This window comes from Amycolatopsis sp. NPDC051128, from assembly GCF_040682715.1.
In the GTDB taxonomy this organism is placed as follows: domain Bacteria; phylum Actinomycetota; class Actinomycetes; order Mycobacteriales; family Pseudonocardiaceae; genus Amycolatopsis.
Genome location: NZ_JBFBBN010000019.1, coordinates 1 through 55,337, shown reverse-complemented (window position 1 = coordinate 55,337; position 55,337 = coordinate 1). Strand labels below are relative to the sequence as shown.

General features: G+C 70.6%; 54 protein-coding genes and 2 pseudogenes (1 of these 56 running past the window's edge). 26 read left to right on the top strand and 30 right to left on the bottom strand.

Going from position 1 to position 55,337, the window contains the following annotated elements:
• A protein-coding gene (locus tag AB0M82_RS20760) for an NAD(P)H-quinone dehydrogenase (RefSeq protein WP_364724036.1) crosses the window boundary here: on the bottom strand, window positions 1-1,283 show its 5' portion. The gene continues 118 nt to the left of window position 1, outside the view; the window shows 1,283 of its 1,401 coding nt (coding positions 1-1,283); its start codon is at window positions 1,281-1,283; its stop codon lies beyond the left edge, outside the window.
• Between the two features lie 126 nt (window positions 1,284-1,409).
• Between AB0M82_RS20760 and AB0M82_RS20755 the strand changes: the two genes are divergently transcribed.
• Window positions 1,410-1,862, top strand: a complete 453-nt coding sequence (locus tag AB0M82_RS20755) for a gamma-glutamylcyclotransferase (protein WP_364724033.1) — start codon at window positions 1,410-1,412, stop codon at window positions 1,860-1,862.
• Between the two features lie 32 nt (window positions 1,863-1,894).
• Here the strand turns inward: AB0M82_RS20755 and AB0M82_RS20750 are convergent, their stop codons facing one another.
• The 6 genes from AB0M82_RS20750 to AB0M82_RS20725 all read right to left on the bottom strand — a co-directional run bounded on the left by AB0M82_RS20750 (window position 1,895) and on the right by AB0M82_RS20725 (window position 9,819).
• Complete coding sequence (locus AB0M82_RS20750) at window positions 1,895-2,737, bottom strand: DUF559 domain-containing protein (RefSeq protein WP_364724248.1); 843 nt, start codon at window positions 2,735-2,737, stop codon at window positions 1,895-1,897.
• Window positions 2,738-2,939: 202 nt separating this feature from the next.
• Window positions 2,940-4,241: an amidohydrolase gene (locus AB0M82_RS20745; protein WP_364724030.1), complete on the bottom strand. Its 1,302-nt coding sequence runs from the start codon at window positions 4,239-4,241 to the stop codon at window positions 2,940-2,942.
• A gap of 203 nt (window positions 4,242-4,444) precedes the next feature.
• On the bottom strand, window positions 4,445-4,750 hold the full coding sequence (locus AB0M82_RS20740; RefSeq protein WP_364724027.1) for a hypothetical protein: 306 nt from the start codon (window positions 4,748-4,750) through the stop codon (window positions 4,445-4,447).
• 60 nt (window positions 4,751-4,810) lie between these two features.
• A complete protein-coding gene (gene meaB / locus AB0M82_RS20735) occupies window positions 4,811-5,806 on the bottom strand; it encodes a methylmalonyl Co-A mutase-associated GTPase MeaB (RefSeq protein WP_364724025.1) in 996 nt (331 codons plus the stop codon).
• A 3-nt stretch (window positions 5,807-5,809) separates the two neighbouring features.
• Window positions 5,810-7,978, bottom strand: a complete 2,169-nt coding sequence (gene scpA, locus AB0M82_RS20730) for a methylmalonyl-CoA mutase (RefSeq protein ID WP_364724024.1) — start codon at window positions 7,976-7,978, stop codon at window positions 5,810-5,812.
• A complete protein-coding gene (locus tag AB0M82_RS20725) occupies window positions 7,975-9,819 on the bottom strand; it encodes a methylmalonyl-CoA mutase family protein (protein ID WP_364724022.1) in 1,845 nt (614 codons plus the stop codon). Before AB0M82_RS20725 ends, scpA begins: the two co-directional genes overlap by 4 nt.
• 123 nt (window positions 9,820-9,942) lie before the next feature.
• Here AB0M82_RS20725 and AB0M82_RS20720 point away from each other — a divergent pair, with 123 nt between their 5' ends.
• Entirely contained in the window at window positions 9,943-11,664 is a 1,722-nt protein-coding gene (locus AB0M82_RS20720) for a serine/threonine-protein kinase (protein ID WP_364724245.1), read from the top strand.
• Here AB0M82_RS20720 and AB0M82_RS20715 read toward each other — a convergent pair.
• A complete protein-coding gene (locus AB0M82_RS20715) occupies window positions 11,661-12,311 on the bottom strand; it encodes a MerR family transcriptional regulator (RefSeq protein ID WP_364724019.1) in 651 nt (216 codons plus the stop codon). The genes AB0M82_RS20720 and AB0M82_RS20715 overlap by 4 nt on opposite strands.
• 112 nt (window positions 12,312-12,423) lie before the next feature.
• Here AB0M82_RS20715 and AB0M82_RS20710 point away from each other — a divergent pair, with 112 nt between their 5' ends.
• Genes AB0M82_RS20710 through AB0M82_RS20700 form a run of 3 tightly spaced genes read left to right on the top strand, consistent with a single transcriptional unit; the run spans window position 12,424 to window position 14,581 of the window.
• Window positions 12,424-13,383, top strand: a complete 960-nt coding sequence (locus tag AB0M82_RS20710) for a hypothetical protein (RefSeq protein WP_364724016.1) — start codon at window positions 12,424-12,426, stop codon at window positions 13,381-13,383.
• The gene (locus AB0M82_RS20705; RefSeq protein ID WP_364724013.1) at window positions 13,380-13,805 is read left to right on the top strand and encodes an ABA4-like family protein; all 426 of its coding nucleotides are present in this window, start codon (window positions 13,380-13,382) and stop codon (window positions 13,803-13,805) included. Before AB0M82_RS20710 ends, AB0M82_RS20705 begins: the two co-directional genes overlap by 4 nt.
• Complete coding sequence (locus AB0M82_RS20700; protein WP_364724010.1) at window positions 13,802-14,581, top strand: purine-nucleoside phosphorylase; 780 nt, start codon at window positions 13,802-13,804, stop codon at window positions 14,579-14,581. Before AB0M82_RS20705 ends, AB0M82_RS20700 begins: the two co-directional genes overlap by 4 nt.
• 82 nt (window positions 14,582-14,663) lie before the next feature.
• Here AB0M82_RS20700 and AB0M82_RS20695 read toward each other — a convergent pair whose 3' ends face one another.
• Window positions 14,664-15,824, bottom strand: coding sequence for a nucleotide disphospho-sugar-binding domain-containing protein (locus AB0M82_RS20695; RefSeq protein ID WP_364724007.1), 1,161 nt, complete (start codon window positions 15,822-15,824; stop codon window positions 14,664-14,666).
• A gap of 30 nt (window positions 15,825-15,854) precedes the next feature.
• Between AB0M82_RS20695 and AB0M82_RS20690 the strand changes: the two genes are divergently transcribed.
• The 8 genes from AB0M82_RS20690 to hisS all read left to right on the top strand — a co-directional run bounded on the left by AB0M82_RS20690 (window position 15,855) and on the right by hisS (window position 23,257).
• Window positions 15,855-17,489 (top strand): phospho-sugar mutase, encoded by a 1,635-nt coding sequence (locus AB0M82_RS20690; RefSeq protein ID WP_364724005.1) that lies wholly within the window; start codon window positions 15,855-15,857, stop codon window positions 17,487-17,489.
• Window positions 17,489-17,941 (top strand): NAD(P)H-dependent oxidoreductase, encoded by a 453-nt coding sequence (locus tag AB0M82_RS20685; RefSeq protein WP_364724002.1) that lies wholly within the window; start codon window positions 17,489-17,491, stop codon window positions 17,939-17,941. Before AB0M82_RS20690 ends, AB0M82_RS20685 begins: the two co-directional genes overlap by 1 nt.
• Before the next feature lie 302 nt (window positions 17,942-18,243).
• Complete coding sequence (locus AB0M82_RS20680; protein WP_364723999.1) at window positions 18,244-18,648, top strand: helix-turn-helix transcriptional regulator; 405 nt, start codon at window positions 18,244-18,246, stop codon at window positions 18,646-18,648.
• Window positions 18,645-19,166: a hypothetical protein gene (locus tag AB0M82_RS20675; protein WP_364723996.1), complete on the top strand. Its 522-nt coding sequence runs from the start codon at window positions 18,645-18,647 to the stop codon at window positions 19,164-19,166. Before AB0M82_RS20680 ends, AB0M82_RS20675 begins: the two co-directional genes overlap by 4 nt.
• Window positions 19,163-20,263: an MAB_1171c family putative transporter gene (locus AB0M82_RS20670; RefSeq protein WP_364723993.1), complete on the top strand. Its 1,101-nt coding sequence runs from the start codon at window positions 19,163-19,165 to the stop codon at window positions 20,261-20,263. Before AB0M82_RS20675 ends, AB0M82_RS20670 begins: the two co-directional genes overlap by 4 nt.
• A gap of 1 nt (window position 20,264) precedes the next feature.
• Window positions 20,265-21,458: an amidohydrolase family protein gene (locus tag AB0M82_RS20665; RefSeq protein ID WP_364723990.1), complete on the top strand. Its 1,194-nt coding sequence runs from the start codon at window positions 20,265-20,267 to the stop codon at window positions 21,456-21,458.
• Between the two features lie 96 nt (window positions 21,459-21,554).
• The gene (locus AB0M82_RS20660; protein WP_364723987.1) at window positions 21,555-21,944 is read left to right on the top strand and encodes a hypothetical protein; all 390 of its coding nucleotides are present in this window, start codon (window positions 21,555-21,557) and stop codon (window positions 21,942-21,944) included.
• Window positions 21,945-21,967: 23 nt separating this feature from the next.
• Window positions 21,968-23,257: a histidine--tRNA ligase gene (hisS, locus tag AB0M82_RS20655; protein WP_364723984.1), complete on the top strand. Its 1,290-nt coding sequence runs from the start codon at window positions 21,968-21,970 to the stop codon at window positions 23,255-23,257.
• A gap of 132 nt (window positions 23,258-23,389) precedes the next feature.
• On the opposite strand, the gene AB0M82_RS20650 is transcribed toward hisS, so the two are convergent.
• The 8 genes from AB0M82_RS20650 to AB0M82_RS20615 form a co-directional block, all read right to left on the bottom strand.
• Window positions 23,390-24,589 (bottom strand): HAMP domain-containing sensor histidine kinase, encoded by a 1,200-nt coding sequence (locus tag AB0M82_RS20650; protein WP_364723981.1) that lies wholly within the window; start codon window positions 24,587-24,589, stop codon window positions 23,390-23,392.
• Window positions 24,586-25,233, bottom strand: a complete 648-nt coding sequence (locus AB0M82_RS20645; RefSeq protein WP_364723978.1) for a response regulator transcription factor — start codon at window positions 25,231-25,233, stop codon at window positions 24,586-24,588. The genes AB0M82_RS20650 and AB0M82_RS20645 overlap by 4 nt, the downstream gene beginning before the upstream one ends.
• 64 nt (window positions 25,234-25,297) lie before the next feature.
• The gene (locus AB0M82_RS20640) at window positions 25,298-26,578 is read right to left on the bottom strand and encodes a cation:proton antiporter (RefSeq protein ID WP_364723975.1); all 1,281 of its coding nucleotides are present in this window, start codon (window positions 26,576-26,578) and stop codon (window positions 25,298-25,300) included.
• Complete coding sequence (locus tag AB0M82_RS20635; protein ID WP_364723974.1) at window positions 26,575-27,804, bottom strand: cytochrome P450; 1,230 nt, start codon at window positions 27,802-27,804, stop codon at window positions 26,575-26,577. Before AB0M82_RS20635 ends, AB0M82_RS20640 begins: the two co-directional genes overlap by 4 nt.
• Entirely contained in the window at window positions 27,801-28,871 is a 1,071-nt protein-coding gene (locus AB0M82_RS20630) for an alpha-hydroxy acid oxidase (protein WP_364723971.1), read from the bottom strand. Before AB0M82_RS20630 ends, AB0M82_RS20635 begins: the two co-directional genes overlap by 4 nt.
• Window positions 28,871-30,412: an NAD(P)-binding domain-containing protein gene (locus AB0M82_RS20625; RefSeq protein WP_364723969.1), complete on the bottom strand. Its 1,542-nt coding sequence runs from the start codon at window positions 30,410-30,412 to the stop codon at window positions 28,871-28,873. Before AB0M82_RS20625 ends, AB0M82_RS20630 begins: the two co-directional genes overlap by 1 nt.
• A gap of 83 nt (window positions 30,413-30,495) precedes the next feature.
• A complete protein-coding gene (locus tag AB0M82_RS20620) occupies window positions 30,496-31,419 on the bottom strand; it encodes an aldo/keto reductase (RefSeq protein WP_364724243.1) in 924 nt (307 codons plus the stop codon).
• A 50-nt stretch (window positions 31,420-31,469) separates the two neighbouring features.
• Window positions 31,470-31,871, bottom strand: a complete 402-nt coding sequence (locus tag AB0M82_RS20615) for a MerR family transcriptional regulator (RefSeq protein ID WP_364723967.1) — start codon at window positions 31,869-31,871, stop codon at window positions 31,470-31,472.
• Window positions 31,872-31,955: 84 nt separating this feature from the next.
• On the opposite strand from AB0M82_RS20615, the gene AB0M82_RS20610 reads away from it, so the two are divergent.
• Window positions 31,956-32,573, top strand: a complete 618-nt coding sequence (locus tag AB0M82_RS20610) for a TetR/AcrR family transcriptional regulator (protein WP_364723964.1) — start codon at window positions 31,956-31,958, stop codon at window positions 32,571-32,573.
• Here the strand turns inward: AB0M82_RS20610 and AB0M82_RS20605 are convergent.
• Genes AB0M82_RS20605 through AB0M82_RS20585 form a run of 5 tightly spaced genes read right to left on the bottom strand, consistent with a single transcriptional unit; the run spans window position 32,546 to window position 36,432 of the window.
• Window positions 32,546-33,799, bottom strand: coding sequence for a hypothetical protein (locus tag AB0M82_RS20605; protein ID WP_364723962.1), 1,254 nt, complete (start codon window positions 33,797-33,799; stop codon window positions 32,546-32,548). The two genes, AB0M82_RS20610 and AB0M82_RS20605, sit on opposite strands and share 28 nt — an antisense overlap.
• A complete protein-coding gene (locus AB0M82_RS20600; RefSeq protein ID WP_364723959.1) occupies window positions 33,796-34,374 on the bottom strand; it encodes an RNA polymerase sigma factor in 579 nt (192 codons plus the stop codon). Before AB0M82_RS20600 ends, AB0M82_RS20605 begins: the two co-directional genes overlap by 4 nt.
• A gap of 5 nt (window positions 34,375-34,379) precedes the next feature.
• Window positions 34,380-35,333: a pentapeptide repeat-containing protein gene (locus AB0M82_RS20595; protein ID WP_364723956.1), complete on the bottom strand. Its 954-nt coding sequence runs from the start codon at window positions 35,331-35,333 to the stop codon at window positions 34,380-34,382.
• 32 nt (window positions 35,334-35,365) lie between these two features.
• Entirely contained in the window at window positions 35,366-35,989 is a 624-nt protein-coding gene (gene upp, locus AB0M82_RS20590; protein WP_364723954.1) for a uracil phosphoribosyltransferase, read from the bottom strand.
• A gap of 5 nt (window positions 35,990-35,994) precedes the next feature.
• Window positions 35,995-36,432, bottom strand: a complete 438-nt coding sequence (locus tag AB0M82_RS20585; RefSeq protein ID WP_364723952.1) for a protein-tyrosine phosphatase family protein — start codon at window positions 36,430-36,432, stop codon at window positions 35,995-35,997.
• A gap of 92 nt (window positions 36,433-36,524) precedes the next feature.
• Between AB0M82_RS20585 and AB0M82_RS20580 the strand changes: the two genes are divergently transcribed.
• From AB0M82_RS20580 to AB0M82_RS20565, 4 genes are all read left to right on the top strand, one after another.
• Window positions 36,525-37,139 carry a DUF1707 domain-containing protein gene (locus tag AB0M82_RS20580; RefSeq protein ID WP_364724241.1) on the top strand — a complete coding sequence of 205 codons (615 nt, stop codon included), beginning with the start codon at window positions 36,525-36,527 and terminating at the stop codon, window positions 37,137-37,139.
• Between the two features lie 121 nt (window positions 37,140-37,260).
• Window positions 37,261-38,235, top strand: a complete 975-nt coding sequence (gene deoC / locus AB0M82_RS20575; RefSeq protein WP_364723949.1) for a deoxyribose-phosphate aldolase — start codon at window positions 37,261-37,263, stop codon at window positions 38,233-38,235.
• Window positions 38,235-39,668 carry an aldehyde dehydrogenase family protein gene (locus AB0M82_RS20570; protein WP_364723948.1) on the top strand — a complete coding sequence of 478 codons (1,434 nt, stop codon included), beginning with the start codon at window positions 38,235-38,237 and terminating at the stop codon, window positions 39,666-39,668. Before deoC ends, AB0M82_RS20570 begins: the two co-directional genes overlap by 1 nt.
• Window positions 39,661-40,548 (top strand): aldehyde dehydrogenase family protein, encoded by an 888-nt coding sequence (locus AB0M82_RS20565; protein WP_364723946.1) that lies wholly within the window; start codon window positions 39,661-39,663, stop codon window positions 40,546-40,548. Before AB0M82_RS20570 ends, AB0M82_RS20565 begins: the two co-directional genes overlap by 8 nt.
• A gap of 42 nt (window positions 40,549-40,590) precedes the next feature.
• Here the strand turns inward: AB0M82_RS20565 and AB0M82_RS20560 are convergent, their stop codons facing one another.
• Window positions 40,591-41,250, bottom strand: coding sequence for a hypothetical protein (locus AB0M82_RS20560; RefSeq protein WP_364723944.1), 660 nt, complete (start codon window positions 41,248-41,250; stop codon window positions 40,591-40,593).
• Between AB0M82_RS20560 and AB0M82_RS20555 the strand changes: the two genes are divergently transcribed.
• Window positions 41,237-41,527 carry a hypothetical protein gene (locus tag AB0M82_RS20555; RefSeq protein WP_364723941.1) on the top strand — a complete coding sequence of 97 codons (291 nt, stop codon included), beginning with the start codon at window positions 41,237-41,239 and terminating at the stop codon, window positions 41,525-41,527. The two genes, AB0M82_RS20560 and AB0M82_RS20555, sit on opposite strands and share 14 nt — an antisense overlap.
• Window positions 41,528-41,544: 17 nt before the next feature.
• On the opposite strand, the gene AB0M82_RS20550 is transcribed toward AB0M82_RS20555, so the two are convergent.
• The gene (locus tag AB0M82_RS20550) at window positions 41,545-42,192 is read right to left on the bottom strand and encodes a helix-turn-helix domain-containing protein (RefSeq protein WP_364723939.1); all 648 of its coding nucleotides are present in this window, start codon (window positions 42,190-42,192) and stop codon (window positions 41,545-41,547) included.
• 177 nt (window positions 42,193-42,369) lie between these two features.
• Between AB0M82_RS20550 and AB0M82_RS20545 the strand changes: the two genes are divergently transcribed.
• The 3 genes from AB0M82_RS20545 to AB0M82_RS20535 are packed head-to-tail and all read left to right on the top strand — an operon-like array spanning window position 42,370 to window position 45,025.
• The gene (locus AB0M82_RS20545; RefSeq protein ID WP_364723936.1) at window positions 42,370-43,593 is read left to right on the top strand and encodes a cytochrome P450; all 1,224 of its coding nucleotides are present in this window, start codon (window positions 42,370-42,372) and stop codon (window positions 43,591-43,593) included.
• Between the two features lie 10 nt (window positions 43,594-43,603).
• On the top strand, window positions 43,604-44,794 hold the full coding sequence (locus AB0M82_RS20540; protein ID WP_364723933.1) for a cytochrome P450: 1,191 nt from the start codon (window positions 43,604-43,606) through the stop codon (window positions 44,792-44,794).
• Window positions 44,795-44,830: 36 nt separating this feature from the next.
• Window positions 44,831-45,025 (top strand): ferredoxin, encoded by a 195-nt coding sequence (locus AB0M82_RS20535; protein ID WP_013222786.1) that lies wholly within the window; start codon window positions 44,831-44,833, stop codon window positions 45,023-45,025.
• Window positions 45,026-45,092: 67 nt separating this feature from the next.
• Here the strand turns inward: AB0M82_RS20535 and AB0M82_RS20530 are convergent, their stop codons facing one another.
• From AB0M82_RS20530 to AB0M82_RS20515, 4 genes are read right to left on the bottom strand one after another with little or no spacing between them, the layout of a single operon-like run.
• Window positions 45,093-45,932 carry a carbohydrate ABC transporter permease gene (locus tag AB0M82_RS20530; protein ID WP_364724238.1) on the bottom strand — a complete coding sequence of 280 codons (840 nt, stop codon included), beginning with the start codon at window positions 45,930-45,932 and terminating at the stop codon, window positions 45,093-45,095.
• 2 nt (window positions 45,933-45,934) lie between these two features.
• Entirely contained in the window at window positions 45,935-46,867 is a 933-nt protein-coding gene (locus tag AB0M82_RS20525) for a sugar ABC transporter permease (protein WP_364723931.1), read from the bottom strand.
• Window positions 46,867-48,207 (bottom strand): sugar ABC transporter substrate-binding protein, encoded by a 1,341-nt coding sequence (locus tag AB0M82_RS20520; protein ID WP_364723929.1) that lies wholly within the window; start codon window positions 48,205-48,207, stop codon window positions 46,867-46,869. Before AB0M82_RS20520 ends, AB0M82_RS20525 begins: the two co-directional genes overlap by 1 nt.
• Window positions 48,194-49,198, bottom strand: a complete 1,005-nt coding sequence (locus AB0M82_RS20515) for a zinc-dependent alcohol dehydrogenase family protein (RefSeq protein WP_364723926.1) — start codon at window positions 49,196-49,198, stop codon at window positions 48,194-48,196. Before AB0M82_RS20515 ends, AB0M82_RS20520 begins: the two co-directional genes overlap by 14 nt.
• Before the next feature lie 128 nt (window positions 49,199-49,326).
• Between AB0M82_RS20515 and AB0M82_RS20510 the strand changes: the two genes are divergently transcribed.
• Together AB0M82_RS20510 and AB0M82_RS20505 are read left to right on the top strand one after the other, a co-directional pair.
• Window positions 49,327-50,307 (top strand): sugar-binding domain-containing protein, encoded by a 981-nt coding sequence (locus AB0M82_RS20510; RefSeq protein ID WP_364723923.1) that lies wholly within the window; start codon window positions 49,327-49,329, stop codon window positions 50,305-50,307.
• Window positions 50,308-50,535: 228 nt separating this feature from the next.
• On the top strand, window positions 50,536-51,243 hold the full coding sequence (locus AB0M82_RS20505; RefSeq protein ID WP_364723920.1) for a hypothetical protein: 708 nt from the start codon (window positions 50,536-50,538) through the stop codon (window positions 51,241-51,243).
• Here the strand turns inward: AB0M82_RS20505 and AB0M82_RS20500 are convergent.
• Window positions 51,131-51,457 (bottom strand): helix-turn-helix domain-containing protein, encoded by a 327-nt coding sequence (locus AB0M82_RS20500; RefSeq protein WP_364723917.1) that lies wholly within the window; start codon window positions 51,455-51,457, stop codon window positions 51,131-51,133. The two genes, AB0M82_RS20505 and AB0M82_RS20500, sit on opposite strands and share 113 nt — an antisense overlap.
• Before the next feature lie 62 nt (window positions 51,458-51,519).
• On the opposite strand from AB0M82_RS20500, the pseudogene AB0M82_RS20495 reads away from it, so the two are divergent.
• Window positions 51,520-52,107, top strand: a pseudogene (locus AB0M82_RS20495) (NAD(P)-binding domain-containing protein); the annotation flags it as partial.
• Between the two features lie 96 nt (window positions 52,108-52,203).
• On the opposite strand, the gene AB0M82_RS20490 reads toward AB0M82_RS20495, so the two are convergent.
• Window positions 52,204-54,708: a DUF3516 domain-containing protein gene (locus AB0M82_RS20490; RefSeq protein ID WP_364723915.1), complete on the bottom strand. Its 2,505-nt coding sequence runs from the start codon at window positions 54,706-54,708 to the stop codon at window positions 52,204-52,206.
• Between the two features lie 151 nt (window positions 54,709-54,859).
• Here AB0M82_RS20490 and AB0M82_RS20485 point away from each other — a divergent pair.
• Window positions 54,860-55,337, top strand: a pseudogene (locus AB0M82_RS20485) (primosomal protein); the annotation flags it as partial.

Below are 55,337 nucleotides of genomic sequence, written 5' to 3'. Positions count from 1 at the left end.
GCGAGCGCGATGGGAAGGATGAGCTCGCTCGCCTGCGGCGCCACGACGACACCACCGACGACCACGCCGGTGGCGGGGCGGCAGAACAGCTTCACGAAGCCTCGGCGGAGGCCCTCCATCTTCGCGCGCGCGTTGGTGGCCAGGGGCAGCATGATGGTGCGCGCGGGCACCTCGCCGGAGTCGATCGCCTGCTGGCTGATGCCGACGGTGGCGATCTCCGGGTGGGTGAACACGTTGGCGGCGACGGTCTTGAGCTTGATCGGCGCGACACCCTCGCCCAGCGCGTGCCACATCGCGATGCGGCCCTGCATGCTCGCCACCGAGGCCAGCATGAGCACGCCGGTGCAGTCGCCGGCGGCGTAGATCCCGGGAACGGAGGTGCGCGAAACGCGGTCGACGGTGATGAACCCGCCGGGGCCGGGCGAGATGCCGACACGGTCGAGGCCGATGTCGGTGGTGTTCGGGACCGACCCGACGGTCATCAGCGCGTGGCTGGCTTCGATCACGCGGCCGTCGGCGAGGAAGATCTCGACGCCCTTTTCGGTGCGCTCGACGCGGTCGGCGCGTGCCTGCTTCGCCACGGTCGTGCCGCGCTGCGAGAAGACCTCCTCGAGCACCGCGGCGGCGTCGGCGTCCTCGTGTGGCAGCACGCGGTCGCGGCTGGAGACGACGGTGACCTTGACGCCCATCTCGGTGTAGGCGGACGCGAACTCGGCGCCGGTGACACCCGAGCCGATCACGGCGAGGTGCTCGGGCAGTTCCTGGAGCTCGTAGAGCTGGCGCCAGTCGAGGATGCGCTCGCCGTCCGGCACCGCGCCGGGCAGCACGCGCGGGGTGGCGCCGGTGGCGATCAGGACGACGTCGGCGGGCAGCTTCTCGGTGCCGTCCTGCGTCGTCACGGCGACCTTGTGGGTCGCGAGGCCGGTCTCGTCGTCGCAGAAGCGCGCCTCGCCGGCGAGGACGCGGACGCCTTCGCGCTGCACGCGGGCGCGGATGTCGGCGGACTGGGCGAGCGCGAGGCCCCGCACCCGGCCGTGGACGGTCGGAAGGTCGACGCGCGTGTCGGCCATGTCTGTGTTGATGCCGAGCTCGCCGAGGTCGTGCATCTTCGCGAGCGCGCCCGAGCTCGCGATGAACGTCTTCGACGGGACGCAGTCGTAGAGCACGCAGGCACCGCCCAGGCCGTCCCGCTCGACGATCGTGACATCGGCCCCGTGCTGGGCTGCGACCAGCGCGGCTTCGTAGCCGGCCGGGCCCCCGCCCATGATCACGATCCTGGTCACCTGGGTCCTCCTCTGGCAGTCCGTGCGGTGCTCTCACCGTACGCGGCGAAGATGTCCGGACACTGAAGTGGGCGAACACGGCGAGTGCGTCCACTGGGGTGAGCCAGGTGTCGCTACGCTGTCGGCGTGCCGTTGTATGCCGCGTACGGATCGAACATGGAGCCCGCCCAGATGCTGGAGCGCGCGCCGCACTCTCCGATGGCCGGCACCGGCTGGCTGGAGGGATGGCGCCTGACCTTCGGCGGCGAAGACCTCGGCTGGGAAGGTGCCCTGGCCACGATCGTCGAGGACCCCGGATCCCGGGTGTTCGTCGTCCTCTACGACGTGACCCCGCTGGACGAGGACGGGCTGGACCGCTGGGAAGGCGGTGAGCTGGGGATCCACTCGAAGATCCGGCTACGGGTCCAGACGATGGACGGCTCGGTGCTGGCCTGGCTGTACGTCCTGGACGCCTACGAAGGCGGCCTGCCATCAGCCCGCTACCTGGGAGTCCTGGCCGACGCCGCGGAGGCGGCAGGCGCCCCAGCCGACTACGTCGACGCCCTGAGAACCCGCCCCTGCACCGGCATCACCGGCTGATGCCCCCGCAGGCACGCGTGATGCCCCTCCAATCACGCGTGATGCCCCAAACGTAACTTGAAAGCGTCCCGCAGCTCGGCGAGGACGCGGCTGGGCTCCCGCAGGTCTACCGCCGTCGCGCGGATGGTGATCCACCCTCTCCCTGCCATCCGTTCGTCGCGCTCAGCATCACGCTCATGCCGCTCCTCGTGTGCGGCGAACCCGTCGTATTCCAGCGCGATCCGTAGCTCGGGCCAAGCGAGGTCGAGGACGTAGAGCAGGCGGCCGTCGACGGTCGGGATCTCGTACTGCACGTCCGGCACCGGGAACCCTGCCTGGACCACGATCAGTCGGAGGATGCTCTCCGGCGGGGATTCGGCCTTTCCGGTCGCGAGCGCCAGCAGCATCTGCGCCCTGTGGATACCTCGCCGGTCCCGTCGGTCGACGAGGCGGTCCCGGACGTTCTCCCGCAGGGTCCGGCAGTGGTCCGGCGGAAGCCCGGTCATCGCCTGATCAACCGCTGCGAAGGCGGTCCGTTCATCGCCGGCGCACAGGTAGTCGGCAAGGGCGAGATCGAGCGAGAACGCCGGGAGACCTTTGAGTTCGATCACGTCGGATGGCTCGTATTCAGCCCGGTGTACGACCAGGCCAGGCTTCGACCGGGCGCGCTTCGCAGGGGGTACGGACAGGTGGATCACCGCGTCCGCGACCACCGATATCCCGTGCAGCGCAAGGGAAGTCGCGCCCGACAACGCCGCCGGTGGGCCGACGTGGATCAGCGCAGCTTGGGCGAGCGTTGGCAGGTTAAGCGAATCGGCGGCATGGATGAGCACACCACGCCAAGGCTGCGCGAGCACCCCCGTCGCCAACCCCTCGAGCACCGCCCGGCGACCCAAGATCCGGTCCGCCTCGGCCCGTGAAACCGCTCCATGTCGTCCTCCCCAATTGATCACATAATCGAGAATCGGCCCTTCCCTCGACGAAGGGAAGAGCCCATCTCGTGATCTGTGGATAACTCGCTAGAGCTGTGGATAACTCTGTGCGGGAAGAGGCATCACACGTGACTGCAGGGGCATCACGCGTGATTGGAGGGGCATCTCAGGCGAGGGCGGTTAGGGCTGTGTGGACCAGGGTTCGGACTCCGCACAACAGGGCACGCTCGTCGAGGACGAAGGTGGGGCGGTGGATGTCGGACTGGGGGGCCGCGGCGCCCGACCACACGCCCAACCGGGCGAACGCTCCCTGGATGTGCTCCAGGTACCAGCCGAAGTCCTCGCCGCCGGATGACTGCTCCGTGCCGGCCAGCGCGCGCTCGCCGAGGGCCGCTTCCACGCCCGCGCGCATCAGGGTCGTCGACTCGGCGTCCGAGACCACCGGCGGGACTCCGCGGCGGTAGTCCAGCGAGAAGCCGACGCCCGTCGGGGCCAGCAGGGACTCCACCGACGACGCCACCAGCGGCTCCAGCGCCGTCCAGACCTCGTGGTCGGCCGTGCGCAGGGTGCCCCGCAGGACGCCGTCCTGGGGGACGGCGTTGGCCGCCTGGCCCGCGTGGACCGCGCCCCACACCAGCACCGTTCCCGACCGCGGGTCGACGCGGCGCGAGAGCAGGGCCGGCAAACCCGTGATCACCGTGCCCAGCGCGTGCACCAGGTCGGCCGTCAGGTGCGGCCGGGACGTGTGGCCGCCGGGCGAGGTGAGGCGCAGCTCGATCAGGTCCGCCGCGGACGTCAGCGCGCCCACGCGCAGCCCCACGGACCCCACCTCGAGGCGGGGGTCCACGTGGAGGCCGTAGATCCGCTCGACGCCGTCGAGCACGCCCGCCGCGATCATGTCCAGCGCGCCGCCGGGCATGACCTCCTCGGCGGGCTGGAAGATCAGCCGCACGCGACCGGGCAGCTCCGGCGCGCCCGCGAGTGCGCGGGCCGCGCCGAGCAGGATCGCCGTGTGGGCGTCGTGGCCGCACATGTGCGCCGCGCCCTCGACGGTCGACGCGTACGGCAGCCCGGTCGCCTCCGTGAGCGGCAGCGCGTCCATGTCCGCGCGCAGCGCAACACACCGCTCGCCGCTGCCGATGTCGCAGACGACGCCGGTGCCGCCGGGCAGCACCGACGGCTTGAGCCCGACGGAGCGCAGCAGCGTGACGACCAGTTCCGTGGTCGCGAACTCGTGCCGCGACAGCTCCGGGTGGGCGTGGATGTGCCGGCGCCAGGCGATCACGTCGGTCGCGTTGGCGCGCAGCCAGTCGTCCAGCCAGAACGGGCCGCGGCCCGCGCCAAGATCCTCCACGGGAGCCATGCTTACGCCGACCTCGGAAATCAGCGCCTCGGACGCCTCCATGGGGTTGATGATGCGCCCTTGGGGGTCGCCTGGAACGTCCGGCCGTGAGTCGAGCACCGTCACGCCGCACCTCCTCCCGCAACACGAGCAACCCGCGCAGCTGGGGTCACGCAACGTGCCGATCGATCTGTCGTTCGCATTTGCAGACGATCGTGCACTATGCAGCCGGCAAGGCGCGCCTTGAAAACGGCCGCCCTAGACGGCCGGTACCGGATCTGCGTTGAACGGTGTGCAGGAGTTCGGCAAAGCCGAACGCCGAGGGTGACTCAGGAGCTCTTGGCTTTCTTCGCGCGGATCCGCCTGCCCCAGATCACGATGGCCAGCAGGACCGCCGCGACCAGGCCCGCGATCAGCTTGTTCTTGGTCTTTTCGGTGTTCGCCTTGTCGGTCTGGGCCGGGTCGAGCACCGGGCCCGGGTTGGCCGTGGTCTGCGCGGGGACGAGCGCCGCCCCGGCGTGCGCCACGGTCACCGAAACGGCCGCCGGACGCATCGGCTCGGCCAGCGCCGGCGACGCGGTGAACAGCACCGCGCCGAGTACCCCGACCAGGACCAGACCCCGCAGTTTCGCCATGTCATCCCTTCGCTGCGACCGGCGCGCTACCCGGCATTCTGCCCGCGGAACGCCCGGCCGTCAGCCACCACGCGGTGGACCGAACGCGTCGAGGATCCGCTGTGCACCGAGGGTAGCCGTCAGCTCACCGTCCCGCACCGCCCGTTCGACGTCGGGAACGACCGTTCGCACGTCCGGATGCGCCGCCAGCCGACTCAGCAGCTGTTCGCGAACCATCGCCCAGGTCCAGTCCACTTGCTGCCGACGGCGCCGGGCGTCGAGTTCGCCGGACGCCGTGAGCGTGTCGCGGTGCTTCTCGATCGCGCCCCAGACCTCGTCGAGGCGCAGGTTGTGCAGACCACTGCAGGTCAGCACCGGTGGCGTCCACGACGCTTCGGGCCCGTAGATCATCCGCAGCGCGCCGGCCAGCTCCCGCGCCGCCCGCCGGGCATCGCGCTCGTGGTCACCGTCGGCCTTGTTGACGGCGATGACGTCGGCGAGTTCCAGCACGCCCTTCTTGATGCCCTGGAGCTGGTCGCCGGTCCGGGCCAGCGTCAGGAACAGGAAGCAGTCGACCATGTTCGCCACGGTCACCTCGGACTGCCCGACGCCGACCGTCTCGACCAGCACGATGTCGTAGCCGGCGGCCTCCATCAGGACGATCGTCTCGCGGGTCGCCCGCGCGACGCCGCCCAAGGTCCCGGACGTTGGGGAGGGCCGGATGAAGGCCTGCGGATCCACCGCCAGCCGCGCCATCCGGGTCTTGTCGCCGAGGATCGACCCGCCGGTCCGCGTCGACGACGGGTCGACGGCCAAGACGGCGACGCGGTGCCCGGCGGCGGTCAGGTCGGTCCCCAGCTGGTCGATGAATGTCGACTTGCCGACACCGGGGACGCCGGTGATGCCGACGCGCCGCGCGCCACCCGAAGAAGGCAGCAGCTCGACGAGCAGTTCCTGCGCCTGCGCCCGGTGGTCTTCACGCTGCGACTCGACCAGCGTGATCGCCTTCGACAGCGTCCCGCGGTCGCCCGCGAGCACCCCCTTGGCGTAGGCGGTGACGTCGATCTTGCGCGGCAAGGGTCAGGACTCCCGCGCCGTCAGCTGGCCGAGCAGGTCGATGGCGGCGTCCGCGAGCACCGTGCCGGGCCCGAAGATCGCGGCCGCGCCGGCCTCGCGCAGCGCCGGGTAGTCCTGCGGCGGGATGACGCCGCCGACGACGACCATGATGTCCTCGCGGCCCAGCTCGGCGAGCTCGTGGCGCAGCGCGGGCACCAGCGAGAGGTGCCCGGCGGCCAGCGACGAGACGCCGACGACGTGGACGTCCGCCTCGATCGCCTGGCGGGCGACCTCGGCCGGGGTGGAGAACAGCGGGCCGACGTCGACGTCGAAGCCGATGTCGGCGAAGCCGGTGGCGATCACCTTCTGGCCGCGGTCGTGGCCGTCCTGGCCCATCTTCGCGACGAGGATCCGGGGACGGCGCCCCTCTTCCTCGGCGAACTCTTCGACCAGCTTGCGGGCCTTCTCGACGTTCTGCGTCTTCCCCACCTCCTCCCGGTACACCCCCGAGATGGTCCGGATCTGGCCGGCGTGCCGGCCCCAGATCTTCTCCAGCGCGTCGGAGATCTCGCCGACCGTGGCCTTCGCGCGGGCCGCGTCGATCGCCAGTTCCAGGAGGTTGCCGCCGTTGCCGGCGCCCTCGGTGAGCCGGCGCAGGGCGTCTTCCGTGGCGGCGGGATCGCGCTCGGCACGCAACCGCCGCAGCTTCTCCAGCTGCTGGGCGCGGACGCCGGCGTTGTCGACCTTGAGGACTTCGATCTCCTCGTCAGCGGTCACCTGGTACTTGTTCACCCCGATCACCGGCTGCCGCCCGGAGTCGATGCGCGCCTGGGTGCGGGCCGCGGCCTCCTCGATGCGCAGCTTGGGGATGCCCGCGTCGATCGCCTTGGCCATCCCGCCGGCCTGCTCGACCTCGCTGATGTGGCCCCACGCCTTGCGTGCGAGGTCGTAGGTCAATTTCTCGACGAAGGCACTGCCGCCCCACGGGTCGATGACGCGCGTCGTGCCGGACTCCTGCTGCAGCAGCAGCTGCGTGTTGCGGGCGATCCGCGCGGAGAAGTCGGTCGGCAGGGCGAGAGCCTCGTCCAGGGCGTTGGTGTGCAGCGACTGCGTGTGCCCCTGGGTCGCGGCCATCGCCTCGACGCAGGTGCGCACGACGTTGTTGTAGACGTCCTGCGCGGTCAGCGACCAGCCGGACGTCTGAGAGTGCGTCCGCAGCGAAAGCGACTTCGACGACGTCGGCGAGAAGCCCTTCACGAGCTTCGCCCACAGCAGGCGCGCCGCGCGGAGCTTCGCGACCTCCATGAAGAAGTTCATGCCGATCGCCCAGAAGAACGACAGCCGCGGCGCGAACTTGTCGACGTCCAGCCCGGCGTCGACGCCGGCGCGGATGTACTCGACGCCGTCGGCCAGCGTGTAGGCCAGCTCCAGGTCGGCGGTCGCCCCGGCTTCCTGCATGTGGTAGCCGGAGATGGAGATCGAGTTGTACTTCGGCATGTGCCGCGACGTGTAGGAGAAGATGTCGGAGATGATCCGCATCGACGGCTGCGGCGGGTAGATGTAGGTGTTGCGGACCATGAACTCCTTGAGGATGTCGTTCTGGATGGTCCCCGCGAGCTGCTCCGGCTTCACCCCCTGCTCCTCGGCCGCCACCACGTACAAGGCGAGTACCGGCAGCACCGCGCCGTTCATCGTCATCGACACCGACATCTTGTCGAGCGGGATGCCGTCGAAGAGCTGCCGCATGTCGTAGATGGAGTCGATGGCGACGCCCGCCATGCCGACGTCGCCGGAGACGCGGGGGTGGTCGGAGTCGTAGCCGCGGTGGGTGGCCAGGTCGAAGGCGACCGACAGGCCCTTCTGCCCGGCGGCGAGGTTGCGCCGGTAGAACGCGTTGGACTCCTCGGCGGTGGAGAACCCGGCGTACTGGCGGATGGTCCACGGCTGGTTGACGTACATCGTCGGGTACGGCCCGCGCAGGAAGGGCGCGATGCCGGGGTAGGTGGCCAGGAAGTCCACATCGGACAGATCGTCGGCGGTGTAGACCGGCTTGACGCCGATGCCCTCGGGCGTCTCCCAGGCCAGGGCGTCCGGGCCCTTCCCGGTGGCGGCCTCCACCGCGCGCGCCCACGTGTCGCGGTCGCCCGGTGACGGCGAGCCGAGGTCGACGCCGGCGAAGTTCGGGATGCTCATCGCACAACTCCCAGCTTGGCGTGCAGGTCGTTCAGGACTTCCAGGGCGTCGCAGCCGGCGAAGACGTTGGCGTCCACGCCGTCGTAGGAACCCTTGCCCGCCAGTAAGACGTGTTCGGCGCCGAGGGACGCGGCGACGTCGGCCGCCTGCGCCGCGTAGGCGTCGTCGGTGCCGCAGAGACAGGCGATCCGGGCCCCGCTCGAACGGAACGCGCCGGCCAGGTCGTCCGTCGCGCCCGGGTTGACGGCTTCGATCCCGCCCGCCTGGAACAGGTTGGCGGCGAACCCGGCGCGCGCGGTGTGCGCGGCGACCGGGCCCAGCGTGGCCAGGAAGATCTTCGGCCGCTCCCCGTGCTCGGCGAGGTACGCGTCCGACGCGTCCCGCAGCGCCTCGAAGCCTTCGGCGTACCGGTGCCGCGGCAGCCCACCTTCCACAGTGGACTCCACCGGCGTCCGGACCACCGGCTTCTCGGCCAGGTTGGGGAACTCGCTGACGCCGGTGAGCGGGTCGCGCCGGGTCGCGATCCGCGACGAGCGCTTCTCCCACGTCGAAGCCAGCCGCCCGGCCAGCGCTCCGGACGCCAGCTCGGCGACCAGTCCGCCCGCCGCCTCGATGGCGGTGAACTCGGCCCACGCCACGTGGGCCAGGTCGTCGGTGAGCTTCTCGACGTACCAGGAGCCGCCCGCCGGGTCGACCACGCCGGCCAGCTTGGACTCCTCCAGCAGCACGGCGTGGGTGTTGCGGGCGATCCGCGCGGAGAACGCAGAGGTGTTCTCGGGACGGCCGATCGCGGCGTCGAACGGCAGCACGGTGACCGCGTCCGCGCCGCCGACGCCCGCGCCGAAGCAGGCGAGCGTCGTGCGCAGCATGTTCACCCACGGGTCGCGCCGGGTCAGCATCGCCGGCGACGTCACGGCGTGCTGGCGCATGGGCGAAGAGAAGCCGCAGACCTCGGCGACGCGCGCCCACAGGCGGCGGGCCGCGCGCAGCTTCGCGATCGTGGAGAACTGGTCGGCGGTCGCGGCGATCCGGAACTCGAGCTGCCCGGCCGCGGCCTCGGCGTCCAGCCCGGCGTCGGTCAGCGCCCGCAGGTAGGTGACGCCGGCGGCGACGAGCGCGCCCAGCTCCTGCGCGTCCGACCCGCCGGCTTCGTGGAACGGCAGCCCGTCGGCGACGATCGTGCGCACCTTCGGGTACCTCGCGGCGACACGCGCGGCGAGCGCGGCAGCCGGTTCCAGCGCCACGGCGGAGCCGGACCGGGCCGCCAGCCCGATCGGGTCGGCGCCCAGCACCGCGGTGGCTTCGCTCGCCGGGATCTCCCGCTCGGTGAACAGCTCGAGCAGCGCGTCGGCGGCGGCTTCGTACGAAGCGCCGGCGTCCAGGACCACCGGCGCCAGGTCGATGTAGACGTCGTTGAGCGCGTCGGCCAGCGACGCGGGCGCCACGGTCAGCCAGATCGACGTCACCCCGCCTTCGAGGTCGGCGAGGATCGCCCGGTTGACCGCGCGGGCGTCGTCGCCGGTGAAGCGGGCGCGGACGTCCCAACCCGTGCTGACCTGGCCTTCCGGCCGGGAACCGCGCACGAACGGCGGCAGCCCGGGGAACCCGGCGGCCCCCGGCACGTCCTCGGCCGTGTACAGCGGCTGGATCTCGATCCCGTCGTAGGTCCGCGTGACGAGCTTGCTCTCCGGGGCGCCCGCGAAGTCCTCTGGGAGCTTGCCGCTCTTGCGTAACACCCCGGCGACCAGCGCCTGCCACTGCTCCCGCGTCGCCTGGGGGAACTCGGCCGCCAGGTCGAGTTCGGAGATCGGCACTGACTCCGGACCGGCCACTTCAGTCATACCCAGTGATGGTAGAGGCACGGGCCGCGTCGGACCTGTGACTCTAGTCGCGCCCCTAGGCAAATAAGGGTCGGTCGGGTACGCCACAATTGACGCGTGCCCCCCTCCAGCGAAGAGACACGAGTGATCGCCGGTCGCTACCGGCTGCGTTCGGTGCTCGGCTCCGGGTCGATGGGCACCGTCTGGTCGGCCTACGACGAGTTCCTGCACCGGCAGGTGGCCGTCAAGGAGATGAAGGTCCCGCCGGGCATCCCGGCGTCGCAGGCGGACGAGCTGCGGGAGCGGACGCTGCGCGAGGCGCGCGCGATCGCCGTGCTCTCCCATCCGAACGTGATCATCCTGCACGACGTCGCCCGCGAGAACGACCAGCCGTTCGTGGTGATGGAGCTGCTGCCCTCGCGCAGCCTGGCGCACATCCTGCGTGACCACGGGCCGCTGACCGTCGAGCAGGCCGCCGCCGTCGGCATCGCGGTGGCGTCCGCGCTGGAGGCCGCGCACGCCGCCGGGATCACCCACCGCGACGTCAAGCCGGGGAACGTCCTGGTCGCCAGCGACGGCCGGATCAAGCTGACCGACTTCGGCATCGCGCGCAACGTCTCCGAGGCGACCATGACCCGCACCGGGATCATGCTCGGCTCCCCCGCCTACATCGCGCCGGAGGTCGCCTCCGGCGGCGCCGTCATCCCGGCCGCCGACCTGTGGGGCCTCGGCGCGACGCTGTTCGCCGCGGTCGAGGGCGCGCCGCCGTACGACGCCGACGGCGACCCGCTGGAAACCGTCGGCAAGGTCGTCAACGGGAAGGTGCCCAAGCCGAAGGCCGGGCCCCTCGCCGACGTCATCGGCGCGCTGATGCGGAAGGAGCCCGGCAAGCGGATCACGCTGCGCGAGGTCCGGCACCGGCTGTACCCGCTGCAGACGAAGACGCCGCTCGACCTCTTCGGGCCCGACCTGTTCCGCACCCCGGACGGCAAGAAGACGTCCGCGCAGCCGGACGCGACCGACACCCAGGTGATCAAGACCGTCCTGCCCGAGAAGGCGGAGAAGAAGGCCGAGGCGTCGAGCAGCGAGCTCGCCGCCGACCCGGGCCCGCTGCCGTTCCTGCGCCCGCCCGCCCCGGCGCGCACCGCCGATCCGCCGACCGTGTTCGCCCCGCTCCCGCCGCCACCGCCGACGCGAGGGCGGCGCACCACCGCGGCCACCGCCGCCCTCGTCGCGGTGGCGATCCTGCTCTTCCTCCTCGCCGCGGGCGGCGGGTTCGCGCTGGCCAGGACGGTCGGCGGGGAGTCGCTGCTGCCCCCGGCCGCCGCGGCGGCCGGCACGCCGAACGGGCCGACCGAAGTACCGCCACCGGATCTGGTGCACCAGACCGGCGACGCGAGCTACGCGACCGGCGACGGCGGGCAGTTCGAACTCGACGTGCCGGCGGGCTGGCAGAAGTTCGTCGCCCCGCACAACACCGTCAAGTTCGGGGTGAGCACGGTCGTCCAGTACGTCTCGCCCGACGGCCGCCGGTCGCTCCGGCTGGAACGGCTGCCGAAGTACTTCGGCCAGTTCAAGGACGACGACGAGTACATCGCCTGGCTGAAGCAGTCCAACTCCAGCGGCGCGCTCGAGCTCTTCCCGCCGTCGCCGACGCCGGACGGCAAGAGCACGACGCTGGTCTACCGCATGGCCGAGGGCGGCAGCCGCGACGGCGGCGGGGGCACCCGGGTGACGTTCTCGAACCTCGTCCAGGCGGGCACCAGCCTGTGGATCCTCTCCGTCACCGCGCCGTCCGAGCAGGAGGACACGGCCCGGGCGGACGTCTTCGACCGCGTCGCGCCCACGCTGCGCGTCTCCGACTAGGCGGGCGGCCCGCCGAGCAGCTCGCGGGACAGCTGCTCCTGGGCGAGGTGGCGCAACCCGGCGAAGATCCGGTCGCCGAGCACGGTGGCGATCAGCCCGACCTCGATGATCTTGTCGACCGACGTCAGCCCGACCACCACCTCGACGTCGACCTCCGCGACGCGCAGTGCCAGCCGGACGTACTCGTCGAGCCGTTCGGCCAGCCTCTCGTGCCCGAGCTCCTTCGCCGTGGCCAGCGCGGCGACGAGGTTGGCGACCTCGTTGTTCCCGGGTTCGCCGGTCCCGGGTTCGTGCCACTGCCAGCCGTGGCGGCGGGCGAGGTCCTGGAGCAGCCCGGTCGCCCACCCGGCGGCCTCGTCGGACACCTTCGGCGCGGGCCCGGCCAGCTCCTGCTGGACGACGCCCATCGTCTGGTGCGGGGTTTCGTGCTCGTCGATCGCGCGCAGCACGGCGCCGACCGAGGCCAGCGTCAGCCCGCCGACCTCGGTGAGCGCCTTGATCAGCCGGAGCCGCTGGACGTGCGCCGCGGAGTACCGGGCCTGGTTCGGGCTGGTCCGCGCCCCGGGCGGGAGCAGGCCTTCGCGCAGGTAGTACTTGACGGTCGCGACCGGCACCCCGGACTCGGCGCTCAGTTCGGCCATCCGCATGCACTCGCTCCGATCCCAGGGACGGCCTCGGGGTCAACCCTGAAGACTTCTCAGCATGGATAGTTTAACTTCCCATAACGGAGAGTTTGACTATCCGTTATGGGAGGACCTCATGACCATCCTTGCCGATCTCCAGAGCAGAACGCGCGGGTGGCACCGCCCGGCCACGCTCGCGGCCGCCGCCTTCGGGGTGGTGGCGGTGCTGTGCGTCGCCGCCATGCTCGTCGACCAGCGAACCCTGGCGGGCGCGCCGATCTGGGCCAAGCCGCTCAAGTTCGCGGTGTCCGGCGCGCTCTACTTCGCCACGTGGAGCTGGCTCGTCTCGCTGCTGCCGCGGTTCCGGCGCACGGCGAACTGGCTCACGAATCTCCTGGTCCTGATCTTCGCCGCCGAGTACGTCCTGCTGGTCTTCCAGGCCGCGCGCGGCCGCGCGAGCCACTTCAACGTCGCGACCCCGCAGGACGCCGCGATCTTCGGCACCATGGCCGTGATGATCGCCGTGCTCTGGGTCGCCACCCTGGCGCTCACCGTGCTGATGCTGTTCACGAAGGTGCCCGACCGCGCGTCGCACTGGGCGGTCCGGGCCGGGGCGGCGCTCTCGCTGGTGGGGATCACGCTCGGCCAGCTGATGACGAACCCGACCGCGCAGCAGCTCGCGCAGTGGCGGACCGGCGGCCGGCCGGACCTGGTCGGCGGGCACACCGTCGGGCTCGCCGACGGCGGCCCCGGCCTGCCGATCCTCGGCTGGAGCACGGTGGCGGGCGACCTGCGGATCCCGCACTTCGTCGGGATGCACGCCCTGCAGGCGCTGCCGCTGCTGGCCATCGCGCTGGCCGCACTGGCCACCCGCTTCCCCCGGCTGCGCGACGACGTCGTCCGCGGGCGGCTCCTCCTGGTCGGCGCGGCCGGCTACGCCGGGCTGATCGCCCTGGTCACCTGGCAGGCGCTGCGGGCGCAGTCGATCGCGCACCCGGACGCCACGACGCTGAGCGCGTTCGCGCTCCTGGTCGCGGCCGTCGGGCTGGGGGCGCTGGCCGTCGTGCGCGTCCCGGACCGTGCGGCGGTCCGATGACGCAGGCACTGTTCACCTGGGCGTTCCCCCTGGCCACGCCGTTCTGGGCGCTGATGATCCTGGCGCCGAAGTGGCGCCGGACCGCGCGGATCATGGCGTCGCCGTGGGTGCCGCTGCTGCCGCTGGTCTGCTACTTCGGGCTCGCGCTGCCGCACTTCGGCGAGTGGGGACGGGCGATGCTCCGGCCCGACCTCGGCGTCCTCCAAACGCTGCTGGCCACGCCGTGGGGCACGGGGCTCGTCTGGGCGCACCTCATCGCGTTCGACCTGTTCATCGCGCGGTGGATGTACTTCGAAGCGCGGTCACGGGACATCTCGCCGTGGATCGTGAGCCCGATCCTGCTGCTGACGATCTTCCTGTCGCCGTTCGGGCTGGTGGTGTTCCTCGTGGTGCGGAGCGTCCGGATACGCTCCCTGGCATGAGTGAACACGAGGCCGCGGCCGCCATCGCCAAGCGCACCGGCGTGGACGCGCACGACATCGCGGTGGTCCTGGGATCGGGCTGGCGCCCGGCGGCGGACGTCATCGGGGAGTGCGAGACGGAGATCCCGTTCGCCGAACTGCCCGGCTTCACCACGCCCGGCGCGGTGGGCCACGGCGGCACCATCCGCTCGCTGCGCGTCGGCGACAAGAACGTCCTGGTCATGCTGGGGCGGACGCACTTCTACGAGGGCAAGGGCATCGACCCGGTGGTGCACAACGTGCGCACCGCCGCGGCGGCCGGCGTCCGGTCGGTGCTGCTGACGAACGCGGCGGGCGGGCTGCGCGAGGGGTTCCGGGTGGGGCAGCCGGTGCTGATCTCGGACCACCTGAACCTGACCGCGCGCTCGCCGATCACCGGCGCGAACTTCGTCGACCTGACGGACCTGTATTCGGCGCGGCTGCGGGACACCGCCCGCGAAATCGACCCGTCGCTGGAGGAGGGCGTCTACGCGGGCCTGACCGGGCCGCACTTCGAGACGCCGGCGGAGATCCGGATGCTGCGCACGCTGGGCGCGGACCTGGTCGGGATGTCGACGGTCCTGGAGGCGATCGCGGCCCGCGCGGCCGGCGTCGAGGTGTTCGGGCTGTCCCTGGTGACGAACCTGGCCGCGGGCATGACCGGCGAGCCGCTGAACCATCAGGAGGTCCTGGAAGCGGGCCGCGCGGCGGCGACCGACATGGGCTCGCTGCTGCGCGAACTGGTCACCCGCGCCTGACCTCGAGCCGTCACTTTCTCCATGAAAGTGTTCCGGAGGTCAGTCCTCCACAACACTTTCACGGAGAAAGTGACGTTGGGGGTCAGGTCAGGGTGGGGAGCTGGGCGGCGACGTCGGCCGGGGACGGCATGGCCGCCACCTCCGCCGCCAGCGTGCGGGCCGCGTCGCGGACCGACAGGTCCGTGAGCAGGTGACCGGCCTTCGAAGCCACCGCGTCGGCCGTGACTTCGGCGCCGAGCAGGCGGTCGCCGACGCCGGCCGCGAGCACCGCGTCCGCGTTGCTGAACTGGTCCGCGCCCTGCGGCAGCAGCAGCTGCGGGAGAGCCGCGCCGAACGCGCCCAGCGTCGTGCCGCTGCCGCCGTGGTGGACGACCAGATCGACGTGCGGGAGCAGCGCCGCCTGCGGGACCCACGCCTCGAGCCGGACGTTCGGCGGGACGTCGCCCAGCGCGGCGTCGGCCAGCGACGGGCCGGTGGCGACCAGGACGTCGACGTCCAAACCGGACAGACCGGCGATCGCTTCGGTGAGCACGCCCGCGTGCCCCATCGCCGTGCCGAGCGTCAGGTAGACCAGCGGCCGCCGCTTGTCCAGCACGCCCGCCGGCAGCTCGCCCGGCTCGCTCCAGCCGACCGGCCGCAGCGGGACGCGCGTCGTGCGCGCCAGGAATCCCGGGTCCTGCACCGACTCCGGGCAGATGTCGACGAACGGAGCGTCGAATGCCAGGTCGTCGCCGACCTCGATCCCCAGCTCGGCGCCGTGCTCTTGGATGGCGCCGCGGATCCGCATGACCACCGGGTCGTCGCCCGACACCCGGCCGAAACCGTGGGCCACCACCGGAATCCCGGCCTTCATCGCGGCGAACGCGCCGCCCGAGTTGCCCGCCTCGCTCACGACCAGGTCGGGCCGGACGTGCTCGAACAGCGGCAGCAGATCGGCGACGAACCGCTTGGGCATGAGCTCGCCGAACACCTTCGCGACGATCGGCATCAGCACCTCCTGCGGGATGTCGCGGCGCGGCCCCGGCGGGCCGGACGGTCCGGACTCGGCGAACGCCTGACCGAACGCGTCCTTGATGGCGAGCCCGGCCGCCGCCGTTTCGAGCCCGGCTTTCCGCAGCTGTGGCAGGAAGTCTTCCGAGGTGGCGAAGACGACGTCGTGGCCCGCGTCGCGCGCGGCGACCGCCAGCGGGACGAGCGGGAAGGTGTGGCCGAAGGACCCCAGTGAGGTGAAGAGTAAGCGCACCTACCCCACCCTAGCCCGTAGGCTGACGCGGTGACATTGAATTCCACCCTGCGCGAAGCCGCTTTCCGCTGGATCGCCGACGACCCGGACGCCGAAACCCGCGCCGAGTTGCAGGCCGTGCTGGCCCGCGCGATGGGCGGCGAACCCGGTGCCGCCGACGAGCTCGCCGACCGGATGGCCGGGCCGCTGGAGTTCGGCACGGCCGGCCTGCGTGGCCCGGTGCGCGCCGGGCCGAACGGGATGAACGTCGCCGTCGTCACCCGCACGACGGCTGGTGTGGCGGAGTGGCTGAAGGCGCATGGGCACGCCGGCGCGCTGGTCATCGTCGGCCGCGACGCGCGGCACGGCTCGGAGGCGTTCGCGACCGCGGCTGCCGAGGTGCTCGTCGCGGCCGGCTTCGACGTCAAGGTGCTGCCCCGGCCGCTGCCGACGCCGGTGCTCGCGTTCGCCGTCGGGCGGCTCGGCGCGGTGGCCGGGATCCAGATCACCGCGTCACACAATCCCCCGGCGGACAACGGGTACAAGCTCTACGACGCGACCGGCGGGCAGATCGTGCCACCGTCCGACGGCGAGATCGAGCGCGCCATCCAGGCCGCGCCCGCCGCGGTGAGCGTGCCGCGGGCCGACGGCGCCGAGGTCGTCGACCTGCTCGGCTGCTACCTCGACGAGGTCGCGACCCTGCCGCTGGGCCACGAGCGCGGGGTGCGGGTGGCCGCGACGGCGTTGCACGGCGTCGGCGCCGACACGCTGCGCGCGGCGTTCGAGCGGGCCGGGTTCACCGACCTGCACCTGGTGGACGCCCAGGCCGCGCCGGACCCGGACTTCCCGACGGTGTCGTTCCCGAACCCGGAGGAGCCGGGCGCGACGGACCTGCTGCTGGTGCTGGCGTCCGATGTGGACGCCGACCTGGCGATCGCGCTCGACCCGGACGCCGACCGGTGCGCGCTGGGCGTGCGGGAGCGAGACGGGGAGTGGCGGATGCTGCGCGGCGACGAGACCGGCGTGCTGCTGGGTGCGCACGTCCTGTCCACAGTGGACCGCACCCTGCTGCCGGATCCGCTGGTGGCCACGACGATCGTGTCGTCGTCGATGCTGGGCGAGATCGCGAAGGCCGAGGGAGCCCGCTACGCCGAGACGCTGACCGGGTTCAAGTGGCTGGTGCGGGCCGGCAAAGGGCTCGTGTTCGCCTACGAAGAGGCGCTCGGGCTGTGCGTGAACCCGGGGTTCGTGCGGGACAAGGACGGCATCGCCGCCGCGACGCTGGCAGCCGGGCTCGCCGCGCAGCTGAAGGCGCGAGGCCGCACGCCGCTGGACGTGCTCGACGAGCTGGCGCAGCGCCACGGCGTGCACCTGACGGACCAGGTTTCGCTGCGGGTCACGGATCTCGCCGTTCGCGGGCGGTTGATGACGAAGGTGCGCGAGACGCCGCCGTCGCGGCTCGGCGGCGTCGAGGTGACGTGCGAGGACCTGCTGCCGGACGCGGACGTGCTGCGCCTGACCGGCGAGGGGGTGCGGGTGGTGGTCCGGCCGTCCGGGACGGAGCCGAAGCTGAAGGCGTACCTGCAGGTGGTGGCGCCGGCGACGGGGGCACTGGCGGAGGCGCGCACGGCGGGCCAGGCGCGGCTGGCGACGCTGCGGGCGGACGTCGAGGAGCTGCTCGCCTGATGCCGAGGCTCCTGATCGTGCACCACACGCCGTCGCCGTCGACGCAGGCGCTGTTCGAAGCGGTGCTGGCGGGCGCGACCCACCCGGACATCGAAGGGGTGGAGGTGGTCCGCCGCGCGGCACTGGCGGCGACGGTCCCGGACGTGCTCGAAGCGGACGGCTACCTGCTGGGCACGCCGGCGAACCTGGGCAGCATGAGCGGCGCGTTGAAGCACTTCTTCGACACGGTTTATTACCCGTGCCTGGACTCGACCCAGGGCCGCCCGTTCGGGTACTGGATCCACGGAAACAGCGACACGTCGGGAACGGAACGCCAGCTGCTCTCGATCACGACGGGCCTGGCGTGGGTGAAGGCGGCGGAACCGGTGATCAGCACGGGCGATCCCGGCAAAAAGACCCTGGAGGCGTGCACCGAACTGGGCGGCACGCTGGCCGCGACGTTGATGGGTTGAAGCACCGAAATAAAGGAGCCTGTCACCGGAAGCCCTGGGGGTCGACCTCCGGCGACAGGCCGTAACCAAGGGTTCGCCTCGAGGGCGATCGACCTTGGCCCCCGAAGCGTACTACAGACGACCGATCATGACGAGTCGAAGGCGCGACAGCCTCTCGCCTGAGCGGTTCTGTACACCCCCAGGGTACGGAACGCCAGGCGAGAGGCGAGGCCACTGTAAACCACTGCATACGATAACTGTCAACATGTGCGTACAGTGGTTTCCTGGCTAGAATTTTCACGGCGGAAACCTAGGGGGCGGACATGCCACGGGAACGCACCTTCGCGGAGCGCCTGAGCGCCCTGATCGAGGCGGCTCGGGTGGACGGCCGCGCACCGCACAGCTACCGGGAGATCTCGGCCGCCGTGGAGCGGGCGGGTGGGCCGGCGATGTCGCCCGCCTACCTTCAGCAGCTCGCGACGGGCAAGCGGGTCAACCCGAAGATTCACTACGTCGAGGCGCTGGCGAAGCTGTTCGGGGTGCCGGTGACGTACTTCTTCGACGAAGAGGTGGCCACGGCCCCGGCCGGTGAAGCACAGCTGATGGCGATGCGCGCACAGGAGCTTTCGCCGCAGGGACGGCGGCAGGTGATGGACCTGCTGGAGCTCGTCGAGCGCTACGAACGCGCTGAACGCGAGGGCCGGAATCCGGAAGACGCGGCGCGATGAAGGAACGAGAGCTGCGCCGCCGGTGCCGGACGCTGCTGAAGCAGCTCGACATCGGGCCGCCGCTCGACGTCGAGGTGCTGTGCGCGCGGCTGGGCGACCAGCGCGGGAAGCCGATCCGGTTGATGGCGTACCCGCTGGAGGTGCCGGGACCGTTCGGCTGCTGGATCGCGACGTCGGCCGCCGACTACATCTTCTACCAGGCGGAAACGACGAAATCGCACCAAGACCACATCATCCTGCACGAGCTGGGGCACATGCTGGCGGACCACCACCCGCACGGCGACGCCGAGCCCGCCGACTTCCTGCGCGGGCCCGCTCCCGATCTTGACCCGGATGCCGTACACCGCGCGCTGCGCCGGTCGTCCTACGATGACGCCCACGAGTGGGAAGCCGAAACGGTCGCGACGATCATCCTCGAATGGGCGTCGGTCCTGAACTACACGATCCCCCGGCGCGCCGCTGACCGGGATCTCCGCCGGATCCAGGGGGCGCTCGGCGATCACCAAGGGTGGTTGTGAGCACACTTTTCAGTCCCCTCAACCTGATCGCGCTGGTGCTGTTCTCCGCCGCGCTCGCGTGGCGGATCTACCAGGTGACGCGCGCGCCGACGCTGCCGAACTGGGCCGTCACCGCGTGCGTGGCCGGGTTCGCCGCGGCGTTCCTGCTGCAACAGCCGGTGCTCTCCGACGAAGTGGACGCGCTCCTCGGCCGGGGCGCGGCGCGGGTGGCGAACAACGTCCTGCTGGCGTGCGCCCTCTGCGCACTGGTGATCTTCTTCCTCGGCTCCGCGCTGGGCCCCCGGCGGAACCGCCGGGTGGCGGTGGAACTCGCGCCGCTGGCCGCGGCGATCACGCTGATGATCGTCGCGATGGTCCTGACGCCACCGGAGCTGCGCGGGCGGCCGCTGGGGCCGTCGACGATCCACGACAGCGGGGTCGCGGTCTTCTACCTCGGCGCCGGGCTGTACCTGATCTACGGCCTCGTCGCCTGCACGGCCTGGATCGTGCGGTACCTGCAGGTGGCCGACCGGAACCTGCGGATCGGCCTGCGGCTGGGCGCGATCGGCCTGGCCTGCTCGGCGGTGGGCAGCATCTTCCGCGCGCTGTACATCGTGGTGGCATGGGTGTTCGGGCCGGTCGTGAAGGTCCTGCTGCTGCTCGGCGTGCCGTTCGTGATCGTCGGCGGGATGCTGTTCCTCGCCGGCGTCACGTACCCGGGGGTGCGGGCACGGGTTTCGGCCCTGCGGCGACGCCGCCGGCATCGACGCGAGCACGACGCGCTCGCTCCCTTGTGGACGGTCCTGGTCCGGGCGTTCCCCAGCATCGTGCTGCGGACGCCGCCGCGCGGGGTCCACCGCGTGTACTACCGCCGGGTGATCGAGATCCGGGACGGCCTGGTTCAGCTGTCGCCGTACCTGGACGCGGACTTCGGCGAGGTCGTCGCCACCGATCCGGAGGCCGCGGCGGGCGCGTTGAAGACGGCGCTGGAGCGGCACGCGGCGGGCGAAGCCAGCGACGGCCGCGCCAAGCAGGTCCTGCCCGCCGGGGCGGACGACATCGAATCCGACGTCCGGCCACTGCTCGCGCTGTCGGCCGCGATGGACACGGGGGCGTGACGTGGACGTCTTGATCACCGCGGGCCGGGTGCTGCCGCGGCCGTCGACGCCGGTGCGCGACGGCGCCGTGCTCGTCCGCGACGGCGTGATCGTGGCGGCCGGCCCGCGCGCGGACGTCGTCGCGCAGGCCGCGCCGGACGCTTCGCGGCACGATTTCCCGACCGGCACCGCGCTGGCCGGGCTCTTCAACGTCCACGTGCACCTGGCCTTCGACGCTTCCCGCGAAATGCTGGCCCGTTTCGAAGCGGACGGCGACCTGCTGGACGGCGCGCGCACGCGGCTGACGTCGATGCTGCGCAGTGGCGTCACGACGGTGCGGGATCTCGGGGATCGCGGGCACCTCGGCGCCGCGGTCCGCCGGTCGTTCGAGGGTTCCGTGGCGCCGCGGCTGCTCGTGTCGGGCCCGCCGATCACCGTGCCGGGCGGGCACTGTCACTTCTTCGGCGGCGAAACCGCGTCCGACGACGACATCCGCGCCCGGATCGACGAAAACGCCGAAGCCGGCGCCGACGTGATCAAGGTGATGGCCAGCGGCGGCCAGATCACCGAAGGCGGCGCCGACATGTGGGAGTCGCAGTTCGACGCCCGGCAGCTCGGCGTGATCGTCTCGCACGCGGCTTCGCACGGGCTGCCGGTGGCGGCGCACGCCCACGGCGCCGACGCGATCGAAGCCGCGGTCGAGGCCGGGGTGTCGACGATCGAGCACTGCAGTTTCCTGACCGGGCCCCGCGCCTTCGATCGCCGGGAGCCGGTGGCGAAGCGGATGGCCGCCGAAGGCATCTCGGCCTGCTCGACGAGCAGCCGCAACTGGCGGGTGATCGTCGAGAAGCTCGGCGACGCCGTCGCGCAGGCGATGTACGGGCGGCTGCCGTGGCTCGAGGAGCACGGCGTCCGGCTGCTCTCCGGAACCGACGCGGGCCTGCCCGGCTCGGTGTTCGACGACCCGGTCGGCGCGCTGGAGCTGTACGAATGGCTCGGGTTCGGGCGGCGCCGGATCCTGGAGATCGCGACCGAGGACAGCGCGGCCGGCCTGGGGCTCGCCTCGGTGACCGGGCGCCTCGAACCCGGGCTCGCGGCGGACGTCCTGATCGTCGAAGGCGACCCACTGGCGTCGCTCGCCGCCCTCCGCGACCCCCTCCTGGTGCTGACTCAGGGCCAACCCGTCACTTTCACTATGAAAGTGATCCGGAGGTAGCTCCTCCAGATAGCTTCGACCTGAAAGCCGCGGGTTTGGTGACAGCGTTTTAAAACAGTGTTACTGTAGGGCCATCCCGACTGAAGGAGTTCTCCGATGCACGGACCCGTCCAGCTGTTCACGGTGATCGCGCTGGTCTCCCTGCCGACCGTGATGTACGGCGGCTACGCGCTGATGGGCGTCCTGCGCGACCGGAAGCTCACCGAACACCAGCGCGCGATGTTCCGCGCCGGCCACGCCCACGCCGGCGTCCTGCTCATCCTCGCCCTGGTCGCGCTGCAAATCCTCAGCCGCACGACGCTGTCCGGCACCACGCTGTGGGTCACCTGCTTCCTGCTGCTGTTCGGAATCCTCGCCCAGTCCGGCGGGTTCTTCCTCCACCTGATCCCGAACCGGGGCAAGCTCGGCGGCCGCGTCACGTCCGTCGGCGCGGTGCTCCTGGCCGCCGCCACGCTGCTCACGGCGTACGGGGTCGCCTTCGCCTGAGCGCCGGTCGTTAAGCTGGCCACGTGCCTGAATACCTGCCGACCGCGCCCTCCAAGGGGCTCCGGGACTTCCTGCCCGCCGAAATGTCCGTGCGTACCCAGGTGTTCGGTCATCTCTACGACGTCCTCGAGCGCCGCGGCTTCCTCCGCTACGACGGCCCGATCCTCGAGCCGGCCGAGATCTACGAGCGGAAGTCCGGTCAGGAGATCGCGGACAAGCAGCTGTACACGCTCACCGACAAGAGCGGCCGGCGGCTGGCGCTGCGCCCGGAGATGACGCCGTCGGTGGCGCGGATGATCGCCGGGAGCGCGAAGTCGCTGTCGTTCCCGGTGCGCTGGTACAGCCACCCGAACTGCCACCGGTACGAGGCGCCGCAGCGCGGCCGCGTCCGCGAGCACTGGCAGATCAACGCGGACATCTTCGGCTCGGACAGCGCCAACTGCGAGATCGAGATCTTCGAGCTGGTGCACGACATGATGGCCGCGCTCGGCGCGACGCCGGACATGTTCGTGCTGCGCGTCAACGACCGGAACCTGCTGACGTCGGCGCTGACCGACGTCGCCGGGGTTTCCGAGGACCACCTGTCCCAGGTGTTCGCGCTGGTCGACCGCTGGGAGAAGTACCCGCGCGAGAAGCTGGCCGAAAGCGCCGGCGAGATCGGCCTGTCGGACAAGCAGTTCGAGAAGCTGGCCGAGACGCTCGACGCGGGCGAGGCCCTGCTGGACGAGCTGCCGATCGACGTGCGGGAGCGGTCGAACCTGGTTCGCGTCCTGAACAGCGACGCGGGCAGCCTGGTGAAGTACGAGCCGATCATCGTGCGCGGGCTGGCGTACTACACGTCGACCGTGTTCGAGGTCTTCGACACCTCGCCGGAGAATCGCCGGGCCCTGTTCGGCGGCGGCCGCTACAGCGACCTCGCGTCGATGTTCACGCCGCAGCAGATCCCGGGCATCGGCTTCGGCATGGGCGACGTCACGCTGATCGACTTCCTCGACACGCACGGCCTGACGCCGTCGCCGCGCAGCGAGGTCGACGTCATGGTGATCCCGGTGACCGAGGACCTCTCGGACGCGGCCCGCTCGGTCGCTCGCTCGCTCCGCGAGGCCGGGCTCCGGACGTCGACGCCGATCGAGCACCGCAAGCTGGGCAAGGAGCTGACCCGCGCGGACAAGGCGGGCGCGGCCGCGGTGGTGATCGTCGGCCAGGAGGACTGGGACGCGGGAAACGTGACGGTCCGCGGCCTCGCGACCCGGGAACAGAACCCGGTCCCGGTCACCGACGCCCCCGCGGCGGTCAAGGCCCTGCTGGCCTGATTGCCGTTTCGCGCGATCGAGCACGTAACTCGCGTGACTGGAGCCGTAACTGGCGTGACTGGAGCCGTAACTCGCGAGATCCGGCCTCAATCACGCGAGTTACGGCTCTGATCACGCGAGTTACGGCTCTGATCACGCGGGGTCGGCGCGGAGGAGGCGGAGGGTGAACGTCGCTCCGGCGCCGGGGCGGCCGGTGGCCGCGATCGTGCCGCCGTGGCCCGTCACCACCTCGCGGACCAGCGCCAAGCCCAGGCCGAAGCGGCGGCCGTCGCCGTCGGAGCCGCGGGCGAAACGCTCGAAGATGCGGTCCGCGTCGGCCACCGGGAAGCCGGCTCCGGTGTCGTGGACCCGGAGCTCGACGTGCCTTTCGTCGGGCACGCCCAGCGACACCTCGATCGAGCCGCCCGGCGGGGTGTGACCCAAAGCGTTGTCCAGCAACGCCGAAAGCACGCGGCGCAACGCCGTCGGCACGCCCTGGACGACGTACGGCCGCCGCTCGCGCGTCACCGCGAGCCGGACTCGCCGCTCCCCCGCGCGGACCGCTTCCGCCGCGACCGCCTCTTCGGCCAGCACGCCCAGCTCGACCAGCTCCAACGAGGGCCGCTCCCCGCACGCCTGCGCGGAAAGCAACAGGTCCTCGACGACTTCGCCGAGCTCCCGCGTGCCGCGCACCAGCTGGTCGAGGTCGGCCGCGTCGCGGCCGGACGAGCGCCGGGCCAGCAGCTGCGCCCGCGTGTGCAGCCGGGTCAGCGGGGCCCGCAGTTCGTGGGACGCGTCCGCGACGAACGTCCGCTGCCGCCGCAGCGCGTCGGCCAGCGGCCGGATCGCCCGGGAGGCCAGCACCCGCCCGCACACCAGCGCCGCCAGCAGCGCGAGCACTTCGGCGATCCCGAGCCCGAACAGCAGCGACGCGCGGTCCTGGATCTGGTACAGCTCCTCGAAGAACGCCTGCGAGACGACGCCGCCGCGGTTCTCCACCCGGATCGTGTACGTCATCTCGCCGATCAACCGCCGCTCCGTGTGGACGTTCCCGGGCGACGGCACGGTGGCGGCCAACGACGGGAGCGGCATCCCGGCCGGCGGCGTCCCGGCCGGCGCGTGCCCGGTCGGCGTGAACAGCCAGACGCACCCGGGCGGGATCGTGCCGGGGCCGAGCTGGATCGTCCTGGCCAGGGCCCGGTCGGCGTCGGCGTGCTGCCCGGACACCAGCACCCCGTACGCGATCGCGCCCGCGACGGCCACCAGCACGGACACCACGACGGCGATCTGCGCGGTGATCGCCCACCGCGCCCGCCACAGGGCCCGCTCTTCGGGATCGCCGCGGGCGTTCACACGACGCCGATCTGGTACCCGAGGCCGTGCACGGTCCGCACGACGTCCCGGCCGAGCTTGCGCCGCAGATAGTAGACGTAAGTATCCACAATGGACTCACCGGTCGAGTCGGCGAACACCCGCGTGCGCAGCACGGCCCGCGGGTGGATCGCCTTCGGCCGCTGCGCCAGCGTCCGCAGCAGCTCGAACTCCCGCCCGGACAGCGTGATCCGCTCCCCGCGCGGGAGCACGACCTCGTGCCGCCTCAGGTCGAGAGCCGCCGCACCGAGCGGCAGGCACTCCGCGCCCTCGAGGTCACGGCGGCTCAGCGCGCGCAGCCGGGCCAGCAGTTCCTCGGCCTCGAACGGCTTGACGAGGTAGTCGTCGGCGCCGGCGTCGAGCCCGCCGACGCGGTCGGCGAGCTCGCCCAGCGCCGAAAGCACGAGGACCCGCGTGGTCACCGCCCTCGCCCGCAGCCGCCGGAGCAGCTCCAGCCCGTCGAGCACCGGGAGACGGCGGTCGATGATCATCACGTCGTACCGGCCGGTGAGCCCGAGGTGCAGGCCCCGCTGGCCGTCGTGCGCCGCGTCGATTTCGTAGCCTTCGTCCGCGAGCAGCTCGGCCAGCATGCCCGCCAGTTCACGATCGTCTTCGACCAAGAGCACTCTCGGTTTGTTCGCCCCATCGTGCACGAACCCATATTGGCAGTGCTTTTCCCGAATTGAAGAATCAACTTTTCCCGGTCACCGGAACCGGATCGGCCATCAGGAGTACTTCGGTACTCCCCCGGCGGGCATCACGCCGGTCGAGCCAGCTGAGCAGCGGCGCGGTCATGATCGTGGTCACGAGCGCGACGAGCACCAGCACCGTGAACAACGCCGGCGACACGATCCCGGCCGCGAGCCCGACGTTGAGCGCGATCAACTGCATCAGCCCGCGGGCGTTGACGAGTACGCCGACGCGCGTCGCGATGGCCGGCGGCTCGCCGGCCAGCCGTGCCGCGCCCCAGGACGCGCCGAGCTTTCCGATGATCGCGACCACCACGCACAGCACCGCGAACGCGAGCAGCTTCGGATCGGCGAGCAGGGCGAACCGCGTGTTCAAGCCGGAGTAGGTGAAGAACAGCGGCAGAAACACGATCCGCCCGATCGGCATGATCTTCGCGAGCACGGCGTCGGCGGCGGGCGTACGGGGAAACGCGATCCCGACGCAGAACGCGCCGAACACCGCGTACAGCCCGATGACGTCGGTGAACCAGGCGGCCGCGAACAGCGTCAGCGCGGTGATGAGCACCCGCTGGTCGACGGTCACGCGGTCGCTGCCCATCGCCTTGGCCAGCAACCGCCGGCCGACGATGAACACCAGCCCGGCGAACAGGGCGCCGCCGCCCAAGGCGATCGCGACCGGGCCCGCCGACCCGGCGTGCATGCCGAGCACGACCGCCAGCAGGATCCACGCCAGCACGTCGTCGAGCGCGCCGCAGGCCAGCGCCAGCGAGCCGAACCTCGTCGAGGCGATCCCGCGCTCGGTGATGATCCGCGCCAGCATGGGGAACGCCGTGATCGCGAGCGCGACGCCGACGAACGCCACCGAGGTCATCGGCGAGACACCGGGCTTGCCGATGCCCACCCAGCTCAGACCGACCACGCTGACGGCGAACCCGAGGAGCAGCGGTACCAGCGTCCCCGCCGAGGAGATCGCGGCGACCGATTTGCGCGACTTCCCGATGCTGCTCAAATTGAACTCGTACCCCGCGCCGAACATGTAAATTACGAGGCCGATCTGCCCGCCGACGTACAGCAGCGACCGGATGGCGTCCGGGAACAGGGCCGCCTGCACCCCCGGCAGGAGCAGTCCGAGCAACGACGGGCCGAGCAGCACGCCGGAGATCATCTCCCCGACCACCGGCGGCTGGCCCAGCTTGACCGCGACCATGCAGACCAGCCGGACGACCAGAAGGATCACCACCACGGCGAGGAAGAACACCGGTGCCGCTTCCGAGGGGGTCATGACTTTCCTCCGGCGAAGTAGGTGGAGCAAAGGGCTTGGCGACGGGCGTCGAGCACCATGTACGTGCCGAAGACGAGCTGAGCGAAGCTGCGCCAGACGTCCTCCCAGCGGTCCCGGACCGCGAGCCAGGCCAACGGCCGGCGCTTGCGGCGCGTCCCGCGCGGAGTGAGCAGCGCCGGGCCGCGGTTGGGCATCGAGCGCGTGTGGCCGGCAGTGGATGCCAGGCTGAACCGGTGCAGCACCTCGCGCGTCACGACGCGCATGGTCACCGGAGCCAGCCCGCGAGCCGGGCAGGCGCGGTTCTGGGTTACGCCGAAGGGGATGAACTCGTCCGGTGTGGACTGTTCGGCGAAATCGGGGTAGCTGAAGCACAGCACCGTCCCGGCCGGGATGGTGAGGTCGTCCAGCTCGATGTCGGCGGTGGAGATCCGGTGCGCGATGCCGAACAGCGGATACTCACGCAACCCGTCGTCGATGACGCGGTCGATGTCCTCCGGGTGGTCGACGAGCCGCTGCTGGACGTCGGCGTTCTGCGCGATGATCATCAGCAGGTGCGCCATCGCCTCCGACATCTGCACGACGGCGGTGGTGAAGAACGTGCCCTGCAGGTAGTAGGCCTGCTCCTCTGGTGTCAGGGACTCCGGGAGCGGGTGCGGGACGTCGGCGAGGCGCTGCCTGAGGTACTTCGTCAGCCGCGCCCGGCGGCGCATGTTCCGCGGCCGCACACACTTCAGCGCCGAGGCGACGTCGTCCGCGTGCGCCACGATGAGGTCCCGCGCTTCCGGCGGGCACGGCTCGTCGAACACCAGCTCGTAGTACAGCTCGGCCCAGATCGGCATCATCTCGTCGCGCAGCCGGACGAGCCCGGGGCGGACGCCGTCCAGGACGTGGCAGGCGACGCGCCGGGTCAGCTCTTCGGAGTCCTTTTTGGACCTGATCAGGATGTGGCGGGTGCACTTGGCGACCTCGTCGTAGCGCGGCCCGGCTTCGAGGTGTTCCTGGTGCACCTCGGGCCCCGGCGACAGCCAGTACCAGAACAGGTCGGACAGCGCGGCGCCGCGGCTGCGGCCGTTCGCCGCCGGGTCGGCGTAGACGCGCAGGAAGTCGCCGACGCCGACCTGCGGGCCCGGGATCGTCACCGCGTCCTGGCCGTTGACCAGCGCGAAGATCCTCATCCGCAGCGCGACAACGCGGCCAGGCAGCCAGGCGAGCACATTGCCGATCATCGCCGCACCTGGTCCGGGGTGAGGTCCGCCGGGTGCCGCCCGCCGCACATGGCGAGGGCCTGGTCGAAGTCCGCCCGCAGCAGTTCGAGCACCTCCGAGACGCCTTCGCGCCCGGCCGCGGCCAGCCCCCACACCACCGGCCGGCCGACGCCGACCGCGTCCGCGCCGAGGGCGAGCGCCTTGACGACGTCGGTGCCGCGGCGGATCCCGCCGTCCAGCAGCACCGGCATCGCCCCGCCGATTGCCGCCGCGATCTCGGGGAGCACGTCGATGGTGGCGGGCACGGTGTCGAGCTGGCGGCCGCCGTGGTTGGACACGACGATCCCGGCGACGCCGTGGTGCACCGCCAGCCGCGCGTCCTCGGCGTGGAGCACGCCCTTGATGAGCACCGGCAGCTTCGTCTTCCCCCGCAGCCAGGCGATGTGGTCCCAGTTCAGCCCGGCGGACATGACGATCTCCCGGACATGGCTCGCGTTGCCGCCGCTGCGGTTCTCGCCGAGGTTGCGGAGGTTCTCCACGACCAGCCCCGGCGGCAGGTCGTGGAAGTCGTTGCGGTCGTCGCGATCGCGGCGGCCGAGCACCGGCGAGTCGACGGTGACGACGAACGCCTTGACGCCCGCGGCTTCGGCCCGGCGCACGATCGCCTCGGTGAACTCCAGGTCCGGCTGCAGGTACAGCTGGAACCACAGGCCCGGGTCGGGCGTGACCTCGCGGGCCGCGGCGGCGATGTCCTCGATCGCCGTGGTGGCGGCCATGCTGACGATCATGATCGTGCCCGCGGCCGCCGCCGCCCTGGCCGTGGCGAGCTCGCCGTCGGCGTGTGCGAGCCGGTGGAACGCCGTCGGCGCGACGAGGATCGGCATCGACGACGGCGTCCCGAGCAGGGTCAGGCTCAGGTCGCGCTTGTCACTCCCGCGCAGCACCCGCGGCAGCAGCCGGAGCCGCTGGAACGCCGTCTCGTTCTCCCGCAGGGTGATTTCGTCCTGCGCGCCGCCGGCGAAGTAGTCGTAGTGCACCGGGTCGAGGTGCTCCCGGGCCGCCGCCTCGAACTCCGCGACCGTGCGCATCACAGCTCCCGGGCGAAGTACGCGGTCAGCGGTTCGACGTGCACCTCTTTGTCCCATTCGTTCTCGAGGTTCTCGGTGACGTGGTGAGTGGCGACCAGCTCGCCGCGGCGGTAGTGCCGGACGATCGGGTGGAGGTAGTGGCCCTCGCCGTGGTCGTTGGCCTCGTCCTGGCTGGCGCGCGCGACGAAGTCGAACGGGTCGACCTTGTCGTGGTCGGGGCCGTAGTCGAGGGTGACGACGAAGGCGTCGTCCGGCGGGTCCTCCAGCACCCGGTCCACCGGCACCTCTTCGAGGTAGCGGGCGGTGTCGCCGTCGATCACGAGCACGTCGCCGAGGAAGCCGAACTGCTGGTACAGCGCGGAAGTCCGGTTGATCCGGGTGATCACGGCGTCGGTCAGCGCGTCCGGTTTGGCGAGCAGCTCGGTGTGCGGCCACGACGTGCCGTGATACCGCTCGTTCAGCACCTTGACCAGGGCGCGGGCGCCGTAGCGGAAGCCGTGGATGAACGCACTGGTGGCCTTCTTGAAGTCGCGGACCTGCGTGATCGTGCCGGCGAAGTAGAGGCCGGGCACGTTGACCGACTCCCAGCTCGGCGTCTGCGCCGGGAACCGGTCGTCGATGACGAGGTCCGGGCGGCAGTCCTCGTCGAACAGCGAGGCGTCGAACCGGAAGCCGGTGCAGGCGATCACGCGGTCGTAGCGGATCTCCTTGATGACCTCGTCGACGCGGGCGAAGGAGAACTTGACGTGGTAGCCGTCGGCGTCCCGCCGGATCTCGCGGACGTCGCCGTCGAGGATCGCGTGCTGCAGCTTGAGCTGGTACATGTCGAGGATGCCCGCGTTGTACGCGCGGAGGTGGCCGACGAAGTGGGTGCGCCAGGCCAGCTTCACCGGCCGCGGGCCGCCGACGTGCACGACCGCCGCCTTCTCGATCAGGTTGTCCGCGGTTTCGAAGGCGGAGTTCCCCTTGCCGAGCACCAGGACGCGCTGGTCGGTGAACTCCCCGGGGTCGACCGAGACGTCGACGTATTGGTCGATCAGCTCGACGCCGGGGAACCGCGGAATGTACGGCTTGGTGACACCGGTGGCCATGATCAGCCGGCGTGCGCTGAATTCGACGTCACCGGCGGTGAGCATGAAGAGAGCGCTTTCCGGGTCACGGCGGATCCGCGTCACCCGGGTGTCGTAGCGGACGTTCACGCCGTACTTCGCCGCGTAGTCGGCGAGATAGCGAAGAAGGTCTTCGGCCGCGGGGAAGAGCATGTCGCTGTACTGCGTGAACAGCACCGGGTCGTCGTCGCCGTCGGCGAGGATCGAGTTCCAGTCCATCCGGAGGTTCAGCTCCGGGTCGGTGTACCCCGTGTGCTTCTTGTTGATGGAGATGAGCGTCCGGTGCCGGGGAAAGGTCTCGAAGAAGTGGCCGGGCGCGGAGCCGGCCTCCAGCACCAGGTACCGGTGCCCGGCGCGGCCGAGGAACTGCCCCAGCTGCAGCCCGGCCGGCCCGGCGCCGACGACCAGATAATCGAGCACTTCCTCCGCCACGACGACCTCCTGGGGCTCGGCACCGATCGCATGAATCGGCGCCGAGCCTGCTCCGGAGATCTCAGAAAAGGCTCAGAAGCGCGTTACTTCCCGGCCGCGCGGGCGAGCCGCTCGGGATAGCGCTCGCCGGCGATCGCGTCCGCCGGCGCGGCCGCCTCGATGGCCGCCAGGTCGGCCGCCGTCAGCTCCAGCGACGCCGCCGCGACGTTCTCCTCGAGGTACTTGCGGCGCTTGGTGCCCGGGATCGGCACGACGTCCTCGCCGTGGGACTGCACCCACGCCAGCGCGAGCTGCCCGGCGGTGACGCCCTTCTCGTCCGCCAGCTTCCGGAGCGCGTCGACGATCGCCATGTTGCGCTCGAAGTTGCCCTCGGCGAACCGCGGCAGCCCGCGGCGCATGTCGTCCTCGGGGAGGTCCTTCACCGACGTCACCGCGCCGGTGAGGAACCCCCGGCCCAGCGGCGAAAACGGCACGACGCCGATGCCGAGCTCCCGGCACGTGTCCAGGACTTCCCCTTCGATGCCGCGGGTCCACAGCGACCATTCGCTCTGCAACGCGGTGACCGGGTGCACGGCGTGCGCGGCCCGGATCGTCGCGGCACTGGCCTCCGAGATGCCCGCGTACCGGATCTTCCCGGCCTCAACCAGGGAAGCCAGCGCGCCCCACGTCTCTTCGATCGGCGTGTCCGGGTCGACGCGGTGCTGGTAGTAGAGGTCGATGTGGTCGACGCCGAGCCGGCGCAGCGACTCGTCGCAGCTCTGCTTGACGTAGTCGGCGTCGCCACGGGCGCCCATCGCGCCGTCGGTCCACACGATGCCGAACTTCGTCGCGAGCACGACCTCGTCGCGGCGGGCGGCGATCGCGCGGCCGACCAGCTCTTCGTTGACGCCGTTCGCGTAGACGTTCGCGGTGTCCAGCAGCGTCACCCCGAGGTCGAGCGCCCGGTGGACCGTCGCGATCGACTCCTCGTCGTTGTCGCGGACGCCGTAGGCCTGGCTCATCCCCATGCAGCCCAGCCCCTGGGCACTGACTTCCAGTTCGCCGAGCTTCCTGGTCTTCACGCGGAAATCTCCTCCATACCCGGTTCGATACCGAGCGCCTTCTGCTCGATCCGGTCGTAGTTGTCGATCTTGTAGTCGAGGATGTCGAGGCACCCCTGGAGCTCGGCGATCCGCTCGGCGACCGACCGGCGCTGCTCCACCAGCAGGGCCTTGCGGCGGCCCGCGCTGGCGACGCCGTGGCGGCGCAGCGACGCGTACTCGCGCATGCTCTTGATGGGCATCCCGGTGGTGCGCAGCTTGGTCAGGAACCCCAGCCAGCTGAGGTCGTCGTCGGAGTACGCCCGGCGGCCCGCGGCGTCCCGGGCGGGCGGCTCGAGCAGTTTGATGCGCTCGTAGTACCGGAGGGTGTCGATGGACAGTCCGCTACGTCGAGCGGCTTCCGCTATCGAGTAGCTCATGGGCCCGACAGTACGACCTGGAGTGCACTCCAGGTCAACTCCCGGCCCTGGTGATCCATAACAGCGTTCCGATACGCTGCGTGCATGGCTCGCCCCCGCACGCACGACGAAGCGCTCCGGCTGAAGCTCCTCGACCGCGCGGGCGAGCTCATCGCCGCCGACGGGCCGAAGGCGCTTTCCCTCCGGAAGCTGGCCGCCGACGCCGGGACGTCGACCACCGCCGTCTACTCCCTCTTCGGCGGCAAACCCGACCTGGTGAATGCCCTCTACACCGAAGGCTTCCGCCGCTTCGGCGCCCGGATGGCCGGCACTGTGCTGACCGGCGACGCGATCGGGGACCTCGTCGCGCTGGGCAGCGCCTACCGGGCGAGCGCACTGGCCGACCCGAACCTGTACGGGATCATGTTCACCAGGTCGGTGCCGGGTTTCGAGCCCAACGAAGACGCCGAGAAGCTGGCCAGGAAGACGCTGGAACCCCTGGAGCGGATCATCCGCCGCGCGATCGCCGACGGCGTCTTCGTCGACGTCCCGCCCGAGACGGTCGCGGTCGGCTGCTGGGGCATCGTGCACGGCCTGGTCTCCCTGGAACTGACCGGCAACCTGCCAGAGGGGTTCGACGTCACCGGCTCGTACGAGGCGGCCTTGCGCGCGAACGCCTCCGGCTGGCTGCGGCCTCAGGCCAACGGCAACGACCCGTCGTAGACGAGGGTGTTCTTCGCGTCCCACGCCCGGATGTGCACCTTCGCGTCACGCGTCCCGCCGGCGCTCTTCGGCACCCAGACGAGCGCCATGCCGTCGGTGACCGCCGTGTCGGCGCCGTCGCCGCCGTCGAACTCGAAGCCCGCCGCGGTCGCCGAGGCGGGCAACACCACGGGGAACGGCGTCCGGGACTTCCCCCGCTCGCCGCCCGCTTCGACCGCGCCCAGGGTGCTCACCGACAGGGTGCGGGCCGGGGCCTGCCGGTTGTCGACGAGGTCGGGGTAGGCACGGGCCTGCGTCTTCCCCGGCCGCTGGTAGTCCGGTTCCCGCGTGCAGACGATCACCCGGTCGCCCCGGCGGCCCATGACGACGTGGTAGTCGTGTTCTTCCACCAGCGGTCCCGGCCGGTAGGCCGCGGCGTCCGGGATGACTTCCTCGGCGTCGGCGAGACAGTCGCCCAGTGCCCGCCCCGCCGCGGAGGTCCGGTCGGCCGGTTCCGGGCGGTCGGTCACCGAGAGCAAGGGCGCTGGGGCGGACGGCAGCTCCACGCTCCGGGGCGGCCCCGACCCGGCGTCGGTGAGCGCGAGCCGCGTCCGGTCCGGAGCGGTGCGCGTGAACACGACGAACTGGCGGCTGACCGGCGAGAACTCGACTTCGTTCCCGCCTGCCGAGCGGAGCGTCGACGCCAAAAAGCTCGCCTTCGGCCAGGCCGGGTCCAGCACGCCGCCGACCAGCCCGGTCGCGCTGTGCAGCAGCAGCCCGGACCTGCTGTCCGGACCGTAGGCGGGTGTGGCCCCCGGATCCGACAGGGTCACGGTCGTCCCGGTCGTCTCGCAGAACATCGGCTTGCCTTCGGCGGTGGCTGCGACCACCGCGTCCTCGGCCTGCTCTTCGGTGAACAGCGGGACCCAGTCCGCGCGCGGCGGCACCCGATCGGTCTTGCCCGCCGCCTGGACCGCGGCCCAGCAGCGGTCAAGGGACGACGTCGCGAGCTTGGCGTCGAGCGTCAGCCCGCCGGTGACCGCGGGTGGCACCTCGGCAGGCTGCCGCAGCTGCCGCGTCACGACGACCGCACCCACGGCCAGTACCAGCACCGCGGCCGCGGCGGCGTACCAGATGTGCCTGGTCCGGCGCGGCCGCGCGATGCCATGGCGGACTTCGGCGCGCAGCCGGTCGCGGACGTCGTCCGGCAGCGCCCGCCGCGGCGGGACCCCGAATTCGGCGTTCATTTCTCCTCCAGCATCGTGCGCAGGCGGGCGCGGGCCCGGGACAGGTGCGAGCGGACGGTGACCTCCGCGACCGACAGCAGCGCGGCGGCGTCGGCCATACTCAGGTCGCCGAGCAGGCAGAGTTCGACGACTTCCCGCTGCGACTTCGGCAGCGCCCGGACGGCGTCGATGACCTCGCGCAGCCGCCGCTCGCCGTCGACCTGCTCGGCGACGGCTTCGGCGTGGTCGGCCACCACCGGCGGGTCCGGGATCTTCCGGATCAGCCGCAGCCGCCGTTTCGCGCCGCGGTGCTCGGAACGGGCGAGGTTGCCCGCGACCGTGTAGAGCCACGGCAGCGCGCTGTCCCGCACGAGCTTGACGTCCCGGCGCTTACGCCAGGCGATGAGGAAGGTGTTCGAGGTGAGGTCCTCGGCGGCGGCCCACGACCCGGTCAGCCGGTAGGCGTGGTTCCAGACGGCCTGGACGTGGCGCTCGAACAGCGCGGTGAACGCGCTTTCGTCGCCCGTGGCCGCGCGGCCCCACAGGTCACGATCACCGCGCACCGATTCCCCCGGCCCGGTCAGCTCAATGGTCACACCGGCTAGTGGCCGGCCGCCTCACCGTTGTTGCGAGGCCGGTCGGATTCCCTCGCGAAGAACGCCTGGTCGAGGTCGAACTCGTGCTTGCTGCGCTCGAAGACGGCCTCAGCCTCGAACCGCGTGTGGTGGAGCCGCAGGCCGCCGATCGAGGACGTCCGCGCGAACCGGGCGGCGCCGCGGAACCGGGCCCAGGAGAAGAAGGCGCCACCATCGAACGCCGACCGGTCGAAGTTCGCCAATGCGGCGAACTCGGTGCCGTAGAACCCCACCCGCTGGTCGAAGGTGGTTTGCTGCATGTGCACCGCACCGACGAACCAGGCGTGGCTGAAGTCGGCGGCCTGCACATGGCAGCCGCTGAGCCGGAAGTCGACCAGCGCCGCGCGTTGCAGGTCGATCGACATACCCGGCCAGAACGCGGGGTCGTCGCGGCGCAGGTGGGTGCGCAGCAGTTCCTGCGCGGCGAGCCGGACCTGCAGCTCGGCGGCGTCGTAGTCAGGTGCCTTCTGCTCGCGCCGCACCGCGTCGGCGCCGCGGATGCCCTCCTTGGGGCCCTCGAAGGGCATCCGCAGGTAGGCGCACAGCACGTTGACGATGGTCTGGCGCTGCTTCGGGTTGTCCTGTCCGAGCCGTTCGAGCGCGTACAGCCCGCCGAGCCGCACCGGCGCCTTGTCGCTGCCGAGCTGCTCGACGGCCTTCGTGTACAGCTCGGTGACCCGCCGCTCCTCCAGGTCCCGCTCGGTTATGCCCGCGACCCGGGTCGCCTCGGCCAGCTGCAGTTCGAGCGTGCGCTGGCGGCGCGTCGCCAGCCACAGCGCGAACACCCCGCCCGCGCCGGCACCGACGCCGAACGCCGTCTTGACCGCGTCGATCCGCACCGGCGCGTCGGACCGTCCGGACCAGGCCAGGAACAGCCAGAGCAGCCCGCCCGTGACGGTGGCGACCGCGACGGCGGTCACGGCGATCCACCGCCACTTCAGCACCGGCAAGGCTAGACGGCGCCGTACTGGCGGTCGCCCGCGTCGCCGAGGCCCGGGACGATGAAGCCCGAGTCGTTGAGGCGCTCGTCGATGCTCGCCGTGACCACCCGCACCGGCAGGCCGGTCTGCTCCAGACGCGCCAGGCCTTCCGGCGCGGCCAGCGCGCAGATGGCCGTGACGTCGTCGGCGCCGCGGTGGGTGAGCAGCCGGATCGTGTACTCCATCGAGCCGCCGGTGGCGAGCATCGGGTCGAGCACCAGCACCGGCCGGTCGGCCAGCGACTCCGGCAGGGACTCCAGGTACGGCGTCGGCTTCAGCGTCTCCTCGTCGCGCGCGAGGCCGACGAAGCCCATCTGCGCGTCGGGGATCAGCTTGTGCGCCTGGTCGGCCATGCCCAGCCCGGCGCGCAGCACCGGCACCAGCAGCGGCGGCTTGGCCAGCCGGTAGCCCTCGGTGCGGGCGACCGGCGTGTGGATCCGCTCGGTCTTCACCGGCACGCCGCGCGTGGCTTCGTAGACCAGCATGACGGTCAGCTCGTGCAGCGCGGCCCGGAACGCGGCGCTGTCCGTGCGCGCGTCGCGCATCGTGGAGAGCCGGGCCTTCGCGAGGGGGTGATCGACGACGTGCACATCCATGCGGGTCAATCTAGCCGCCTCGCGAACCTTTTCACCCAGCCGCGCTGCCAGGGTGTTTCGACGGCTCTTTCGTTGTAGTGCTCCCGGACCCAGGCGACGGCGTCCTCGGCCGGGATGCCGGAGAGAACGGCCAGGCAGGCCAGCACCGTGCCGGTCCGCCCGGCGCCGCCGTAGCAGGCGACCTCGACGCTCTCGCCCGCCTTCGCGCGGGCGTGCAGGGCGACGATCGATCTTGTCGCGGCCTGGCCGTCCAGCGGCAGCAGGAAGTCGGGCCAGGTGATCCATTCCTGCGCCCAGGTGACGCCGCCGCCGTGCTTGCGCCGCAGTTTCTTCGTCCCCAGGTACAGCCCGAAGTCCGGCGCCGGGCCGTCCGGCGCGGGACGGGCGAGCCCCCGCCCCCGGACCCGGACGCCGTCGGGGAATTCCACCGTGTTCGCTCCCATCGCCCCATCCTGCCCGTGTCCGCCGGAAGATGGACACGAAGCGTCGCCTTCGCCGCTAGGCTGCCCAGGTGAGCGAACTGACGCCCGACCAGATGCGGGCTTCCGACGCCGACCGTGAGCGCGTCGCCCAGGTGCTGCACAACGCCCTCTCGGAAGGGCGGATCACCGTGAACGAGCTGGAAGAGCGGCTCACGACGGTTTACGCGGCGAAGACGCTCGGCGAACTCAAACCGGTGACGGCCGACCTGCCGGCGTCGGCCACGTCGATCGAGCCGTCGGCCACGCGGGCGCTGGGCTTCCCGGACCAGCGGATCGGCGGCCACCCGGGTTCGCCGGTCTCGATCGGCGTCATGTCCGGCGCGGTCCGCAAGGGCAGCTGGGTCCTGCCCCCGCAGCACAACAGCTTCGCGTTCTGGGGCGGCACGGAAATCGACCTGCGCCAGGCCCGCTTCGCGGACAAGAACTGCACGATCACGGCGGTCGCGATCATGGGCGGCATCCAGATCACGGTCCCGGACGACATCAACGTGGACGTCACGGGCATCGGCTTCATGGGCGGCTTCCTGCTGGAGGACAAGTCGGGAGCACCCCCGGCCCCGCCGACGGCCCCGACGGTGAAGATCAACGGCCTCGGCTTCTGGGGCGGCGTGGTCGTGTACCGGAAACCGGCGAAGCGCTCGGAGCCGCCGCAGGTCGAAGGAGCCTGACCCCCGGCCTCTTACGCCGCAAGTGACGCGCGGAGCCCGGAACGTCACATCGGGTGACCGACTTCCGGACGCCGCGCAGCGTCGGACTCCACTGTCGGACCCGCCGCCTAGACTCAGCGGCATGACAGCCACGACCAGCACGTCAGCGGCGCCGGTCACCCCGGCACCGCTGGCGGACGCGACTCGCGACGACGCGAGCCTGCGCCGCTTCCTGCTCGGGCTGCCCGGTGTCGACCAGGTCGGCGTCGAGCAGCGTGCGGCGGCCCTCGGCACGCGCAGCATCAAGAAGGACGCCAAACGGTGGGCCATCGACACCGCCATCTCGATGGTCGACCTGACCACCCTCGAAGGCGCCGACACCCGCGGCAAGGTCCGGGCGCTCGCCGCGAAGGCGGTCCGCCCCGACCCCGAACGCCAGGACACCCCGCGCGTCGCCGCCGTCTGCGTGTACCCGGACCTGGTCGCGACCGCCGTCGAGGCGCTGAAGGGCAGCGGCGTCCACGTCGCCAGCGTCGCCACCGGCTTCCCCGCCGGGCGGACCAGCCGTGAGATCAAGCTGGCCGACACCAAGATCGCCGTCGACGCGGGCGCGCACGAGGTCGACATGGTGATCGACCGCGGCGCCTTCCTCGAAGGCCGGTACATGGCCGTCTTCGAGGAGATCCAGGCGATCAAGGCCGCCTGCGGCGACGCCCACCTGAAGGTCATCCTCGAAACCGGCGAGCTGGCGACCTACGACAACGTGCGGCGCGCGTCGTGGCTGGCGCTGCTGGCCGGCGGCGACTTCATCAAGACGTCCACCGGCAAGGTCTCCCCCGCCGCGACGCTGCCGGTCACCCACATCATGCTGCAGGCCGTCCACGACTGGCACGGGCAGACCGGTGAGCTGCGCGGCGTCAAGCCCGCGGGCGGCATCCGGACCACGAAGGACGCGATCAAGTACCTGGTCGCGGTGCACGAGGTGGCCGGCGAGCAGTGGCTGACCCCGGACCTGTTCCGCTTCGGCGCGTCCAGCCTGCTCAACGACCTGCTGCTGCAGCGCCGCACCCAGGTGGACGGCCACTACAGCGGCCCCGACTACGTGACGGTGGACTGATGCCTGTTTTCGAGTACGCACCGGCGCCGGAGTCGCGCGCCATCGCGAACCTGAAGGACCACTACAAGCCGTTCGTCGACGGCGAGTTCGTCGACGGCACCGGCGAGCCGCTCAAGACGATCAATCCGGCCACCGAAGAGGTCCTGGCCGAGGTCGGCACCGCGTCGAAGTCCGATGTGGACATCGCGGTCAAGGCGGCCCGCAAGGCGTACACGAGTGTCTGGTCGAAGATGCCGGGCACCGAGCGCGCCAAGTACCTCTTCCGCATCGCGCGGCTCATCCAGGAGCGCTCGCGCGAGCTGGCGGTGCTGGAGAGCCTCGACAACGGCAAGCCGATCAAGGAGTCGCGCGACTCCGACGTCCCGACGGCGGCGGCGCACTTCTTCTACCACGCGGGCTGGGCCGACAAGCTGGAGTACGCGGGCTACGGCGCGAACCCGAAGCCGCTGGGCGTCGCGGGCCAGATCATCCCGTGGAACTTCCCGCTGCTGATGCTGGCCTGGAAGATCGCGCCCGCGCTGGCCACGGGCAACACCGTGGTGCTGAAGCCGGCCGAGACGACGCCGCTGACCGCGCTGGTCTTCGCCGAGATCTGCCAGCAGGCCGAGCTGCCGCCGGGCGTGGTGAACATCCTGCCGGGCGCCGGCGACATCGGCGCGTCCATTGTGGAGCATTCCGGCATCGACAAGATCGCGTTCACCGGGTCCACCGAGGTCGGCAAGGCGATCCAGCGCCAGGTCGCGGGCACGGCGAAGAAGCTGACGCTGGAGCTGGGCGGCAAGGCGGCGAACATCGTCTTCGAGGACGCGCCGCTCGACCAGGCGATCGACGGCATCGTCAACGGCATCTTCTTCAACCAGGGCCACGTCTGCTGCGCGGGCTCGCGGCTGCTGGTGCAGGAGTCCGTCGCGGACGAGGTGCTGGAGAAGCTGCGCTACCGCGTGTCGACCCTGCGGATCGGCGACCCGCTTGACAAGAACACCGACATCGGCGCGATCAACTCCGCCGAGCAGCTGGCCAAGATCCGCGGGCTCGTGGAGTCCGGTGACGCCGAGGGCGCGCAGCGGTGGACCAGCCCGTGCCCGGTGCCGGACCGCGGGTTCTTCTTCGCCCCCACGGTGTTCGCGGACGTCCACCAGTCGATGCGGATCGCCCGCGAAGAGATCTTCGGCCCGGTGCTGTCGGTGCTGACCTTCCGCACCCCGGACGAGGCCGTCGCCAAGGCGAACAACACGCCGTACGGGCTGTCGGCCGGCATCTGGACCGAAAAGGGCTCCCGGATCCTGTGGATGGCGAACCAGCTGCGCGCCGGTGTGGTCTGGGCCAACACCTTCAACCGCTTCGACCCCGCCGCGCCGTTCGGCGGCTACCAGGAATCCGGCTTCGGACGCGAAGGCGGCCGCACCGGGCTGGAGGCTTACCTCAGTGTCTGATTCAACCGCGAAGCAGTCCGACCGGATCTCCGTCGCCAAGACGTACAAGCTGTACATCGGCGGCAAGTTCCCCCGCTCGGAGTCCGGCCGGGTGTACCCGGTGACCGGCCCGAAGGGCAAGTTCCTCGCCAACGCGGCGCACGCGTCCCGCAAGGACGTCCGCGACGCGGTGGTGGCGGCGCGCAAGGCGTTCCCCGGCTGGTCGTCGGCGACGGCGTACAACCGCGGCCAGGTGCTCTACCGGGTGGCCGAGGTGCTGGAAGGCCGTCGCGACCAGTTCGCCGCGGAAGTGTCCGCTTCGGAGGGCCTGTCGGCGAAGAAGGCGGAGGCCGTGGTGGACGCGGCCATCGACCGCTGGGTCTGGTACGCGGGCTGGACGGACAAGATCGCTTCCGTGCTGGGTTCGGCCAACCCCGTGGCGGGCCCGTACTTCTCGTTCACGGTCCCGGAGCCGACCGGCGTGGTGGGCATCCTGGCGCCGCAGCAGTCGTCGCTGCTGGGGCTGGTCAGCGTGCTGGCCCCGGTCCTGGCCACCGGCTCGACGGCGGTGGTGGTCTCGAGCGCGGAGCGTCCCCTCCCGGCGATCACGCTGTCCGAGGTCCTGGCGACGTCGGACGTCCCGGGCGGGGTGGCGAACATCCTCACGGGCCACGCCGCGGAGCTGGGCCCCTGGCTGGCTTCCCACGGCGACGTCAACGCCCTCGACCCGACCGGGGCTTCCCCGGCCGATCGCCCGGGCTTGGCGCGCGAAGCGGCGAACACGGTGAAGCGGGTGTTGACGGTCCCGGAGACGGAACCGGACTGGACGGCGGCGCCGGACCTGTCGCGGCTGCGGAGGTACCTGGAGGCCAAGACCGTCTGGCACCCGCTGGGCGTCTGAGGTCGCCGGAGTCGGCCACCGCCGGGTTCGCCCGCGCGGTGGCTAACTCATCGTCACCGAGAAGTCCGTCAGCGTGAACCGCGCCTTGCCGCCGCCGGTCGAGCAGAATTCGATGCCGTAGCCGATCTGGTTGACCGTCGGATTCGACGGGACGAAGCCCTTGCCGATGGCCCACGCGATCATGGCCTTCAGGTCGACGCTCCCCGAGTACTGCGTCGAGCGCGAGACGAACGCGACGTAGCCGTCGTCGTCCACCCAGACGTCGTACGTGGCGCCGGCCGCCGTGTACGTCGTCAGCTTGTCGCCCGAGGGGACCTGCTTCAGGTTCTCCGTCCACACCATCAGCTCGGTGACGCCGTTCCCGTCGCCCACGCCGTTGAGCCACAGGTCGTACGCCACGTCGTAGATGCCGGCGCCCGGCCCGCGGCCGGCGAACGTGGATTTGATGACCGAATAGTCGTTGAACGGTTTCCCGTTCAGGTCGTTGATGTCCTTGTGCACATTCGGATAGGTTTTCACCGACGTCGACGAAGGCTGTACGGAATCGACGTACCAATTGTTGTACGCGCAGGCTCGCAGCGTCTCCGGACCCGCTTCGCCGGCGTTCCACATGTTGTTGTGGACGTAGTAGCCGCCGCTCGACCAGCCGCCGTCGGGCTCACTGGTCGAGAACTCGGGACTGCCGCAGTTGCGCACCGGCATCACCGGCGGCGGACTCGGTGCAGGTCGCGGCGCACTCGACGGGATCGGCGGGATCGAGGTGGCGGGCGCGAAGGAAGTGCCGGGCGCGTCCGAGGACGTCGTCACCGGAGACACGGAGGGCGGCAGCGTGGCCGGCGCCGCGACCGCACTGCCGGCCGGGTTGCCACCATCACCGCCGCCGCACCCGGCCAAAAGAAAGGGAATGACCAACAACGCAGATTTTCGTCGCATTTTCCCGCCCGCGGACGCAATTCCGGCAGAACGAGGCGGACCCTAACACGAAAAAACCGGAATTCAGCCGTGGTCTTCGGGATCCAGGTCGTGGGAAGTGATGGGACGGCCCGGCAGTTCGGTGCCCGGCCGCGCGCTGAGCCCGTCGATCATGATCCCGACGCACCGGCGCGCCGCCATCTCCGCCACGTCCGGAGACTTCGCGCGCATCTGCCGCAGCAGCGTCGCGAACAGGATCGCGATGTCGCCCGAGCCGACGTCCTCGCGGAGCTTGCCCTCGGCCTTGGCGCCGGCGACGAAGCCGTCCAGGACCGCCAGGATCTCGTCGCGCAGCCGGCGGACCTGCGGGTCGCTCTTCAGGATCACCAGCGCCCGCTGCGACACCATCGCCAGCTGGACGCTCAGCTGGAGCGCCACCGACTGCCGCAGCAGCCGTTCGAGCGCGCACCAGGCCGACGTCTCCTCCGCGGCGATCGTCTTGGCGTCGATCAGCACCCGCTCGAAGTTGTCCATCGCGACCGCGCGGACCAGCGCGTCCCGGTCCGGGAACCGGCGGTAGAGCGTGCCGACGCCGACGCCGGCCGCGCGGGCGATCTCCTCCATCGGCACCTCGGGACCGGAGGCGGCGAAGATGCTCTTCGCGGCGGCCAGGATCTGGTCGCGGTTGCGCCGCGCGTCCGCCCGCAGGGTGGTCTCGGGGTCTGCCGTCATGCCGTTCGCCTCTCGCTGAATCGCGCGGAGTGATTCTCGCACGGTCAGACGGCCACACACCGCATCCGCGAGCGGTCACCCGATCGCAGTGGACGAATACCTTCCGCTTCGGTACCTTGGATTTCAGAACCGGAATGTAATCCTCCACATACTTTCCGACAGATTTAGGGGGCCCCCATGACCGAAGTCGCCGAACCCGCCACGAAAAACGCCGTCTTCCCGCTCGAACGCACCTGCCCGTTCGCGCCGCCGCCCGCCTACGAAAAGCTGCGCGAAGCGGGGCCGGTGCACCGCGTCGAGCTGCAGTCCGGCCAGGAGGCGTGGGCGCTGACGCGGCTCGAAGACGTCCGCCAGATGCTCACCGACCCACGGTTCAGCTCCGACCGGTTCAACCCGGGGTTCCCGATCCTCGTGAAGTCGGGCCGTCCGCAGCGGCGGAACAACTTCACCGCGTCGCTGATCAACATGGACCCACCGCAGCACGGCGCGGCCCGGCGCGAGGTCGTCGGCGAGTTCACCGTCAAACGCATGAAGGCCCTGCAGCCGCGGATCCAGCAGATCGTCGACGAGCACATCGACGCGATCCTGGCCGGCCCGAAGCCCGCCGACCTCGTCTCCGCGCTGGCGCTGCCCGTCCCGTCACTGGTCATCTGCGAGCTGCTCGGCATCCCGTACGCCGATCACGACTTCTTCCAGGTGCGCAGCTCGACGATGCTCAACCGGGAGGTCGACCAGGACACCCGGATCAAGGCCATCGACGAGCTGCAGAACTACCTCGACCAGCTCGTCACCACCAAGGAGGCCGAGCCGACCGACGACCTGCTCGGCCGCCAGATCTCCAAGCAGCGCGAAGAGCACGGCGACGTCGCGCACGACGAGCTCGTTTCGCTGGCGTTCCTGCTGCTCATCGCCGGGCACGAGACGACGGCGAACATGATCTCGCTGGGCACCGTCGCGCTGCTGGAGAACCCCGGCCAGCTCGCGATCGTCAAGAACGACCCCGGCAAGACGCTCGACGCCGTCGAGGAGCTGCTGCGGTACTTCACGATCGCGGAGTTCGCGACCGCGCGCGTCGCCACCGAGGACGTCGAGATCGGCGGGCAGCTGATCCGCGAAGGCGAGGGCGTGCTCGGGCTGAGCTACTCCGGCAACCGCGACGAAGCCGCGTTCGAGAACCCCGACGACCTCGACATCGAGCGCGGCGCGCGGCATCACGTCGCGTTCGGGTTCGGCCCGCACCAGTGCCTCGGCCAGAACCTGGCCCGGATGGAACTGCAGATCGTCTTCGACACGCTCTTCCGCCGCATCCCGGAGCTGAAGCTGGCCGCGCCGGTGGACCAGCTGCCGTTCAAGCACGACTCGTCCGTCTTCGGTCTCTACTGCCTGCCCGTGACCTGGTGAGGGGAACGTCATGACCGCGGTCCACGAATTCCCGATGACACGCACCTGCCCGTTCGCGCCGCCGGCGGCGTACTCCGAGATCCGCGAGAAGGACCCGGTCACCCGGGTGGGGCTGCCCGACGGCAGGCAGGCCTGGGTGGTCAGCAGGCACGAGGACGTCCGGACCGTGCTGAACGACCGGCGGTTCAGCGCCGACCGGCAGCACCCGGACTTCCCGCAGCTGGTGCTGGGGTTCCGGCGGCCGGACGACGAGCGCACCATGATCACCATGGACGCGCCGGAGCACGGGCCGGCCCGCAAGGCCGTGCTCGGCGAGTTCACCGTGCGCCGGATGGAGGCGCTGCGGCCGCGGATCCAGGAGATCGTCGACGAGCGGATCGACGCGCTCCTGGCCGGCCCGAAGCCGGGTGACCTGGTCGAGGCGCTGTCGTTGCCGGTGCCGTCGCTGGTCATCTGCGAGATGCTCGGCGTGCCGTACGCCGACCACGACTTCTTCCAGACCCACACGACGAAGCTGATCAAGCGCGACACACCCCCGCAGGAACGGCGGGCCGCGGTCGACGCCGTGCGCGAGTACATGAGCGACCTCATCGCCGGGAAGGAGGCGGACCCGCCGGACGACCTGCTTGGACGGCAGATCGTCAAGCTGCGCGAAGAGGGCACCTACCGGCGGGCATCGCTGGCCGCGACCGGGTTCCTGCTGCTGGTGGCCGGGCACGAGACGACGGCGAACATGATCTCGCTGGGCACGGTCGGGCTGCTGGAGAACCCGGACCAGCTCGCGCTGATCAAGGACGACCCGGGCAAGACGCTCGACGCCGTCGAGGAGCTGCTGCGGTACTTCACCATCGTCGACGCCGCCACGGCCCGGCTGTGCGTCGAGGACGTCGAGGTCGGCGGGCAGCTGATCCGGGCAGGCGAAGGCGTGCTGGCGCTGGGTTACGCGGCCAACCGCGACGAAACCGCGTTCGAAAACCCGGACGAGCTGGACATCGAGCGCGGTGCGCGCCACCACGTGGCCTTCGGCTTCGGCCCGCACCAGTGCCTCGGCCAGAACCTCGCCCGGATGGAACTGCAGATCGTCTTCGACACGCTGTTCCGCCGCATCCCCGGGCTGCGGCTGGCCGCACCGGTCGGCGAACTGCCGTTCAAGGACGACGCGGCCATCTTCGGCCTGTACCGGTTGCCGGTGACCTGGTAGAGACGAACTGCCAAACCACCACAGGAGAAGAGGACCATGAAGATCATCGCGGACACCGGCAAGTGCGTCGGCGCCGGTCAGTGCGTGCTCACCGAGCCGTCGCTGTTCGACCAGAGCGAGGAGGACGGCACGGTCATCGTGCTCGATGACCAGCCGCAGGGCGAGCTGGTCGAAAAGGCCCGCGAAGCGGTGCACGTCTGCCCCAGCCAGGCCCTCTCGCTCCAGGAGTGACCCAGGTCCGTGAATGTCGCATTGAGGGACTCTACGTCTCTCGATGCGACATTCACGGACCTTCGCCTTACTTGACCGCGCCCATCGACAGGCCGCGGACCAGGTGGTTCTGCGCGATCCAGCCGACGATCATCACCGGCAGCGACGCGAGCAGCGCCGCCGCCGACAGCTGGGCCCAGTACAGGCCTTCGCTGGTGATGAAGCCGACGAGGAAGACCGGCACCGTGCCGGCCCGGGCCGCGGTCAGGTTGACCGCGTAGAAGAACTCGGTCCACGAGAAGATCACGCAGATCAGCGCGGTCGCCGCGATCCCGGGCGCGACCACCGGCATGATGATCTTGCGCAGCAGGGTCGGCAGGTTCGCGCCGTCGATCCGGCCCGCCTCGATCATCTCGTGCGGCACCTCGAGGAAGAACGACCGCATCATCCAGATGGCCAGCGGCAGGTTCATCGACGTGTACAGGATGACCAGCGCCCACACCGTGTCCAGCAGCTCGGTGTTCTGGGAGATGATGTACAGCGGGATGATCGCCGCCACGATCGGCAGCATCTTCGTCGAGAGGAAGAACCCGAGCGCGTTCGACGTGCCCTTCACCGGCGCCAGCGACAGCGCGTACGCCGCCGGAATGCCGAAGAGCAGCACCAGGAGCGTCGAAAGGATCGTGACGAACGCCGAGTTGGACAGGTAGGGCAGGAACCCGCCGCCGAGGACGTTGCCGATCTGCTCGAACGTCGGGGTGAAGAACAGCTTCGGCGGGTCGGTGTAGGCGTCCGCCTCCTGCTTGAACGCCGTGAGGATCATCCACAGCAGCGGGAAGACGAACAGGATCGCGATGATCCAGGTCGCGACGGTCAGCGAGCCCTTGCCGTACTGGCGTTTGCGAGGGGCGGTGGTCGAGCTTTTAATAGTCACAGCACTCCTCCGCTCACGGAGAAGGCGCGGAACATCAGGCGCAGCGCGAAGGTCGCGACGATCATCGTCAGGATGACCACGACCACGCCCATCGCCGACGACTGGCCGACGTCGAAGCCCTCGAACGCGCGCTGGTAGATGTAGTACGGCAGGTTGGTGCTGGCCGTGCCCGGCCCGCCCTGAGTCATCAGGAAGATCGCGTCGAAGCTGTTCACGATGTAGATCGCGCCCAGCAGCGTCGCCAGCTGCAGGAACCGGGACAGGTGCGGCAGCGTGATGGAGACGAACGTCCGCCAGCGGCCCGCACCGTCCACATTGGCCGCTTCGAGGACGTCCTTGGCCTGGCTCTGCAGTCCGGCGAGGATGAGCAGCATCATGAACGGCGTCCACTGCCACACGATCTGCGCCATCACCGCGGCCAGCGGGAACTCCGAAAGCCAGTCGACGTCGGTGCCGAAGACGAAGTGCAGCAGCCCGTAGGTCGGGTCGAACATCGTCGTCTTCCACAGCAGCGCGCCGGCCGCCGGCAGGATCAGGAACGGCGTGATCAGCAGCGTCCGGACCACGCCGCGGCCGAGGAACTTGCGGTCGAGCAGGATCGCCAGGCCCAGGCCGAGCAGAAGCGCGACGAACACGCACACCACGGTCAGCACCACGGTGTTGAGCAGCGCGACCAGGAACGTCGTGTCGCTGAAGACGTCGATGTAGTTGTCCAGGCCGACGAAGTGCCGCGAGCCCGGCCGGACCAGGTTCCACGACTGGAACGAGTAGAACACGGTGAGCAGAAACGGCAGCTGCGTCACCGCGATGACGAAGATCAGCGCCGGCAGCAGCGGCAGCCGCCGCTTGGCCGCGGTGCTCAGGCCGCGTTTCTCCTCGACCTTCGGGTGCGAAGTGGACTCCGGCGTGGTTAGGGAGAGCGTGGACATCAGTGCACCGCCTTGTAGGAGTCGCCCACCGTCTGGGCGTAGTCCTGGGACTGCTTCAGGGCGTCGTCAACGGACTCGCGGCCGGCGATCGCCGCCGACAGCTGCTGGCTCACCCGGGTGCCCAGGTCCTGGAACTCGGGGATGCCGACGAACTGGATGCCGGGGTAGGGCACCGGGTTCGCCATGACTTTCTGCTGGTTCGCCGCCGCGATGCCGTCCAGCGTGGGCTTCGCGTAGGCCTTCGCCGCGTCGGCGTATTCGGGAATGGCGTACGTCGACTGGCGGACGCCCGGCGGGACGCGGTTCCAGCCGTAGGTCTGGCCGACCTTCTGCACGTACGCCTTGTCGGTCATCCAGGCCATGAACTTCCAGGCCGCGTCCTTGTCCTTGGCCACCTTCGGGATGCCCAGCGCCCAGGTGTAGAGCCAGCCGCTGGCCTGCGTCTTGACGACCGGCGCCGGCGCGTAGCCGGACTGGCCGACGATCTTGCTGCTCGACGGGTCCTCGTTGGTGCCCGCCATGACCGTCGCGTCGTACCACATCGCGGCGTTGCCCTGGGTGTAGCGCGTGCCGCACTCGGAAAACCCGGCGCTGGAGGCGCCGACCTCGCCGTGCTCGCGGATCAGGTCGACGTAGAAGTTCGCGGCCTCCTTGAACTCCGGCGACGTCAGCTTGGCGTTCCAGTCCTTGTCGAACCACTGCGCGCCGAACGTGTTGGCCACCGTGGTGAACGGCGCGAGGCTCTCGCCCCAGCCGGGCTTGCCGCGCAGGCAGATGCCCGCGACGCCGTTGGCTTTGTCGTCGAGCTTCGCGGCGAAGTCCGCGATCTGCGGCCAGGTCGGCTTGGCCGGCATGGTCAGCCCGGCCTTCTGGAAGAGGTCCTTGCGGTAGGCCAGGAACGACGACTCGCCGTAGAACGGCACCGCGTACATCTGGTTCTCGTACGACAGTGACTGCTTGATGCTGGGGATGAAGTCGCCTTCGTCGTAGCCCGGGGTCGCCGCCATGTGCGGTTCGAGGTTTTCGAGCCAGCCGTTGGCCGCCCACTGCGGCGCCTCGTAGTTGCTGATCATGACGACGTCGAACTCGCCGCCCTCGGTGGCGGTCGACGCGGTGATCTTGGCGCGGGCCTGGTTCTCCGGCAGGGACACGAACTTGAGGTTGATGCCCGTCGCCTTCTCGAACTCCGGGGCGAGCGCGATCGCGTCCTTCATCTGCGGGTTGGACACGATCGCGATGACGAGCGTGCTGCTGCCGGTGCCGATCGAGCCGGCGCCCGCGCAGCCGGTGACCAGCAGCGACGTCGCCGCGAAGAGGGTGAGGAGCTTACGCACGGCCACCTCCGGGAAGGACCTGCACCTTGAGGCCCGAGCCGTCGCGCATCTTGGCGAGCGCCTCGGGGTACTGCTCCAGCGGCAGCGTGTCCGTGAGCAGCGAACCGGTGTCGATCGCGCCGCTGCCGACGAGGTCGAGCGCGGCGCCGAAGCTGTGCAGCACGGCCATCGAGCCGACGATGGTGATTTCGTCGTTGTAGATGCGGAACGGCGAAAGCGCGACACGGGCTTCGGCCGGGGCGACGCCGAAGACGAGCAGACGGCCACCGCGCCGGGTCGAGTCGAAGGCCGCTTCGATGGCGGGGGCGGCGCCGGTGCAGTCGACGGCGACGTCGAACTTCTCGCCGTTCAGGTCGCTGACGTCCTTTGCGGTGGCGACGGCGCCGAGGGCCTGCGCGCGGGGCAGCCGGGCTTCGTTGCGATCGACCACCGTGACGTGCGCGCCGGATCGCTGCAGCAACTGCTGCATGATCAGGCCCATGGTGCCGGCGCCGACGACGAGGAAGCGTTCACCGGCTTCGACACCGACCCGGCGAACGCCGTGCACGGCACAGGAAACGGGCTCGACCAGCGCGCCCTGTTCCCACGTCATCGCGTCGGGCGTGCGGTAGCAGGTGGACGACGGAACGGCGACGTACTCGGCGAAGGCGCCGTTGACGGTGTCGCCGGTGGCGCCCCAGTTCGCGCAGAGGTTGCCGTGGCCGGCGCGGCACGGGCCGCAGTAGCCGCAGAACAGCGACGGGTCGACGGCGACGCGGTCGCCGATCTTCCACTCGCCCGGCACGTCCGCGCCGAGCTCGACGATCTCCCCAGCGAACTCGTGCCCGGGGACGATGGGATACGGGGTGGGCGGGAAGTGCCCGTCCGCGATGTGCAGGTCGGTGCCGCAGATGCCGCACGCTCCGACCTTGACGACGACCTGGCGTTCCCCGGGTTTCGGATCGGGCACCTCGCCGACCCTGATCTCACCGGGCCGGTCGACGATGGCGGCACGCATGCCTTGCCCCTTCCTCGCGCTCATATGAGCGGCGTTGACCTATGGCGTCGAGAACATGTGAAGGCATTACAGGTCTGACGTCGGTGTTACGTCAACCTTTCGGGCAGATTTCGCGTTATAGTGCTCAGATGAGCGTGTCCAAGAAGCCGTCCTCGCTCACCGAGGCACTGCTGCTCGCCACCGTCGCCCGCCGCTTCTACGTGCAGGGACGGTCCAAACTGGAGATCGCCGACGAGTTCGGCGTCAGCCGGTTCAAGGTGGCGAGGATGCTCGACACCGCCATGGAGTCCGGCCTGGTCAGGGTCGAGTTCTCGTTGCCGGCGCCGGTGGACCTGGCGCTGTCGGACGAGGTGCGCTCGGCGTACGGCCTGAAGCGGGCGCTGGTGCTCGAACGCTCAACCGAGCGCGAGCCGAAGGAGGTCGTACGCGCGAAGATCGGGACACTGGCGGCCCGGCTGCTGGAGGACATCGCGGTCCCCCAGGACGTCATCGGGCTGTCGTGGGCGCGTTCGGTGAACGCGATGACCGAGGCGCTCCGGGCCCTGCCGCGCTGCCCGATCGTCCAGCTCTGCGGAGTGCAGGCCGGGATGGACATGCGGGGCCGCTCGGTCGAGACGGTCAGCCGCGTGACGTCGGTGTCCGGCGGCGACGCCTACCCGATCTTCGGCCCGCTGGTGCTGCCCGACCGCCGCACTACCGAGACGTTGCGGCGCCAGCCCGGCATCGCGGAGACGTTCGGCCAGTTCCGGCTTTTGACGAAGGCCGTGGTCAGCATCGGCGCCTGGCAGCCGGGCGAGTCGACGGTGTACGACGCCCTGGACGAAGCCGAGCGGGCGGCGATCGCGACCCGCGGCGCGACGGCGGAGGTCGCGGCGCGGCTGTTCGACGCGTCGGGCAACGCGCTGTCGACGGGCTTGGCCCACCACGTCCTGGCGATCAGCCACGAGGAGCTGATGGCGGTGCCGGAGGTGATCGCCCTGGGCTACAGCAGGCCGAAGGCGGCGGCGGTGGACGCGGTCCTCCGGTCGGGCATGGTCTCGACCCTCATCACCGACGCGGCGGCCGCGGTCCCCCTCCTGGCCCTGGCCGCAAAGAACCCACCCCCCTGATGCCCCGCCAATCACGCGAGATCCGCGCTCAATCACGCGAGTTACGTCCCCAATCACGCGAGATCCGCGCTCAATCACGCGAGTTCCGGGTTTCGGGCCTACTCCCCCGGAGGTACGGCCGCCGCGCCGGCGTACTCCGGCGGGCGCAGCCCGAACCTCCCTGGGTCCGGGGCGAAACCCGGGTCGGACCCGATGTGCGCGCGGATCTTGTCGGCGAGCCTTGATCCCGTGACTTCGAAGAAGACTTCTCCCCGCTGGCGCCAAGCCGTCGTCTGGCTGCACGTCGTGTCCTCGGTCGCCTGGATGAGCCAAGCCCTCGGGCTGGTGGTGCTGATGACGCTGGCGGCGTCGGACCCGGGCCAGGCCGTCGCCGCGACGTCGATGGCGCAGCGGATCGACACCGTCGTGCTAGCGCCGATGGCCAACGCGGCGGCGTTCACCGGGCTGGTCCTGGCCGGATCGACGGCGTGGGGCTACTTCCGGCACTGGTGGGTGCTGGCGAAGTTCGTGCTGACCTTCGCCCAGCTCTACGCCGGGATCTTCCTGCTTTCCGGTGCGCTGCACGACTCGGCGGTCGCGGCACGGGCGGGCGCGGCGGACGTCGTCGCCTGGCCGCAGATCGCCGGGACGGCGCTGATGGCGAGCGTCCTCGCCTTCCAGGTGTGGCTTTCGGTGGCGAAGCCGTGGAAGCGGACGTCGTGGTCTCCGGCCGCGAAGCCGCCTACGGCGCCGACGTGGGTCTTCGCCGTCGGCGTCTTCACGCCGCTCGCCGACATCACGATCAGCGTGTTCTGGGGCCGTCCGCTTCCGGCGTTGTCGCTGATCATGCTGGTCGTGCTGCTCGGCTTTGAGCAGCGACGACGTCGTCGCCGTGCTCGGCGGCCCAGCGACCGAAGCCCTCGATCGGTCCCAGAAAGCTCGAGCCCAGTGGCGTGAGCGCGTACGCGCCTTCGCGCCGCTCGATGAGGCCGTCGAACTCCAGGCGCCGCAAGGTTTCCGTCAGCACCTTCGCGCTGATCCCGCCGATGGCGCGTCGCAGCTCGCCGTGCCGGCGGGGGCCGTCGCGCAGGGCCCACACCACCACCGGGTTCCACGTGTTGGCGACCAGGTCGAACGCGAGCCGCGTCCGGCAGTCGGCGAGAAAGTCCATGGTTACCTTTCGGTTCCTGCCGGGGTTCCTACCGTCGTACTGGTACCAGCCAAGCACGAGGAGGACGCATGCGGATCGGGATTTTCGGCACGGGCGGGATGGCGGAGGCGCTCGGCACGCAGTGGGCACGGGCGGGCCACGAACTGATGGTGAGCGGCCGGTCCGACGCCGGCCCGTTGGCCGAGCGGCTCGGCGCTTCGATCGGAACCTGGCGCGAGACGGCCGTCTTCGCCGACGTGCTGCTCCTGGCCGTCCCCGCGGCAGCGATCGGCGAAGTGCTCGCCGACGCGCGTCCGCCGGCCGGGAAGGTACTCGTGGACTGCACCAACCACCCGGACCTGACGGGCACCCCGGTGGCGTCGCGGATCGCCACGGACGCCCACGTCGTGAAGGCGTTCAACCTGGCCCACGTCGACGTTTGGCGGATGACCCCGCCGGTGTTCGACGGCCGTCCCCTGTCGGTCCCATTGTGCGGTGACGACCCGGCGGCGCTCGACGCGGTGAGCACGCTGGTCCGGGACATCGGCGCCAAGCCGGTGCACGCGGGCGGGCTGGACCGCGCGGCCCTGCTGGAGGCCACGGCGGCGTTCGTCATCGGGCTGTGGTTCGCCGGCGAAGACGCCCAGGCGATCCTGACCCCGGCGGGCTGAGCGTTGTCCCTACAGGAGGATCACGTACTGCGGTGGCGAAGCCTTCACGCTAACGCGGAAACCACGCCGCGGACTGCGCGTTGAGCGCAACCACGGTCAGTGCGCGCCCACCTCGGTCACGCGGACGACCGCCATCCCGGCCTCGTCGGAGGCCGCCAGGTCGACCTCGGCGCTGATGCCCCAGTCGTGGTCGCCCGCCGGGTCGTCGAAGATCTGCCGCACCTTCCAGACGTCCGGCAGCTGCTCGATCATCAGCAGCGCCGGGCCGCGCGCGTCCGGGCCGGTGCCGAGCGAGTCGTACTCCTCGAAGTAGTCCTCGATGGCGTCTTCCCACGCGTCGGCGTCCCAGCCGGACGCCGCGTCGAGCTCGCCCAGCACGTTCCACGCCCGCCGTCCGAACAGCTCGACCCGGCGGAACAGCTCGTTGCGCACCAGGACGCGGAACGCGCGCTCGTTGCGGGTGACGGCGGGCGGGAGGGACGGCGGGCGGTGCGACACCGGCCCTTCTTCCGACGGGTGCCGCAGCGCCTCCCACTCGTCCAGAAGGCTCGAGTCCACCTGCCGGACGAGCTCGCCGAGCCACTCGATGAGGTCCTGCAGCGGCTCGGTCTTCGCCTCGTCCGGGACCGTGTGGCGCAGCGCGTCATAGACGTCAGCGAGGTAGCGCAGCACCAGGCCTTCGGACCGGGCGAGCTGGTAGAAGCCGACGTACTCGACGAAGTTCATCGCGCGCTCGTACATGTCGCGCACGACCGACTTCGGCGACAGCTCGTAGTCGTCGACCCACGGATGGCCCTGCCGGTAGCTGTGGAACGCGCCCTGCAGCAGCTCTTCCAGCGGCTTCGGGTAGCTGACGTTCTCGAGCAGCTCCATCCGCTCGTCGTACTCGATGCCCTCGGCCTTCATCGCCTGCACGGCCTCGCCGCGTGCCTTGAACTGCTGCTGCGACAACACCGGCCGCGGATTGTCCACCGTGGATTCCACAGTGGACACGACGTCGAGCGCGTAGCTAGGTGACTCGAGGTCGAACAGGTCGATCGCGGCCAGCGCGAACGGCGAAAGCGGCTGGTTGAGCGCGAAGTCGAACTGCAGGTCCACGGTGAGCCGGATGATCCGGCCCTGTTCGTCCGGTTCGGACAGCCGCTCGACGACGCCTGCGGCGAGCAGCGCGCGGTAGATCGCGATGGCGCGCAGGATGAGCTTGCGCTGCGCCGGCCGGTCCTCGTGGTTGTCCTCCAGCAGGTGCCGCATGGACTCGAACGCGTTGCCCGGCCGCGAGATCACGTTGAGCAGCATCGAGTGCGTGACCTTGAAGCTGGACGTCAGCGGCTCCGGCTCGGCCGCGATCAGCCGGTCGAAGGTGCTCTCGGTCCAGTTGACGAACCCCTCGGGGGCCTTCTTCCGGACGATCTTCTTTTTCTTCTTCGGGTCGTCGCCGGCCTTCTCGAGGGCCTTGGCGTTCTCGACGACGTGGTCGGGGGCCTGCACGACGACGTAGCCGTCGGTGTCGTAGCCCGCGCGCCCGGCCCGGCCGGCGATCTGGTGGAACTCGCGTGCCTTGAGGTGCCGCTGGCGGACGCCGTCGTACTTCGTCAGCGCGGAGAAGACCACGGTCCGGATCGGCACGTTGATGCCGACGCCGAGGGTGTCGGTCCCGCAGATCACCTTGAGCAGCCCGGACTGGGCCAGGGTCTCCACGAGCCGCCGGTACTTGGGCAGCATCCCGGCGTGGTGGACGCCGATGCCGTGCCGGACCAGCCGCGAGAGCGTCTTGCCGAACCCGGCCGAGAACCGGAAGTCGCCGAGCAGCTCGGCGATGGCCTCCTTCTCGGCTTTGGTGGTGACGTTGATGCTCATCAGCGTCTGCGCCCGCTCGATCGCCGCGGCCTGCGAGAAGTGCACGACGTAGACCGGCGCCTGGCCGCCGTTGAGCAGCTCGGACATCGTCTCGTGCAGTGGCGTGAGCGCGTACCGGAAGGTCAGCGGCACCGGGCGCTGCGCCGACGTGACGACGGCGGTCGGCTTGCCGGTGCGGCGGGTGAGGTCCTTCTCGAAGAAGGACACGTCGCCCAGGGTCGCCGACATCAGGACGAACTGGGCGTTCGGGAGTTCGAGGATCGGCACCTGCCACGCCCAGCCGCGGTCGGGCTCGGAGTAGAAGTGGAACTCGTCGGCCACGACCTGCCCGACCGGGGCGCCGGCACCGAACCGCAACGCGATGTTCGCCAGGATTTCGGCCGTGCAGCAGATGATCGGGGCATCCGGGTTGACGCTGGAGTCGCCGGTCATCATCCCGACGTTTTCGGCGCCGAAGATCTCGATGAGCTGGAAGAACTTCTCCGACACCAGCGCCTTGATCGGCGCGGTGTAGTAGCTGCGGCGGCCCTGCGCGAGTGCGGTGAAGTGCGCGCCGACGGCGACGAGGCTCTTCCCGGAGCCGGTCGGCGTGGAGAGGATGACGTTCGATCCGGAGACGACCTCCATCACCGCCTCCTCCTGCGCCGGGTACAGCTCGATGCCCCGTTCGGCCGTCCAGGTGGTGAACGCTTCGAACAGAGCGTCGGGGTCAGGATCCGCAGGCAGGAGGTCTGTGAGAGTCATCAGACGTCCATCGTGCCATCCGCTCGTCGCAAAGTCGGCAGGGGCGATCGCATCGCGAGTGTGAAACCCGTAGGCTTCGCGGTACCGCGCACCGACCGGAGCATACTAACGGTCTCGCGCGCACACGGGCGGTAATCCGGAGGGCTTAGGAATGGCACAGGACATCATCCCGATCGAACTCGGGCTGCCGCAGGGCGACGTCGTCACCCTGTGGGCCCCGCGCTGGCGGGAAGACGGCGAGGAGTGGGAAGCGTTCCTCGGCGACGAGGACGACCTGTACGCCTTCCCGGACGCCGCTCACCTGGCCGCTTTCGTCCGCACGGCCGAGCGGCACGACCTGCTCGACCACCCGGCCTGGGACGCCGTGCCCTCGCTGAACGTGCCCGAGCTGATCCCGGACGAGGACCACACCTACGACCTCGTCGGCGTGCCCGAGCTCGTCGCCGAGGAGCCGGACGTCTGGCACATCGCGGAGCTGGCCGAGATCGTCGGCATCGTCCGCTCGCTCGCCGACGTCTGCGACCTCGAAGAGGTGCACGAGGTCCTCGACTCGACCGAGGGCTTCTCGCTGCTCGACCAGGGCACCCTCCCGTTCACCGGGAACGTCGGCGTGCAGGTGTGGAACGACC

Excerpts from the sequence above, each read along its gene's own strand:
- AB0M82_RS20740 (WP_364724027.1), bottom strand. The coding sequence starts at position 4,750 with ATGGCGAAACTGCGGGGTCTGGTCCTGGTCGGGGTACTCGGCGCGGTG.
- scpA (WP_364724024.1), bottom strand. The coding sequence starts at position 7,978 with ATGAGCATCCCGAACTTCGCCGGCGTCGACCTCGGCTCGCCGTCACCG.
- AB0M82_RS20725 (WP_364724022.1), bottom strand. The coding sequence starts at position 9,819 with ATGACTGAAGTGGCCGGTCCGGAGTCAGTGCCGATCTCCGAACTCGAC.
- AB0M82_RS20715 (WP_364724019.1), bottom strand. The coding sequence starts at position 12,311 with ATGCGGATGGCCGAACTGAGCGCCGAGTCCGGGGTGCCGGTCGCGACC.
- AB0M82_RS20710 (WP_364724016.1), top strand. The coding sequence starts at position 12,424 with ATGACCATCCTTGCCGATCTCCAGAGCAGAACGCGCGGGTGGCACCGC.
- AB0M82_RS20705 (WP_364724013.1), top strand. The coding sequence starts at position 13,380 with ATGACGCAGGCACTGTTCACCTGGGCGTTCCCCCTGGCCACGCCGTTC.
- AB0M82_RS20700 (WP_364724010.1), top strand. The coding sequence starts at position 13,802 with ATGAGTGAACACGAGGCCGCGGCCGCCATCGCCAAGCGCACCGGCGTG.
- AB0M82_RS20685 (WP_364724002.1), top strand. The coding sequence starts at position 17,489 with ATGCCGAGGCTCCTGATCGTGCACCACACGCCGTCGCCGTCGACGCAG.
- AB0M82_RS20680 (WP_364723999.1), top strand. The coding sequence starts at position 18,244 with ATGCCACGGGAACGCACCTTCGCGGAGCGCCTGAGCGCCCTGATCGAG.
- AB0M82_RS20675 (WP_364723996.1), top strand. The coding sequence starts at position 18,645 with ATGAAGGAACGAGAGCTGCGCCGCCGGTGCCGGACGCTGCTGAAGCAG.
- AB0M82_RS20660 (WP_364723987.1), top strand. The coding sequence starts at position 21,555 with ATGCACGGACCCGTCCAGCTGTTCACGGTGATCGCGCTGGTCTCCCTG.
- AB0M82_RS20640 (WP_364723975.1), bottom strand. The coding sequence starts at position 26,578 with ATGACCCCCTCGGAAGCGGCACCGGTGTTCTTCCTCGCCGTGGTGGTG.
- AB0M82_RS20635 (WP_364723974.1), bottom strand. The coding sequence starts at position 27,804 with ATGATCGGCAATGTGCTCGCCTGGCTGCCTGGCCGCGTTGTCGCGCTG.
- AB0M82_RS20630 (WP_364723971.1), bottom strand. The coding sequence starts at position 28,871 with ATGCGCACGGTCGCGGAGTTCGAGGCGGCGGCCCGGGAGCACCTCGAC.
- AB0M82_RS20620 (WP_364724243.1), bottom strand. The coding sequence starts at position 31,419 with ATGGGGATGAGCCAGGCCTACGGCGTCCGCGACAACGACGAGGAGTCG.
- AB0M82_RS20615 (WP_364723967.1), bottom strand. The coding sequence starts at position 31,871 with ATGAGCTACTCGATAGCGGAAGCCGCTCGACGTAGCGGACTGTCCATC.
- AB0M82_RS20610 (WP_364723964.1), top strand. The coding sequence starts at position 31,956 with ATGGCTCGCCCCCGCACGCACGACGAAGCGCTCCGGCTGAAGCTCCTC.
- AB0M82_RS20605 (WP_364723962.1), bottom strand. The coding sequence starts at position 33,799 with ATGAACGCCGAATTCGGGGTCCCGCCGCGGCGGGCGCTGCCGGACGAC.
- upp (WP_364723954.1), bottom strand. The coding sequence starts at position 35,989 with ATGGATGTGCACGTCGTCGATCACCCCCTCGCGAAGGCCCGGCTCTCC.
- AB0M82_RS20585 (WP_364723952.1), bottom strand. The coding sequence starts at position 36,432 with ATGGGAGCGAACACGGTGGAATTCCCCGACGGCGTCCGGGTCCGGGGG.
- AB0M82_RS20580 (WP_364724241.1), top strand. The coding sequence starts at position 36,525 with ATGCGGGCTTCCGACGCCGACCGTGAGCGCGTCGCCCAGGTGCTGCAC.
- deoC (WP_364723949.1), top strand. The coding sequence starts at position 37,261 with ATGACAGCCACGACCAGCACGTCAGCGGCGCCGGTCACCCCGGCACCG.
- AB0M82_RS20570 (WP_364723948.1), top strand. The coding sequence starts at position 38,235 with ATGCCTGTTTTCGAGTACGCACCGGCGCCGGAGTCGCGCGCCATCGCG.
- AB0M82_RS20560 (WP_364723944.1), bottom strand. The coding sequence starts at position 41,250 with ATGCCGGTGCGCAACTGCGGCAGTCCCGAGTTCTCGACCAGTGAGCCC.
- AB0M82_RS20550 (WP_364723939.1), bottom strand. The coding sequence starts at position 42,192 with ATGACGGCAGACCCCGAGACCACCCTGCGGGCGGACGCGCGGCGCAAC.
- AB0M82_RS20545 (WP_364723936.1), top strand. The coding sequence starts at position 42,370 with ATGACCGAAGTCGCCGAACCCGCCACGAAAAACGCCGTCTTCCCGCTC.
- AB0M82_RS20540 (WP_364723933.1), top strand. The coding sequence starts at position 43,604 with ATGACCGCGGTCCACGAATTCCCGATGACACGCACCTGCCCGTTCGCG.
- AB0M82_RS20535 (WP_013222786.1), top strand. The coding sequence starts at position 44,831 with ATGAAGATCATCGCGGACACCGGCAAGTGCGTCGGCGCCGGTCAGTGC.
- AB0M82_RS20525 (WP_364723931.1), bottom strand. The coding sequence starts at position 46,867 with ATGTCCACGCTCTCCCTAACCACGCCGGAGTCCACTTCGCACCCGAAG.
- AB0M82_RS20515 (WP_364723926.1), bottom strand. The coding sequence starts at position 49,198 with ATGCGTGCCGCCATCGTCGACCGGCCCGGTGAGATCAGGGTCGGCGAG.
- AB0M82_RS20510 (WP_364723923.1), top strand. The coding sequence starts at position 49,327 with ATGAGCGTGTCCAAGAAGCCGTCCTCGCTCACCGAGGCACTGCTGCTC.
- AB0M82_RS20500 (WP_364723917.1), bottom strand. The coding sequence starts at position 51,457 with ATGGACTTTCTCGCCGACTGCCGGACGCGGCTCGCGTTCGACCTGGTC.
- AB0M82_RS20490 (WP_364723915.1), bottom strand. The coding sequence starts at position 54,708 with ATGACTCTCACAGACCTCCTGCCTGCGGATCCTGACCCCGACGCTCTG.